This is a genomic window from Pseudanabaena sp. UWO310, from assembly GCF_006861605.1.
Taxonomy (GTDB): Bacteria; Cyanobacteriota; Cyanobacteriia; order Pseudanabaenales; family Pseudanabaenaceae; genus Pseudanabaena.
The window spans coordinates 1-42911 of the sequence record NZ_SELU01000049.1; the positions used below are offsets into that span (position 1 = coordinate 1).

The 42911-nt window shown below is 42.5% G+C and carries 44 protein-coding genes and 2 pseudogenes; 18 read left to right on the forward strand and 28 right to left on the reverse strand.

The features are described 5' to 3' along the window. Positions 1–209 (forward strand): annotated as a pseudogene (locus PseudUWO310_RS23970) (DDE transposase); the annotation flags it as partial. Here the strand turns inward: PseudUWO310_RS23970 and PseudUWO310_RS15780 are convergent. The 4 genes from PseudUWO310_RS15780 to PseudUWO310_RS15795 form a co-directional block, all read right to left on the reverse strand. After that, on the reverse strand, positions 186–386 hold the full coding sequence (locus PseudUWO310_RS15780) for a transposase (RefSeq protein WP_223805694.1): 201 nt from the start codon (positions 384–386) through the stop codon (positions 186–188). The pseudogene PseudUWO310_RS23970 and the gene PseudUWO310_RS15780 overlap by 24 nt on opposite strands. A gap of 157 nt (positions 387–543) precedes the next feature. Next, positions 544–729, reverse strand: a complete 186-nt coding sequence (locus PseudUWO310_RS15785; protein ID WP_142602916.1) for a hypothetical protein — start codon at positions 727–729, stop codon at positions 544–546. 146 nt (positions 730–875) lie between these two features. Continuing rightward, positions 876–1115, reverse strand: coding sequence for a DUF1902 domain-containing protein (locus PseudUWO310_RS15790; protein ID WP_142602919.1), 240 nt, complete (start codon positions 1113–1115; stop codon positions 876–878). 18 nt (positions 1116–1133) lie between these two features. After that, the gene (locus PseudUWO310_RS15795) at positions 1134–1403 is read right to left on the reverse strand and encodes a hypothetical protein (RefSeq protein WP_142602934.1); all 270 of its coding nucleotides are present in this window, start codon (positions 1401–1403) and stop codon (positions 1134–1136) included. Between the two features lie 82 nt (positions 1404–1485). On the opposite strand from PseudUWO310_RS15795, the gene PseudUWO310_RS15800 reads away from it, so the two are divergent. After that, positions 1486–2043, forward strand: coding sequence for a heat-shock protein (locus PseudUWO310_RS15800; RefSeq protein ID WP_142602937.1), 558 nt, complete (start codon positions 1486–1488; stop codon positions 2041–2043). A 181-nt stretch (positions 2044–2224) separates the two neighbouring features. On the opposite strand, the gene PseudUWO310_RS15805 is transcribed toward PseudUWO310_RS15800, so the two are convergent. The 8 genes from PseudUWO310_RS15805 to PseudUWO310_RS15840 form a co-directional block, all read right to left on the reverse strand. Further along, complete coding sequence (locus PseudUWO310_RS15805; protein ID WP_142602940.1) at positions 2225–2581, reverse strand: DNA adenine methylase; 357 nt, start codon at positions 2579–2581, stop codon at positions 2225–2227. 117 nt (positions 2582–2698) lie between these two features. After that, a complete protein-coding gene (atpA, locus tag PseudUWO310_RS15810; protein ID WP_142602942.1) occupies positions 2699–4216 on the reverse strand; it encodes a F0F1 ATP synthase subunit alpha in 1518 nt (505 codons plus the stop codon). A 175-nt stretch (positions 4217–4391) separates the two neighbouring features. Continuing rightward, a complete protein-coding gene (gene atpH, locus PseudUWO310_RS15815) occupies positions 4392–4949 on the reverse strand; it encodes an ATP synthase F1 subunit delta (protein ID WP_142602945.1) in 558 nt (185 codons plus the stop codon). Between the two features lie 8 nt (positions 4950–4957). After that, a complete protein-coding gene (locus tag PseudUWO310_RS15820; protein WP_055074097.1) occupies positions 4958–5491 on the reverse strand; it encodes a F0F1 ATP synthase subunit B in 534 nt (177 codons plus the stop codon). A gap of 68 nt (positions 5492–5559) precedes the next feature. After that, a complete protein-coding gene (locus tag PseudUWO310_RS15825; protein ID WP_009628630.1) occupies positions 5560–6057 on the reverse strand; it encodes a F0F1 ATP synthase subunit B' in 498 nt (165 codons plus the stop codon). A gap of 239 nt (positions 6058–6296) precedes the next feature. After that, positions 6297–6542 (reverse strand): ATP synthase F0 subunit C, encoded by a 246-nt coding sequence (gene atpE, locus PseudUWO310_RS15830; protein WP_040689330.1) that lies wholly within the window; start codon positions 6540–6542, stop codon positions 6297–6299. Positions 6543–6642: 100 nt separating this feature from the next. Next, a complete protein-coding gene (gene atpB / locus PseudUWO310_RS15835; protein ID WP_009628632.1) occupies positions 6643–7416 on the reverse strand; it encodes a F0F1 ATP synthase subunit A in 774 nt (257 codons plus the stop codon). Between the two features lie 80 nt (positions 7417–7496). Further along, complete coding sequence (locus tag PseudUWO310_RS15840) at positions 7497–7943, reverse strand: ATP synthase subunit I (protein ID WP_142602947.1); 447 nt, start codon at positions 7941–7943, stop codon at positions 7497–7499. 378 nt (positions 7944–8321) lie between these two features. On the opposite strand from PseudUWO310_RS15840, the gene PseudUWO310_RS15845 reads away from it, so the two are divergent. Further along, positions 8322–8927, forward strand: coding sequence for a hypothetical protein (locus tag PseudUWO310_RS15845; protein WP_009628634.1), 606 nt, complete (start codon positions 8322–8324; stop codon positions 8925–8927). A gap of 45 nt (positions 8928–8972) precedes the next feature. Here the strand turns inward: PseudUWO310_RS15845 and PseudUWO310_RS15850 are convergent, their stop codons facing one another. Beyond that, positions 8973–10655: a S8 family serine peptidase gene (locus PseudUWO310_RS15850; protein ID WP_142602949.1), complete on the reverse strand. Its 1683-nt coding sequence runs from the start codon at positions 10653–10655 to the stop codon at positions 8973–8975. 462 nt (positions 10656–11117) lie between these two features. Here PseudUWO310_RS15850 and menE point away from each other — a divergent pair, with 462 nt between their 5' ends. The 3 genes from menE to PseudUWO310_RS15865 all read left to right on the forward strand — a co-directional run bounded on the left by menE (position 11118) and on the right by PseudUWO310_RS15865 (position 18184). Continuing rightward, the gene (menE, locus tag PseudUWO310_RS15855; protein ID WP_142602952.1) at positions 11118–12704 is read left to right on the forward strand and encodes an o-succinylbenzoate--CoA ligase; all 1587 of its coding nucleotides are present in this window, start codon (positions 11118–11120) and stop codon (positions 12702–12704) included. Positions 12705–13391: 687 nt separating this feature from the next. Then, a complete protein-coding gene (locus tag PseudUWO310_RS15860; protein WP_142602955.1) occupies positions 13392–16760 on the forward strand; it encodes a PAS domain S-box protein in 3369 nt (1122 codons plus the stop codon). 107 nt (positions 16761–16867) lie between these two features. Then, positions 16868–18184 carry a cytochrome P450 gene (locus PseudUWO310_RS15865; RefSeq protein ID WP_142602957.1) on the forward strand — a complete coding sequence of 439 codons (1317 nt, stop codon included), beginning with the start codon at positions 16868–16870 and terminating at the stop codon, positions 18182–18184. 43 nt (positions 18185–18227) lie between these two features. Here PseudUWO310_RS15865 and gyrA read toward each other — a convergent pair whose 3' ends face one another. After that, entirely contained in the window at positions 18228–20912 is a 2685-nt protein-coding gene (gene gyrA, locus PseudUWO310_RS15870; protein WP_142602960.1) for a DNA gyrase subunit A, read from the reverse strand. Between the two features lie 384 nt (positions 20913–21296). Here gyrA and PseudUWO310_RS15875 point away from each other — a divergent pair, with 384 nt between their 5' ends. After that, positions 21297–21554, forward strand: a complete 258-nt coding sequence (locus tag PseudUWO310_RS15875) for a hypothetical protein (protein ID WP_142602963.1) — start codon at positions 21297–21299, stop codon at positions 21552–21554. 13 nt (positions 21555–21567) lie between these two features. Here PseudUWO310_RS15875 and PseudUWO310_RS15880 read toward each other — a convergent pair whose 3' ends face one another. The 4 genes from PseudUWO310_RS15880 to PseudUWO310_RS15895 form a co-directional block, all read right to left on the reverse strand. Beyond that, on the reverse strand, positions 21568–21978 hold the full coding sequence (locus PseudUWO310_RS15880; protein ID WP_142602965.1) for a type II toxin-antitoxin system VapC family toxin: 411 nt from the start codon (positions 21976–21978) through the stop codon (positions 21568–21570). Beyond that, positions 21975–22190, reverse strand: coding sequence for a CopG family transcriptional regulator (locus PseudUWO310_RS15885; RefSeq protein WP_142602968.1), 216 nt, complete (start codon positions 22188–22190; stop codon positions 21975–21977). Before PseudUWO310_RS15885 ends, PseudUWO310_RS15880 begins: the two co-directional genes overlap by 4 nt. Positions 22191–22258: 68 nt before the next feature. Then, complete coding sequence (locus tag PseudUWO310_RS15890; RefSeq protein WP_142602971.1) at positions 22259–22915, reverse strand: MAE_28990/MAE_18760 family HEPN-like nuclease; 657 nt, start codon at positions 22913–22915, stop codon at positions 22259–22261. Continuing rightward, on the reverse strand, positions 22912–24021 hold the full coding sequence (locus tag PseudUWO310_RS15895) for a DUF262 domain-containing protein (RefSeq protein ID WP_142602973.1): 1110 nt from the start codon (positions 24019–24021) through the stop codon (positions 22912–22914). The genes PseudUWO310_RS15890 and PseudUWO310_RS15895 overlap by 4 nt, the downstream gene beginning before the upstream one ends. 375 nt (positions 24022–24396) lie before the next feature. On the opposite strand from PseudUWO310_RS15895, the pseudogene PseudUWO310_RS15900 reads away from it, so the two are divergent. Beyond that, positions 24397–24598: pseudogene (locus PseudUWO310_RS15900) on the forward strand (type II toxin-antitoxin system HicB family antitoxin). Positions 24599–24759: 161 nt separating this feature from the next. On the opposite strand, the gene PseudUWO310_RS15905 reads toward PseudUWO310_RS15900, so the two are convergent. The 4 genes from PseudUWO310_RS15905 to sufR all read right to left on the reverse strand — a co-directional run bounded on the left by PseudUWO310_RS15905 (position 24760) and on the right by sufR (position 27160). Continuing rightward, the gene (locus PseudUWO310_RS15905; protein WP_142602975.1) at positions 24760–25161 is read right to left on the reverse strand and encodes a hypothetical protein; all 402 of its coding nucleotides are present in this window, start codon (positions 25159–25161) and stop codon (positions 24760–24762) included. 126 nt (positions 25162–25287) lie between these two features. Beyond that, the gene (locus PseudUWO310_RS15910) at positions 25288–25905 is read right to left on the reverse strand and encodes a hypothetical protein (protein WP_142602978.1); all 618 of its coding nucleotides are present in this window, start codon (positions 25903–25905) and stop codon (positions 25288–25290) included. A gap of 141 nt (positions 25906–26046) precedes the next feature. Next, positions 26047–26283: a NifU family protein gene (locus PseudUWO310_RS15915; RefSeq protein ID WP_142602981.1), complete on the reverse strand. Its 237-nt coding sequence runs from the start codon at positions 26281–26283 to the stop codon at positions 26047–26049. 187 nt (positions 26284–26470) lie between these two features. After that, entirely contained in the window at positions 26471–27160 is a 690-nt protein-coding gene (gene sufR, locus PseudUWO310_RS15920) for an iron-sulfur cluster biosynthesis transcriptional regulator SufR (RefSeq protein ID WP_142603027.1), read from the reverse strand. Between the two features lie 309 nt (positions 27161–27469). Here sufR and sufB point away from each other — a divergent pair, with 309 nt between their 5' ends. From sufB to PseudUWO310_RS15940, 4 genes are all read left to right on the forward strand, one after another. Continuing rightward, positions 27470–28906 (forward strand): Fe-S cluster assembly protein SufB, encoded by a 1437-nt coding sequence (sufB, locus tag PseudUWO310_RS15925; RefSeq protein WP_142602984.1) that lies wholly within the window; start codon positions 27470–27472, stop codon positions 28904–28906. A gap of 170 nt (positions 28907–29076) precedes the next feature. Next, complete coding sequence (locus PseudUWO310_RS15930; protein WP_142602987.1) at positions 29077–29502, forward strand: DUF29 family protein; 426 nt, start codon at positions 29077–29079, stop codon at positions 29500–29502. 18 nt (positions 29503–29520) lie between these two features. After that, positions 29521–29976, forward strand: coding sequence for a DUF29 domain-containing protein (locus tag PseudUWO310_RS15935; protein WP_142602990.1), 456 nt, complete (start codon positions 29521–29523; stop codon positions 29974–29976). Position 29977: 1 nt separating this feature from the next. Continuing rightward, on the forward strand, positions 29978–30250 hold the full coding sequence (locus tag PseudUWO310_RS15940) for a type II toxin-antitoxin system HicB family antitoxin (protein ID WP_142602993.1): 273 nt from the start codon (positions 29978–29980) through the stop codon (positions 30248–30250). Positions 30251–30428: 178 nt separating this feature from the next. Here PseudUWO310_RS15940 and PseudUWO310_RS15950 read toward each other — a convergent pair whose 3' ends face one another. Beyond that, complete coding sequence (locus tag PseudUWO310_RS15950; RefSeq protein WP_142602996.1) at positions 30429–31037, reverse strand: hypothetical protein; 609 nt, start codon at positions 31035–31037, stop codon at positions 30429–30431. 177 nt (positions 31038–31214) lie between these two features. On the opposite strand from PseudUWO310_RS15950, the gene sufC reads away from it, so the two are divergent. The 3 genes from sufC to PseudUWO310_RS15965 all read left to right on the forward strand — a co-directional run bounded on the left by sufC (position 31215) and on the right by PseudUWO310_RS15965 (position 36213). After that, positions 31215–31997, forward strand: a complete 783-nt coding sequence (gene sufC, locus PseudUWO310_RS15955; protein WP_009627519.1) for a Fe-S cluster assembly ATPase SufC — start codon at positions 31215–31217, stop codon at positions 31995–31997. Continuing rightward, a complete protein-coding gene (gene sufD / locus PseudUWO310_RS15960) occupies positions 31997–33400 on the forward strand; it encodes a Fe-S cluster assembly protein SufD (protein ID WP_142602999.1) in 1404 nt (467 codons plus the stop codon). Before sufC ends, sufD begins: the two co-directional genes overlap by 1 nt. A gap of 665 nt (positions 33401–34065) precedes the next feature. Further along, positions 34066–36213, forward strand: a complete 2148-nt coding sequence (locus tag PseudUWO310_RS15965; protein WP_142603002.1) for a transglycosylase SLT domain-containing protein — start codon at positions 34066–34068, stop codon at positions 36211–36213. Between the two features lie 200 nt (positions 36214–36413). Here PseudUWO310_RS15965 and PseudUWO310_RS15970 read toward each other — a convergent pair whose 3' ends face one another. The 5 genes from PseudUWO310_RS15970 to PseudUWO310_RS15990 form a co-directional block, all read right to left on the reverse strand. Further along, complete coding sequence (locus tag PseudUWO310_RS15970; protein WP_142603004.1) at positions 36414–37628, reverse strand: efflux RND transporter periplasmic adaptor subunit; 1215 nt, start codon at positions 37626–37628, stop codon at positions 36414–36416. 664 nt (positions 37629–38292) lie between these two features. Beyond that, positions 38293–39279 (reverse strand): chlorophyll synthase ChlG, encoded by a 987-nt coding sequence (gene chlG, locus PseudUWO310_RS15975; protein WP_142603006.1) that lies wholly within the window; start codon positions 39277–39279, stop codon positions 38293–38295. A 50-nt stretch (positions 39280–39329) separates the two neighbouring features. Then, positions 39330–39959, reverse strand: a complete 630-nt coding sequence (locus PseudUWO310_RS15980) for a retron system putative HNH endonuclease (protein WP_142603009.1) — start codon at positions 39957–39959, stop codon at positions 39330–39332. Then, the gene (locus PseudUWO310_RS15985) at positions 39956–41278 is read right to left on the reverse strand and encodes an AAA family ATPase (protein WP_142603012.1); all 1323 of its coding nucleotides are present in this window, start codon (positions 41276–41278) and stop codon (positions 39956–39958) included. Before PseudUWO310_RS15985 ends, PseudUWO310_RS15980 begins: the two co-directional genes overlap by 4 nt. Next, the gene (locus tag PseudUWO310_RS15990) at positions 41269–41523 is read right to left on the reverse strand and encodes a toxin-antitoxin system protein (protein ID WP_142603014.1); all 255 of its coding nucleotides are present in this window, start codon (positions 41521–41523) and stop codon (positions 41269–41271) included. Before PseudUWO310_RS15990 ends, PseudUWO310_RS15985 begins: the two co-directional genes overlap by 10 nt. A 224-nt stretch (positions 41524–41747) precedes the next feature. Between PseudUWO310_RS15990 and PseudUWO310_RS15995 the strand changes: the two genes are divergently transcribed. From PseudUWO310_RS15995 to PseudUWO310_RS16005, 3 genes are all read left to right on the forward strand, one after another. Further along, the gene (locus PseudUWO310_RS15995; RefSeq protein ID WP_142603017.1) at positions 41748–41939 is read left to right on the forward strand and encodes a hypothetical protein; all 192 of its coding nucleotides are present in this window, start codon (positions 41748–41750) and stop codon (positions 41937–41939) included. Between the two features lie 100 nt (positions 41940–42039). Next, the gene (locus PseudUWO310_RS16000) at positions 42040–42375 is read left to right on the forward strand and encodes a DUF433 domain-containing protein (RefSeq protein ID WP_142603019.1); all 336 of its coding nucleotides are present in this window, start codon (positions 42040–42042) and stop codon (positions 42373–42375) included. Beyond that, entirely contained in the window at positions 42372–42719 is a 348-nt protein-coding gene (locus tag PseudUWO310_RS16005) for a DUF5615 family PIN-like protein (protein WP_142603022.1), read from the forward strand. The genes PseudUWO310_RS16000 and PseudUWO310_RS16005 overlap by 4 nt, the downstream gene beginning before the upstream one ends. Positions 42720–42911: the final 192 nt, after the last annotated feature.

The following is a 42911-nucleotide window of genomic DNA, read 5'->3' on the forward strand; positions in this document are numbered from 1 at the left end:
GCTTTTGTGAAGTTCATGTCAATACGATGGAAGGCTTTTGGTCGCTTTTACGCTCTTGGTTACGACCTCATCGTGGGATTTCTCAAGAAAAGTTACCTTTGTATTTGAGCTTCTTTGAGTTTGTTCACAATGCCAAGAGGAGGGGTAAAGCTTTGCTGAGTGCTTTGCTAGACTCCCTACTTTCTTTACCTCCCCGAAACACCTATTGAGCCACAAGTTTTACACTGGTATCGTTGGCGAGCAGGCTGTGTTTCATCTTTGCCCCGCTTGATCACCGCTAAGCTTTGACATTTTGGACAGCATACTCCTCTTGTCCATCGCATCTGACGCACTGTTTCGTAGCATTTTTCATCATCGATTAGATGGGTTAAGTTCACACTCAGCATAGTAATCGCTGCTTTTGGATTTCGCTACAATATTATCAATTTCTGCCTTTCTTGACCTCCCCGAAACACCTATTGAGCCAAATTTTATTGGTGCAAGGGTTTTTCTTGTTTTTGGCCTTTTTTCTTGCATCTTATCAGCTTTTGCAACCTTTGGAAGCTACTGATTGCAACTGTTTCTGCCTTTTTCAGCAAGCCCTAAATAGGGCAACCAATGACTCAGACTCGCACTTCCTGATTGCAATATCGCAGCTACAGACTCCGCAAATCCTTGGAGATGTCGCTTATCTTTTGGCTTGAGCCATTGACGCAGTTGTTGTTCTAGCTGAAGATATAAGTGGGGCATGGATAAGATCTTTTGTTGAGGAACTTGAGTATCTCATCTCTTGCCCCTTTTATCCCTCTTGTCTCATTCTGAGACTCTATGCCTAGCAACCTTTTCCAGACTTTTCTGCACCACTAAGATTCGGGGGTAAAAGAACTTGCCATTTTTTAAGCCACCTGAATTAACTCTTGCCGATGAGTTATTAATTCAAATGCGATATTTTTGCTGTTCTCAATAACCATCTGATGATTAGCCGTAAGCAATTCGGGAATCATCTGTTTAAGTTTGTTAGTCAGGCGATCAAGGTTATCAGCTTCTGTCACCAAGCCAATAATATCTGAACTTTCAGCAACCCAGACCTGAGCTTCTTGATCCCAAAACGCCTCTATCTTGTAATGACTGGTCATGTAAAACAACCTATTAACTTAGTTTTTATTATAGCGATTGATGAAGATGCGATCGCCATTTTGAGCAGCAAGCATTGCATTCATATGAGTAAAAGTTCGATCTAGCTCCCCAATACTTTCTAACTCAGGAATTTCTTCAGTAGAAAGCATCTCCACTTTTCTTTTCTCAAGAAGTGACTCCATCCGATCCTGTAGGCGATCGCTAAACCTAAAGAGACTTAGATTCCCGACTTTCTCAACGCAAATCTCATGAATTAGCAATGACGGTTTGACAAGTGTTGCAGTCATAATTTGGTACTGACCCCTTTCAATGACTTAAAAAGCATTACTCTCAATATTACATAATTTTCTTGGTCAATATTTGGATCGGATGAGCAGAGATTTTAAAACAGTTAAGACAGAAGTTACAGCTTGGAAAAATTTTACACTAGACGATAAAGTTTACGACCTATCTCACCTTAATGCTCACTGGGTTCAATATATTGACGCGAAAGAGCCAAACAATCCAGTGACATATCGGTTTATTGTTACCTATGGCTTACATTGCTTTACCAAAGACTCTGAAGACCTTTCGAGCGAAGAATTACAGGCACTGAACTACAAGGCTCCAAGAGAATCAAGAGCATTTAACCTTGAAAGGTATGAACTCTCCAAATATTTACCGAAAATCATAGAATCCTTAGGAGAGCGATCAACGTTAGTTTGTCATGCAGGATATGGAAAATTTGCGATCATCAAAGTTATAGACTCACGGGGCAATGAAATCGATTATTTTGTTGTATTTACAGTATTCAAAGAAGAAAAGAAGCTCAGATTACATGTCCAGAGCGCTTACCCGAAATATGAAGGTGTAGGGAAAATTAAAAAAGTCAGCTTCTTCGTCATAGCCAGAAACTTATTAAACAACAAAAAATTACCATCCCCATAAATAACAAAGACCCCTTAAGGAGTCTTCGCCAAAAACTATGTTTTGAGTATATTTTTTGGTATTCAGAACGTCTTTACTGGACTTGCCTCAACCCCTAAAGGTAACGGGATGTCATACTAAAAAAGCATGTCTGCTGCATCCTTTCCAATATTATAACGCTTTTTTGTTTGGATCAAGATGATTAGCGGCAAGTAATTCGGGAATCATCGCGCACATCCCTAGCGGCTCTAGGCGGATGATTATAACCATAGGTTTCCTTCAGATCCTCATGCTGCTCATTCCATATACTTGCGTAAGTGTCAGCAATCTCACACGGATCATCAATAATCAACTGGAGTAATTCTATTAGGGGCTGATTAAGATCATTTAACCAAAATCTTTGTGCATATTGCCTAGCCGATGCTGCGATACTAATTGCTCCAGTCCCCGCAAAAGGTTCAACCAGTCTATCTATTTTGTCAGGAAAAAAGCCAAGAATAAATGAAGCGAGATTTCTCTTGCTACCCTGATATTGAACTGGGTGAGGTAAATTAGACATCGAAGTACAAAAGACTACTTGATTAGCAGCATATCACAGAGTTTAGAATTTCATTTTCAATAAAACTTCAATAAAAAAGAGGGCATACGCCCTCTTTTTTATTTGCTTGTTTGTGGATTAAACAGAAGCTAAAAAGGTCTTCTTGTATTCAACAAGTGCTTCCTTCAAGATTTTTTCTGCTTCATCAGAGAGCTTCTTCTCGGACTTGATGATTTCGCCGTACTTGGGCTTGCTGGTTGCCAAGTAGTTACGCAGACCCTTATTGAATGCGCCAACTTGATCAACTTCGAGTTCATCAAGATAGCCATTAATTGCGGTATAGATAATCGCAACTTGGTCGCCTACGGGCAATGGCGAATATTGAGGCTGCTTAAGAATTTCGCGGAGGCGTTGACCACGGGCTAGTTGAGCTTGAGTGGTTTTGTCCAAATCAGAGGCGAACTGAGCGAAAGCGACGAGGTCATCGTACTGAGCTAGTTCCAGTTTGATCTTACCTGCCACCTGTTTCATTGCCTTGATTTGTGCGGCGGAACCAACACGGGATACCGAGATACCAGGGTTGATCGCAGGACGAATACCAGCATTGAAGAGGTCAGAAGACAAGAAGATTTGACCGTCGGTAATCGAAATTACGTTGGTCGGAATGTAAGCCGATACGTCACCCGCTTGAGTCTCGATGATCGGCAATGCGGTCATCGATCCACCGCCGAGTTCATCACTTAACTTCGCAGCACGTTCGAGCAAGCGAGAGTGTAAGTAGAATACGTCTCCAGGATAAGCTTCACGACCTGGTGGACGACGGAGCAAGAGAGCCATTTGGCGATAAGCTTGGGCTTGCTTAGACAAGTCATCATAGACGATCAAAGTGCCTTGACCTTTGTACATAAAGTACTCAGCCAATGCTGCTCCAGTGTAAGGAGCGAGGTATTGCAAGGTGGCAGGATCGTTGGCGCTTGCCATAACGACGATCGTGTATTCCATTGCGCCGCTTTCACGAAGCTTGTTAACAACGTTCGCAACGGTAGAAGCTTTTTGCCCGATCGCTACATATACGCAGATACAGTCCAAACCTTTTTGGTTGATGATGGTATCTACCGCAACAGAGGTCTTACCTGTTTGACGGTCACCAATGATCAACTCGCGCTGACCGCGTCCGACGGGAATCATCGCGTCGATCGCAGTAATACCCGTTTGTAGGGGTTCAAATACGGATTTACGAGCAATAATGCCAGGAGCGGGAGATTCAATTAAGCGAGATTCAGTTGCTTTGATTTCGCCCTTACCATCAATAGGTTGAGCCAAACCATCCACAACGCGACCAATAAAGGCTTCGCCTACGGGAACTTGGGCAATACGTCCAGTTGCCTTTACTGAGCTACCTTCAGCGATCTTGCGACCTTCACCCATCAACACAACACCAACGTTGTCTTCTTCAAGGTTCAGCGCAATGCCGACAGTACCATCTTCAAATTCCAGCAACTCGCCAGCCATGCACTGTTCCAAGCCATAGACACGAGCGATACCGTCACCGACTTGCAGGACAGTACCAACGTTGGAAACTTGCAGCTCTTGGTTATAATTAGCAATTTGCTGCTTGATAATATTGCTTATTTCGTCAGGTCTGATGCTAACCATAGTTGTGTTTTACCAGTTATCAGCGATCGATTTGTTTTGAATATTTGGGATTTAGCTTTTAGCTTTTAGCTTTTAGCTTTTAGCTTTTTTGGGATTTGGTAATTGGTAATTGGTGATTGGTGATTGGTAATTGATAATTACTTTTTCCCTTTTACTTTTTCCTTTTTCCCTGAGATTAAACGCCTGCGGTGAGGCTACTCTTTAATCGGCGTAGTTGTCCACGAATGCTGGCATCAACGACTTGAGAACCAACTTTAATGATTACGCCACCAATTAAATCAGGATTAACAGTTACGTCAAGGTCAACGCTTCTAGCGCCTGTCATCGCTTTGACGCGATCGCGAATGCTATCTTCCTGAGATCTACTCAATTTTAAAGCAGTCGTAATTTCAGCAAGAGCTACTTGATCGATTACACGCAATAGAGCTTTGAACTCATTAACGATTTGTCCTAAGAAGGCAATACGTTTGCGATCAACTAATAGAAGCAAAAAGCTTTTGGTAATAGAGCTTACCTGAGAACCAAACACATTTTCTACTACGCCTTTTTTGACATCTGCGCCAATTAAAGGGCTAGCAAATAATTGACTTAACTCCAAAGAATCAGTCAAAGTATCGCCAATCAGGCGGACATCTTTAGCGATCGCATCTAAGTTTTTCTGCTCTTGTGCCAAGGACATTAAAGCCTCAGCATAGGGAGCGACGACAGCTTGACTAACAGAATTAGATTTCATGTTTTCTCCTAGTCAGAACTTAAAAGGGCAATGCTACGGTCGATCAGTTCGACTTGAGCGGATTCACTCAAACCGCGATCGAAGTAAGACTGAACGCTAGCAAGGGCTTTTTCGGCAACTTGCTGACGCAGTTGCACGATTACACGATCTTGCTCCGTGGCAATCTCTTGGTCGGCAGCTTCTCGCAAACGAGCAATATCTGCATCAACCGTCGCCAAAATTGCATCAGCCGCGTGTTTGGCATCAGTTTCAGCTTGTTTGCGTAGGTTTTCAGCCTCGGTTTTTGCCTGAGCTAATTTGCCTTGCTGCAAAGCAAGCTTATCTGTTGCTTCCTTTTGACGCTTTTCTGCATCAGCGATCGCCGACTGGATAGACTCCAAGCGAGCCGAGAGAATTTTGCCTAAGAAACCACGACCTGCATAGATCAAAAGACCGATAACGATCACTAAGTTGATCAGGTTAGTTTCCAGAATATCGGAATTAATACCGAAGCCTGAATGTTCGCCTGCTTCACTTGCAAGTAAGACGAAATTTCTAATCATAAAGGTTGTTTCTATTACTCAATACCAGCCAGAATCCAGATAGAAACTATCTATGAGGATCGTCAGAACTAGGATTTAACTAAGTTACCTAGTAATTTTTCTAGAACTTGGCGACTGAGCGACTCTACTTCAGCGTCCAGAGATGCGGTCGCATCTTGTTTTTGCTTTTCGATTTCTGCTTTAGCTGTAGCAACTTTTGCTTGAGCTTCAGCCATCGCAGCATCAATACGTTCTTTACGAATCTTATTTGCTTCCGCTTGAGCAGTTGTTAAGATGTTCTGAGTTGCCTTACGCGCAGAAGCAAGCTCTTGCTCATATTGCTTAACAGCTAACTCAGCTTTTTCTAGACGTTCCTTTGAGCCAATAATCTGTCCTCTAACATAATCATCACGATCATCGATCGCCTTAGTTAAAGGTTTAAAGAAAATAACGTTCAGAAGCGCTACAAAAACAACAAATTGCACTGCCATAATTGGAAGTGTGGCATTGATATCAAACAAGCCGCCTTTATGTTCTGCCGCTTCCGCAGCGATGAGAACAGTTGAGAAAAGGTTCCAAATTGTCATAGGTATGTTGCTAAAAAAGCACTTTTGTGGAGCATTTGGATAAATGCTGTTACTGAAGGTAGCGATCTAGATGGACAAAGAAGCCAAGAATTAAAGGAAAAGCTCGACTTTCCAACTTAGCTTCTTTGCTACACTAGCTCTTTACTACACTAGGCACTCAAGAGAAGGCATTCAGGAAATGCATTCCAGAAAAAGCATTCAGAAAAAGGCATTCCAGAAATGCATTCAAAAAAAGGCTATTAGGCGAAGGGGTTAGCGAATAGCAATACAAGTGCAACAACCAGACCGTAAATGGTAAGAGCTTCCATGAAAGCCAAGCTCAACAATAGGGTGCCACGAATTTTGCCTTCAGCTTCAGGCTGACGAGCAATACCTTCTACAGCGCGGCTAGCAGCAGTACCTTGACCAATACCAGGTCCAACTGCACCAAGACCAACGGCAACGCTAGCGGCGATTACGGATGCTGAAGCTACTAATGGATCAATCACGTTCTTTTTCCTTCTTAGATTATTTTTAAGTGTTTACAAATATGGGAAACAAATATGGGAAAACAATTTCCCGAATCAATCGTTTGAATTAACGAGCTTAATGCTCATGTCCTTCATCACCATGTCCCTCCATCGCTTCACCGATGTAAGACGCTGCCAAGGTCGAAAAAATCAATGCTTGGATGGCACTGGTAAATAATCCCAGAATCATCAATGGCAGAGGTACAAACAAAGGTACGAGGAGAACCATGACCCCCACAACTAGCTCATCGGCGAGGATGTTTCCGAAAAGACGGAAGCTTAGCGAAAGGGGTTTTGTGAAATCTTCAAGAACCCATAAAGGAAGGAGAAAGGGAGAAGCTTGGATATATCTAGTGAAGTATTCCAAACCACGCTTGCTCAATCCAGCATAGAAATAGGCTAAGGAGACTAATAATGCTAGGGCGATCGTGGTATTGATGTCGCTTGTCGGGGCAGCAAGTTCGCCCTCGGGCAATTCGATCAATTTCCAAGGAACTAGCGCTCCTAACCAGTTCGATACGAAGATAAACAAGAATAGACTACCAACAAATGGCACCCATTCTCTGTAGTGCTTTTCGCCAATCTGGTCTTTAGCGATGCCCTGAACGTACTCCAGAGCATATTCCATGAAATTTTGAAAACCTGCGGGAACACGTTGGTCAGCTTTAGCGGTGCTAGATCCGATCAGTGCAGCAACGAGTACTGCTCCCATCACAACCCAGCTCACAATTAAAACTTGACCATGTACCGCTAGATTACCGAACTGCCAATAAAAGTGTTTGCCCACTTCTAGTGCGGCAAGACTGGTTTGGTGACTAACTGAATAGCCAAAAGATACTGGATCGATCATGTTCGATATGTTACAACCTGTAGGAGGTTAAATCAGCGAGAATGGAACCCAATCCTCAAGTTTTCCTCAATCTCGGTCAATTAGCCTTTGCGCAAGTCTTGGCTCAGGTCTTGGCTCAAGTCTTGGGCAAGAATTACTAAAACAGCGACTTTATAGGTCATAAAGCCTAAGAATGCAGGCAAAATCTCCAGTTGATCGGACTTAGCAGCGATCGCCATCAAAAGTACGAACAGCCCAAGTCGCGAAAATCCGAGTCGGTTGGATTCACCACCCAATCGATCTACGCTTTTAGCTAGCATTCTGAAGTAGACAGAGCCAACTAATGCGCCGACAGCATAACTGAGGGCAATCTTCCACCCGTACCAAAACCATACCGCTAAGCCAATAACAAGCCCAGAGATGAGGGTAATTACTAACAGCCTAAGCTTGAGGCGATTGTACTCTTCCATGCCATCAACAACTGATGTGGATGAGTTTTTTACAACCGTCTGTGCGACTGTACTGTTTTTTGCGGGGATGATCTTCACTGTTGACCCTTAGAGGTTGACCTATAGCGACTGCTTTTTAGCAAAATTTGCTGACTGTTTGAGTGAAGAACTAGTACTTGAGATAGTACTAAAATGGGTGTCCAAAAACTTGGATGTAGCTGCCTACACCGTTGCTAAGCATATCACGCAAGATGTCACATTTGCTTTACAACTCTTCAACAAATAAGGCGCGAACCATGGCAAAGTGTCCCTAACATACTTTTGGGGATACTTTTAATAGTTACTTCGTCTGTGCTGGGGTGTTACGATAACAAAAAGTTTTAGATAAATGCTTTTCACTTTTTTCAAGTTAAAAGCAACCCCCAAGTATTCAGCTAAAACTTATTCTTTCTTGTGAGCATCCAGAATTTGCAACCTATGTCCACATCCTTTGCTAAGCCTTGCTTCTTTCAGATTGCCTTTCAAGCCGCAGCTTTATCTTTGATCTCTTCTGCGACTTTGCTCCCTCTAAAGGCGATCGCCCAAAATGCTTCACCTCAGCCACCCAAAGTTCAACCTACGCAAGCTCAGCCCGTAGAGGCAACTAAGCCCAATTCTCTAGAGAATAGTGTGTTTAGTATTGCAGGGGGGCAGAGGTTGATGGCAGAGTCAATGACCGCAGTTAGCCAGCAAAATTACGATCAAGCTGTATCTAAGTTGCAAGATGCCCGTCAAGTCTTTAATCAATTATCCAATTTTTATCAGGAGCTAACGACCAGCTTTTCAGGTATTGACAATCGCATTTCTGATAGTCATCGTCGTAAGGCTCTACAGGCTGCACAGTTGCGTGATGAGGCGACCTACCAACTTGCTGTGGTTTATCGGGCGAAAAATCAACCAGAGCTATCTGTGCCTTTGTTAATTCAATTGATCCGTAGTCAAGCGCCTACTCGCGATCTCGGTCAACAGGCTTATCAACAATTGTTTGAGTTAGGTTTTGTTGATGCCCAGTACCTCCCTCCTAGCGCGACTACCCCTAAGTAATTCAAGTAAAAAAAGGGGCGCTAAGCGCCCCTTTTTTAAGGATGTTTAAGATTTTTTTGCCCACCAAGCTAAGCCGTAGCGCTGGCTTGTGGTATTGGTTTGGGGGGATTTAAATACCACCCGCAGTTTGTATTTACCTGTGGTGGGAATTTTTACAAAAATATGCTGTAAGTTGTCAACTTGACTGGTAGATGACCAAATACTTTGGGAAATATCGTTATCCTGCGATCGCATTAAGTACAATTCGATTTTATTAAAGCCCTCATCACTAAAGCTTTCACCGATATCGTAGAGGCTATTGCCATTTTTATCGTTGAGTTTAACTTGACGATCCCAAGTTAGGGTCGCCGCGATAAAGCTGTCGGCTAAGAGCGGCTCGCTGAAAATATAATCTTGAAAATTATCGACATCGACAAAATTGGTATCCCAACCGATCGCTTTGATGGTTGCCACTCCATTTTGGGGTGATTGCTGTCCTGCTTGGTATTGCAGCAAAGCTCGGCGAGCATTGAGTTGTCCTGCGCCAAGACTGCGACTGAGCGGCACTACCCGACTGCCATAGGCTTCACTGTCGAGCCATGTTTTGCCAAAGGTATCGAGAATAGTTTTAGACATACCAAGGTTTTTCCCATCACCCCGATCTTGAATTTTATCGGCGGAGTTGATGAGGACAGCTTTGAGTAACTCATGCCGACGCGCCTCAGCGCTCCATTGTCCAATCTCAATCTGGCGATTGGCGTACTCATGGAGGAGGGCGATCGTCCCGACTACGTGGGGCGCGGCAAAACTCGATCCGCTAGCATTTTTAAATTTGCCTTGTAAATTGGGGAGTTTGAGGTTATTGCCTGGAGCAAGCAGAGCGAGCGATCGCCTGCCATTGAGGGGACTTTCGACACCTGCCGTCCATTTTCCATCTTTATTGAGGTCAGTAAAAAATTCCCCCTGCTCGTATTTACCAGTATTACTGCGATCGATAAATGGCTCATCGATCAGGTTGCCACGATCAAGCTGACGATAAATACCCTCAACCTCATGGGTAAAGCCCACGGTAAACCCATTAAAAAGATCGGTGGGAATGGGAATGCCGCCTTTACCTTGGTTTCCTGCAATTATCGGTAGGGTATTGTAAGTAGTTGCCAGCCAATCGACGCAGAGTGTAAGTAGAGCATTGCCATCAAGTTGAGGATTGGGGCGCGGATCTTCGCTGAGGAGTTCGCCAAAGCTGAAGTTAATCGCCCGCACAGTACTGTTGTGTTGTCGCGCAATATATTGGGCGGCGAGACAGGCTTCTGGTTGTCCGTCTTGGCGACGTTGGGAATAGGCGGCAGAGATCAGTTTGGCATTGGGCGCAATCCCTCGGTAAGTTTTATCTTGACTAATGATGACTGCGGCAACCTGCTCAGAATGATCGTCAATGTTGCGATTGGGAACAGCCTTACCATCGCGAAAAAAAACGGCATAGGGCTGCACGATCGCGCGATCGCGCAATAAAAGTTTGTTAAAGAGTTTATCTACGGCAAAGCGTAATGGACGACTCAACTCGACTTGCCCCACAAATACATCTTTGCCCGTGAGGTTGTAGGGAGAATTTTGCAAGCTCCTTGCATCAATACCTTGGCGATCGGCGGACTTGTCTAAAGTCCATCCTGCGGGACTATTCGCCAAAATGGTAATACAAGTAGAGATATTGACCAAAATCCCAACAACGCACCGACCTGAGCTACGCATTTTTCTTCCTTTGATTCCCTATGGATTGGCTATACAGCAATCCTAAATGATTTATGGGAGGCTTCGACTTCGCTCAGCCATCCTATACCTATAGCTGAGCGAAGTCGAAGCCCCATTTTTCTCGTAAAATTAAAAACTAGATCTAAAACCTGCGGCGCAGGCTGTGCCTGCGCCGCAGGTTTTAGATTTGGATTTTAATTATGCTGAAGGCTGGGCATAATTAAAACCCAGAATCAAAAGCTGTAGCGCACGCTGCGCTTGCGCTACAGCTTTTGGGTTTTATATTTAATTCTACCCAGCTACTTATACCGAATTACTTACTAAGTAGCTAGGCATAATTAAAAACCAAAACCAGAGAGCATACCGCCCGCTGCGCGGGCGGTATGCTCTTCTGGGTTTTAAGTTTACTTATGTCTAGCTACTTAGGATAGTCATAAATTTCAAACTACTGGCAAAATTTTTATGAAATTCCCCAATTGGCTATCACAACGGGCTGTTCAGAAGAAAGAAGCGATCGCTTTGAGCTTCAGAGATGGGGTTAATTTAACGGCAAGCACTTGGACATACGCCCAATTAGAGGAGGAAGTCAATCTATGGGTAGCCCAACTGCAAGCATGGGGAATTAGATCGGGCGATCGCGTTGGTCTATTACTCGCAAACCAGCCTCGATATATTACGCTCGTCCATGCGATGACTAGATGCGAAGCCGTGGCAGTCTTTCTCAATATTCGGCTAACGGCTAAAGAAATAAACTGGCAAATAGAAGATAGTCAGGTCGGTTATTTGCTATATGACGAATTTACGCGATCGACTATTCAAGAATTTAAGAATTTAGAATTTGAGAATTTAGAATTTGAGAATTTAGAATTTAAGAATCCCATTGAAGTTAGTTATTTAGACATCTCAGAAATAGACTACTCATCCCTAAATTCTCTATTTAGAGATCGTTGCAATCCATTAGAAAAGAGACAGTTTGGTAGTGAAAGTATCAATCTGGAAAATCTCCAAGGAATTTTTTATACTTCTGGAACCACGGGTAAACCCAAGGGCGTACCATTAACCTATGGCAATCACTTCCATAGCGCGATCGCTTCTGTTTTAAATCTAGGATTGCAGTCCGATGATAACTGGTTGCTATGTATGCCCATGTTTCATGTGGGGGGCTTGGCGATCGTCTGGCGAAGCGCCATCTATGGAATTAAGTTAACGCTATTACCAAAATTTGATGAGAGGGATGTACTAGAAGCGATCGCCTCCGAACGGGTAACACTTATTTCTCTAGTGCCAACCATGCTCACAAGGCTGTTAGAGCATTCTCTTTGGCAAAATTTACAACAACTGCGCGGTCTTTTGTTGGGTGGCGCACCTGCAAGTCCCGAACTCATAGCTCGCTGCCAGCAATTGAATTTACCGATTATGCCCACCTATGGCATGACCGAAACTGCCTCGCAAATCACCACTCTCCGCACCGAGGAAATCGCGCTCAAGCAGGGATCTTCAGGGCTGCCGCTATTGGGCAATAGTCTGCGGATAGTCGATATCGATGACGCTCAACGCGAACTTCCCTCTGGCGAAATCGGACAAATTTTAGTGCAAGGGGCAAGCGTTATGTCGGGATATCTACAGACCGATCGCCTGCAAGCTCAATCTCAAGGGATTGCCGATGGATGGTTACATACAGGAGATATGGGCTATCTCGATAGGGATGGATATCTCTATGTTGTCAGCCGTCGTTCCGATCTAATTATCAGTGGTGGCGAAAATATTTATCCGACAGAGATCGAGGCAATTTTATTATCTCATCCTGCGATCGCTGAAGCCTGCGTGGTGGGTATAGTAGATCGTGAATGGGGGGAATTTGTCGCGGCTATATTAGTCACTAATCACAATAGCCATCAACCGACATTAACAGAAATCAGAGATTTTTGCGAGCAGAAATCTCTAGCACGATATAAACTACCCAAAGAAATTTATGTTTGGAAATCTTTACCAAAAACTGCATCGGGAAAATTACTACGCCAGCAAATTCGTAACCAAATAAATACCTAGATATTTATCTAGATAAATACTTAGATATTTATCTAGATTATTAATATAAAAATCCTGATTTTTTGGCTGTAGATTTCACTCAAAAATGTCATCCTACCGTAAAAATCATGAGCCCACAAAAGGATTTAGATTTAATTTCGGATTGCAATACTTATGATTTTATATAAGTAGCTGGGCGCAATTAAATATAAATAAATCTAAAAGCCCAAAACCTGTAGCGCAGGCTGCGCCTAAGCTACAGGTTTTGATTCTGGGTTTTTAATTATGCCCAGCTACTTAATTAAAGGATAAAGCTTAAAGAATTTTACGGAATCAAGCAATATTGGCAAAAGGATGTGAGCTTTAATTGAGGCTTTAAATTCATTGATGATTCATCACCAAGAAAGCGAGCCCAATTAGATTAATATTTACAGCTAAAACAATTATTTCCTGTAATATAAAAATAGGTAATTAAGTGCCTCCAGCAGAATTGAAATCCAGATATAAAGCTTGCGGCGCACGCAGCGTGTGCCGTAGGCTTTGGGGTTTTATATTTAATTAAGCCCACTTACTTACAAGTAGATAATATTTATTTCTACTTGTTTCTAATTTGGTATTACCTAATTATTGAATGTTTTTCAGTATTTCCGATCACCCGAATAAATCCTGAGACAAAGACTGATTTGTTTGTCTAAATCTTTCCATTATATGAAAAACATTGGCAATCTCAAGCGCAGCAATATTCCTACAACTAAGATTTTGCTGGTTGAAGACGATCTAGACGATCGCTTGTTTTTTGTGCAAGCTTTAGAACAGGTGGGACTTTTTTATGATTATGTTATGGCAGCTTCGTTCACGGAAGCGATCGCTATTCTCTCTCAGCAGGAATTGGCGATCGCCATAGTCAAATCCCAACTAAGGGATGGCGAGGCAAGCCAATTATTACCGAGCCTGCAAAACATTAATTGTCCATACATTATTACCCTAGCTAACGGGGAAGAAGAAACCGCCACCAAGTTAATCGCACAAGGAGCTACGAATTATCTGATTAGAGATCGCGATCGCTACTATCTCAAAATGCTTCCCGCGATCATCAAGGCGACCATTAGCTCCCATCAAACCATCGTAAAATTACAGGAGCAGAACCAAGCATTAAATATCGAGCTACAGGAACGAATCACCGCAGAGAAAAATCTGCGCGATCGCGAAGATCGCTATCAACAAATTCTCGACTCGATTCCCGATCTAATTTTGGTCAAGGAATCTGACTCGCGGGTAGTTTGGGGGAACAAGACCTTTCGAGACTTTTATGGAATTTCCTTAGAACACTTACAAGGGAAGATGGATGCACCCTTTAATCATCCCGACTTTACCAGTCAATATATTCGCGATGATAACTTTGTATTTAGCACTGGGCAAACATTGCATATTCCCGAAGAATCGGCAACTCGCCGAGATGGTTCAGTCAGACTCATGAGCACGATTAAAACGCCAATATTTGATGAAGATGGCGAAGTTAGGAAAATAGTCGTTATCAGTCATGATATTACAGCCCGTAAAGAAGCCACTAATTCCTTAAAAGAAAGTGAAAGACGATTTAAAACCCTAGCGGCGGTAGTACCCGTGGGGATCTTTAGAACGGATAAGAATGGGAATTGTATATATGTTAATGAGCAATGGAGCGAGATTGCGGGATTGAGTTTAGAAGAAGCGCTTGGGGAAGGTTGGGCAACCGCTTTACACCCAGATGATCGCGATAAAATCAATAACGAATGGTATCTCTCAGCCCAACAAAACCGTCCCTTTAAGTTGGAATATCGATTTTTAAGGAAAGATGGCAGCACCTCATGGGTACTCGGACAATCGCTGGCAGAAGTTGATCTCAGTGGCAAAATTTTTGGATATGTAGGCTCGATTACCGATATTAGCGATCGCCGTAAAGCCGAATTAACCCTTCAGAAGTTAGTAGAGGGGACTGCCGCTCTCACTGGGCTTGAATTTTTTCCTGCGGTAGTGAGCCATATTGCTGAAGCTTTAGCCGTGCCCTTCGTGAGTGTTACCGAGTTAATTGGCGATCATCTCCATACCTTAAGTTTCTGGGCTAAGGGAAGTTTGCAACCATCCATTGCCTACCCCGTGCAGGATACTCCCTGCGAATATGTTCTGAGGGATGGAGAATTTTACTGTGAGAATCAATTACAAACTTATTTTTTCAATGATCCCTATTTAGAAGAGATGCAAGCCGATAGCTATTTGGGCATTGCGTTAAAAGACAACTTCGGCAATGCGATCGGCAATCTTTGTATCATTGACACCAAACCCCTCGATAAGTCTAAATACCATGAATCGATCGCCATTTTAAGAATTTTTGGGGCGCGGGTTGCGGCGGAATTGGAACGCAAAGCGGCGACCGAAGCACTATATCGGCTCAATCAGGATTTGGAAATTCGTGTCGAGCATCGTACCAAAGCTTTGCAAGAGAGCGAAATCCGATTCCGTCGCATGTTTGACTCTAATGTAGTCGGCATGTTATTTGCCGACTTTGATGGCAATATCCTCGATGCTAACGATCGCTTTTTACAAATGATTGGCTACAGTCGGGAAGAATTTAATACAGGAAAAATATTTTGGCATAATCTCACTCCCCCCGAACATGTCCCATCGGACTATGCCGCCATGGGCAAGTTGATGGAACATGGATTTATCCATCCTTGGGAGAAAGAATACTATCGCAAAGATGGTAGTCGCATTCCTGTATTAATTGGTGCGGCTTTTCTTCCTGGCACGGAAAATCAGACTATTTGTGTGGTTATCGATATTAGCGATCGCAAGCAATACGAAACTCAGCTCAAGCAAACTAACGCCGAACTAGCGATCGCCACCAGACTCAAAGATGAATTTCTCGCGAACATGAGTCACGAACTGCGCACCCCGCTCAACGCCATCCTCGGCATGACCGAATCTCTCCAAGACGAAGTATTTGGCAGTATCAATGAGCATCAAAAAAAATCCTTAAACCTCATCGAAAATAGTGGTCTTCATTTACTTAAATTAATTAATGACATCCTTGATCTGGCTAAAATTGAATCGGGGCAGGTCGAACTAGATCTGGCTTCTAGCAATATTGAAGTCCTCTGCCAATCAAGTCTTGCCTTTATCAAACAGCAATCCCACAAAAAACGCATCCAAATCGAAACAAAAATCTCTCCAGATTTACCCCATGTATCGATCGACGAACGACGTATTCTCCAAGTTTTAATCAATCTGCTGAGTAACGCCGTCAAGTTTACCCCCGAAGGAGGGCGGATCGTCCTAGAAGTTAGCGATCGCCAAAAGGCAAACCTCGCCCATTCCGACCAAACAGCAGAAGTTCCTTCCCTTCAGGAATATGTTCAAATCAAGGTAATCGATACGGGGATTGGGATTTCCCCTGAAAATATTGATAAATTGTTTCAGCCTTTTATTCAAATTGATAGCGCCCTCAATCGCCAATATGAAGGCACAGGATTGGGGCTATCCCTAGTCAAACGAATCGTAGAATTGCATGGCGGTCAGGTAAGCTTAGTTAGCGAAGTGGGTGTGGGCAGCAGCTTTACGATTACGCTTCCCTATGCTGACGGTCAACTTGTCTCTCCCGCTCCCGAAACTCAGCCCGAAGCGTTTACAGCCCCAGAAAACAATGGATCGGAATTAAAAAATCCCTTTAAAATCTTACTAGTGGATGACAATGAAGCGAATTTAATTACCATTGAGAGCTACTTATCCGCTAGAGGTTACGACATAATCTTGGCAAGCAATGGGGAAGAAGCGATCGCCCTCGCACAGTTACAGGCTCCCGATCTGATTTTGATGGATATCCAAATGCCAGGCACAAACGGGCTGGAAACCATTAAACAAATGCGTCAGATCCCCAGTCTTGCCAATCAAACAATTATTGCCTTAACCGCCTTAACCATGCAAGGCGATCGGGAGAAATGTATCGCCGCAGGAGCGAATGAGTACCTAGCTAAACCAGTTAAGCTAAGGCAATTAGTGCTTACTATCCAGCAATTACATATAAAACCTCAAAACCTGTAGCGCACGCTGCGCGTGCGCTACAGGTTTTGATTTTGGGTTTTAATTATGCCCAACTACTTACTAGCTACTTATAATAAAAACATCTCCATCATTCCCAATTCAAACAGATGAATCTACCGCCTGGAAAGTTTGGACTACCAATTATCGGACAAACCTTACAGTTCCTCTTTGACCGTAAATTTGTTGACAAGCAATATGCCAAGTATGGTGCTATATCCAAAACCAGTATTCTGGGTAGACCAACCGTATATATGATCGGCTCCGAAGCTGCCGAATTTCTGCTATCCAGTCACATGGAATGCTTCTCATGGAAGGAAGGATGGCCCGATAATTTTAAGATACTTTTGGGAGAATCACTTTTTTTGCAGGATGGAGAAGAACATCGCCGCAACCGAAGACTCATGATGCCAGCATTTCACGGACAAGCCTTAAATGGTTACTTTGCCACGATGACCGAGATCTCGCAGCGGTATCTGCATAAATGGGAAACCAAGGGGGAATTTAATTGGTTTGATGAATTCAAACAGCTTACCTTTGAGATTGCCAGTCAACTTTTAATTGGCGCAAAGGCAGAAGATGACGTAGAAAGATTGAGTAAGTTATTCTCCACCCTAACGAATGGTTTCTTCGCGATCGCGCCTTTCCCTTTACCATTTACTGCCCTAGGGAAAGCGATCGCCGCTCGCGATCGCCTCTTACAACATATCACTCAGGTCGTACACCAACGCCAGCTCAATCCAACCAATGATGTGTTGAGTATGTTAGCCCAAGCCCAAGATGAAGATGGCGGACGTTTCAGTTTAGAAGAATTGAAGGCTCAGGCGATGTTAATGCTATTTGCAGGGCATGAAACCACCACTTCGATGTTGACTTGGTTTTGTCTGGAATTAGGTCGTCATCCTGAAGTTTTAGAACTGGCGCGACAGGAGCAAAGGGAATTAGCCCATTTGGGACAACTAAATCTCGACCAGCTAGGCAAAATGCCCTATCTCGACCAAATTTTTCAAGAAATCGAGCGCCTGCGCCCACCAGTGGCAGGGGGCTTTCGAGGCGTAGTCAAACCCTTTGAGTTTCAAGGCTATCACGTACCCAAAGGTTGGCTTGCTATCTATTCGATTATGGTTACCCATAAACAGGCAAATATCTATCCCAATCCCGCCCAATTCGATCCCGATCGCTTTAGCCCCGAGCGCCAAGAACACAAACAAAAACCCTTTAGTCTAATTGGTTTTGGTGGCGGAGCAAGGATTTGCGTTGGTCTTGCCTTTGCCAAACTAGAGATGAAAATTATCGCGGCAAATCTATTACGCAATTATCAATGGGAGATTTTACCTTCTCAAAATCTCGAACCCTTTGCCATTCCCACTCTTCGTCCTAAAGATGGGCTTAAGGTCAAGTTCTATCCTTTGACTAAACAAGCTTAAAAAGAAAGGCGGCGCGAAGCGCCGCCTTTCTTTTTAAGCTGCCTTAAGACATTTCAGGCTCATCGTTAGAAGATTCTGACTCTGGAATATCGGTATTTTGTGAAATAGAAGTATCCACGGTATTTACGACATCTACAGTGCTTTGAGTTTCCACTTCATCATGCTCCTCTTCTAAAGCTGGCGGGACTAGAGTTGCCCCCACGATCGCATCCGATGCATCCAGTCTTTGCAGGCGGACACCTCGTGCCGTGCGAGATTGGCAAGCGATCGCATCGGTAGATTGGCGCATGACAATCCCGCGACTCGTCACGATCATCAGTTCATTTTGTTCGTCAACCAAGCAAAGGGAAGCCAGTTGATCCTGACCAGATTTGAATTTGGTGACCCGTAGCCCTTTACCAGCCCGCTTCTGAATGCGGAATTGACTGACGGGAACGCGCTTACCATAGCCGCCCCGCGTGACAACTAGTACCCAAGGACCTTGAGCCTTATCGTTGCCAGTCTCGGCTTCTAGATTCTCATCTTCGGATACCGTTGCGGTGAGATCGATTTCTTCTTCGGATTCATCCGCCTCAATTTCCGCTAAACCTGCGGGGAGAATGTCCATACTCACGATGAGGTCGTCACCCGTTAGCCGCATCGATCGCACGCCACGAGTATCGCGCCCCATCGGACGCAACTGCTCATGGTCGGTACGGAAGCGGATCGACATGCCTTGCCGCGAACCGACAATAATCGTGTTATCGGCTTTAGCTCTTCTGACCCAACGCAGGAGATCGCCTTCTTCAAGGGCGATCGCAATGAGTCCATTGGAACGAATATTGGCAAATGCAGGCAGCTTGGTCTTTTTGATATAACCACCCGCTGTCAGCATGACGAGATATTCATCTTCATTGAAATCGCTGATGGGCAATACCGTGGTAATTTTCTCATCGGCAGCGATCGGCAGTAGTTGGACGACAGCCGTACCACGAGCAGCCCGTCCCGATTCTGGCACTTCATAAGCCTTGACCCCATAGACTTTACCGCGATCGGTAAAGAATAGCACCTTGTCGTGACTGCGACAGGCAAAGAAATGGGCGATCGCATCGTCATCCTTGACGTTCGCACTTGCCTTGCCGCGCGTAGCACGATGCTGGGCCGTAAAGGTATCGACGGGCATCCTTTTCACATAGCCTTGCTCCGTCACCATCACAATCGTTTCGCGATTGGCAATCAAATCGGCAGTATCGATATCGCCTTCATTGGGAAGAATGCGTGAGCGTCGTGGAGTGGTAAATTCGGCTTTGATGGCTTCTAATTCTTCACGGGTAATCGTCAGAATGCGATCGCGATTTTGCAGAATATGTTGTAGATCCGCAATCTTCTCGACTAACTGATTATGCTCGTCATTAATTTTATCGGCATCCTGAGCTGTGAGGCGACGCAACTGCATTTGTAAAATCGCATCGGCTTGGGCTTCTGTTAATCCATAGGTCTCGATCAAGCCCGCCTTTGCCGTACTACTATCCTCAGCAGCCCGAATCAGTGCAATGACCGCATCCAAGTGATTGAGCGCGATCAGCAAACCTTGCAATAGATGATCGCGTTCTTCAGCCTTACGGAGTTCGTACTGCGTGCGGCGGGTAATCACTTCATAGCGGAAGTCTAAAAATACTTGCAGCGCATGACGTAGCGTCAAGGTGATCGGTTCCCCATCGACGAGGGCAAGCATATTGCAGCTAAAGTTCGATTGGAGGGGGGTAGATTTATAAAGATTATTCAGAACTACGCGAGGATAGGCATCGCGCTTGAGTTCGATGACCAACCGCATACCATCGCGATCGCTTTCATCCCGAATATCAGAAATGCCATCAATTTTCTTCTCATTGACCATTTCCGCGATGCGTTCGATCAGCGCTGCTTTATTCGTTTGGTAAGGCATTTCCGTAATGATAATCGCCTCGCGATCCTGCCTTCCCGCAACTGAAATCGTTTCAAAATCCGCCACAGCACGCATTGTTACGGAACCTCGTCCTGTGGTGTAGGTTTCGCGTGCGCCATCGGTTCCCAAAATCAAGGCTCCCGTCGGGAAGTCAGGGCCAGGAATGTAATGCATTAATTCCAAATCCGTTAGGGATGGATTGGCAATCAGCGCCACTAAGCCATCCACCAGTTCACCCAGATTGTGGGGGGGAATGTTAGTCGCCATCCCTACGGCAATACCTGAGGAGCCATTAAGTAATAGCTGCGGAATTCTGGCGGGTAATACCAAAGGCTCCTGTTGCGAGCCGTCGTAGTTATCGCCAAAGTTGACCGTCTCCCGCTCGATATCCTGAATCAACCCGACTTGAGAAATACGGGTCAGCCGACATTCGGTATATCGCATCGCGGCGGCGGGGTCGTTATCGACGGAGCCAAAGTTACCGTGACCATCGACCAAGCGATCGCGCATCGAAAAGTCCTGCGCCATCCTTACCAATGCTTCGTATACGGCGGTGTCACCGTGGGGGTGATATTTACCAATTACGTCACCGACCACACGGGCGCATTTCCGAAAGGGGCGATCGGCAGTCATACCCAACTCGTGCATAGCGTAGAGAATGCGACGATGTACGGGTTTGAGTCCATCACGGGCATCGGGCAGGGCGCGACCGACGATCACGCTCATGGCATATTCCAAGTACGATCGCGACATTTCGCCGCGCAGGTCTGTGGGAATAATCCGATCTTCTAAGGTATCAGTCATACGGCTACTAAATTTCTCCTTGCATGGCTTGGCAGTGCTTGCCCCGTGTGATTATAGGCAATTCTTACTAAGTGTCTTTCTATTATAAGGCTTTGCGGGTTTGCTTTGCGCCTATAATTACGCCTGAGAAGGCGGCTTAGCGCTTAAGAATAAAGCAAATGATTTGGGTCTAGCCAGCACTGAACAGTTAAAATGCGATCGTCGCATTTGCGCTTTTTGTCGTTATGAAATAAACGTTTCAACAAGTATTCCCTATTAGCCAACCTAATAATCGCCATACCAAAAATAGATAAATGTGCCATTCTATGAGCAGATTTAATCTAAGCTTTAAAGTTAACATTTTACGGGATAGACTATACTGAAGATTATACGGTTGATAGCTTGATGAGCATTGGAGAGTTTGAGATGCTTGCCGATAAAATTGTGCGGGTTTCACCTGAAGCATTTCGGAATAGGTTAAAGAGTTATCCTGATTGGGAAAAGTCTTCTCATTCTAGTTTAGCTGTGAAGTTTTTAGAGAAAAGACGACAAAGACTTGCTCAAATGTCTGAAGTGGACATCCAAGATGCAGAGCTTGCTTTTGAACGGTTTAAGGTAAGTATTAATAGCGATCGCCCAGATAATGCAAAGCTTTATTTATGATCGTCTTTTTCTATTATGGCAATAGTTCTAAGTAGTCGATACCTTCAGGTCTAATGATATTAAAATGTCGGCGATCTAGAGTCAAAATTCTATGGATATTATGGCTTTCAGCAAGGGCTACCAAACTAGCATCAACAAAGCCGATGGGAATATCAGAGTAACGAGCCATGATCTCTGTGGTGCGACGGATTTCTTCAATCTCTATCGGTAAATAGATAAACTCACCCTCTGTCATTGCTTCTAGAAAAGATCTGACAACTGCTTCACCGAGATATTTTGTAACTAAGTAGTCTACTTCGGGTAGGACTGTGACAGGAATCAGCAGATCAAATGATTGAGCGACTTCAACAACTGCGGTATGGTGTTTGTCGTCTTCGTCAAGTAGGGCAATGATTGCGCCAGTATCAGCAATAACTCTAATCATTCTTTCCAGAGTAGTTCGTCTACACGCTCAGAGAGATCAGAGATACCGCTTTTGCCCATACCAACACATTTAGGCAACTTCTTTTTCTTATTCACAACATAAAGTTGGATTGCTTCTTGAATGATTTCCGAAGGTGTTTTTCCTCCTTGTGTTGAGAGTTGATCAAGGATTTGCTCGGTTTCTTGGGGAAGGTATATGATTGTTGGTTTCATAAAATTAAGTGGGGGTATTGCAAAGGTATTATTTTTATCTCAAGTCGTTGAATTTATGCAATTCCAAACTAGTTATGCATAAATTTTTTTAATGCGGCAGAATTTTCTATTTGAGTGCGAAATATTTCAAGCATTGTTATAACTTCTTCATGTAACTCTATATATGCTTCCCTATCAGGCATCTCACTATAATCGTTGCCATGAGCAATTTCATTCCTTGATTTTAATAGCTTGACATCAATCAATACGATTTTAGTAGAGAACGGTAAAAAATCTAGACCAAGAATCTCAGTTATTTCTTTTAAGATTTCCGAAGATAGATTTGATGCAGTTGATATTGCATCTTTAGGCTCAGGCAGGGAACATCTTTGATCTAATTGCGAAAGAAAAAAATTGCAGACAGGTATAAATGATGATGGTTTATTTGTCTCTTTTGCTTCTCTAAGTTGTGCTTTCATAGCTAAAGCCAAAAAATTCTTAGAAAGCTGATTATATTTTAGCTTTTTTGCTATAACGTATTCCAAATAAGAGCTTGCCGCTAATTTTACAAATCCTTCCCAATGAGAATAAAGAATACATACTCCGCCCTTAAGTAATACATTATGCTTTTGGGGCGAGAGGCTTTTCTGCTCTATCAAAGATTTAATTTCAGAAAGCTCTCTCTTTCGCCAAACAAGATCTTTAGCGAGTTTATCACTTAATTCTTCAAGAGTTCGGATCTTCATAAAGGAGAAAACTTCTGTCTGCCAAGGGGGATAAGAAAGGGTAATCGTCTAGACGCATTCACACCCGCTCCTGACCACTGTTGATAAATCGGATCCGACCAGATGCTTTTTATCTGATCAGAAACTTGATTGGCAGGAAGTGGATTTTGATAGTTATATCCAATTCCTAGAGCGATCACCTCATATGCAGATAATATGAAGCCTCCAAGGAACCTATCGCCATCAGTTTTATAACGCTTAAAACTGTTATCTTTCGTGGTTTGATCAAGAATATTGAATGTCGAGTTAAATGCTTCCTTTATACGCTCAATATTTAAATCTTCTTTGAGAGCCATTTCACGCATTCTATCAGTTAAAAAGACACTAACGTCTCCACCTAATTTCTGAAGGCTCTCATCGTCTTTATCAAATAGCAGAATAAATCGTAACACCAATTCCATATCATACTGTTCTTCATAGAGTCTATCACTTAAAGCAATACAGCTTTTGAACGATTCACTATCTGCAAGTTGTCTAACCAAATCGAATAAATCTTTATTCAACATCAAAAGAATGCAATTCCTCACCTCTTGTGGTGTCGCAATAGAGCCTCCAGTATTCAATCTCTGAAATAGCTCGTATTTGATCATTTCATCGCTTTCTTTTTGAATAATATGCACTGCAATTTTTGAGCGTTTAATGAGTAACCTCTGTACTTGAGTTAGGGAATTATCTGCATCTTCTGGATCATCCCATTTTTTCCCTTTTAAAGAAGGTAAATACGTTGTTTCTTGTAATGCTACTAATGAGCTATTCTCAGTTTGATTATGAGATCTAAAGATACCAATAAATTCATATATTGTTGATAATCTTTGTAGACCATCAATAACATCCCAAATACCATCATCTCTTTGACTAACAAAAATAGGTGGGATTGGTATACCTAAAAGAATTGATTCAATAAAAGTCGATTTCTGATGCTCTGACCAGCGAAAAAATCTTTGAAAATCGGGATGAATATCAATTTCGTTTTTCTCATAAAGGCTTATCCACTCACCAATAGACATTGAGTAGCCATCTGTCCGAATTTCCTGTCTTGTTTTATCAATTTCTTCTTGGAGAGACATTTTTAGTAGACCTTAAATACTCATGCATCTTAAATATTCTAATGATAACTGTATAACTATGCTTAAGTGATGGCAATACCTAGACATTAACAATGGTAAAACTGCTAAATAACTATGCTCATATGGGTGAGTAGGTGAAGCCAGTTAAAAAGGACAACTGAGATCCTTATATTTAGTAAACGCGATGTGCAACTATTTTTGAGCTATTGCTCTCAGGTTGTTTGGGCTACCGAAAATTCAAACTACTCATTAGTGCAGTACGAGAAATCAATGCTTTCAGGCTTTTAGTTGCACATCGCATTTTAGTAAATGAATTTTTTGAGCGAAGTCAAGTTTTACCTGATTACCCGCATGAGCGGTCTATAGTTATAAGCCATGAAACAACCCAAACAACTAACCTGCATCATTGAATGTGAAGGCGAAGGCTATGTATCCCTTTCCCCACATAGATATTGCCAGTCAAGGTGACTCCGTAGAAGAAGATAGAAAGAAACTGATTGAAGCAATCGAATTGTTTTTTGAAATGGCAAGTCTCCAAGAAATTCTAGCAAGTTGGCACACTTCAATCGATCATTAGAAAATCGGGACTACCCAGATCTTTATTTGAAGTGTGGTAAATAAGCGATCGCTCAATCCCTGTTACCGTCGTCAATCAAACTGCTAAATTGAAACAAATGGCTAAGATTACGATTCAGAATGTTGATTTTAGCTGACTAGTTTTAACTCTTTTAAGTTTATTTATTCGTTGTTAGTCAGCCAAATTATTCTCAATAATGTGGAGTATTTGTTTGTGTATGTAATTATTTTGCCCCGCTTATCTTTTAACCATTTCTGTGGGTCGGATGGCAAATAGCTTACGGGATAAATTCTGCGACTCGACCAATCGCCAAAGTAAGAGATGCTTAGCGAATTACTAGTACTTTTGTAACTGTAAATATAGGATTGAGGATTGCCTAGATCGGACTTGAAATCTACAACGATTTTACAATCATGGATTGATTTTTCATAGCAATTATTATTGGTATCACTAACATTCCTAATATTTCTAACATTTTGAATAGTTCCATCTTCGATGCTAGTAATTTCATAGGGTTGTAATAATGGATTCTCTTCATAGGCTTGAGCCTTGGGATTCGCCAACCATGAATAAGGTACGCGCGGATCATGATGGGTTTGCGATCGCTCGGCAGCAAAGTTAAAGGATAACCATCGCCTTAGTACTGGATGATCGGTGGGAATTAATTCTCCATTTCGATATCGCCATTGCTATCCAATGATTCCCGTGGTTTCTCCATTCTCCGCCCATTGAGTCGTCCAAACTTCAAAGCGATCGCCATCAGGAACAAAAGTTCCTAACTTGCCATATTCCTGAGTTTCAAATTGCATCGGCTTTGGTAAGGGGTAAGCGGGATCGGAAAAAATATAAATAGTCCAATAGGCAACTCCCAAACCGTTACTAGTTCCGTTGTGCTCTGCAACAATTAATTCCTGTCTTCCATCTCCATCCAAATCAACCTCAAATGCATCAAATTTCAAAGAAAATTTTGCTTTCCAATTTCCTATTTCTTTATTGTCTCGTTCGAGAATGAATTTATTTTCGCGCCAGTCTAAACTATGGCATTTCCTCAACTTAAATTTTTGGCTAGGCATTACTGCTTTCGCTTCAGAGCATTTTTCTACAGCATCTATTTTTGGTGATGGGGAAATAGCTGCTGATGGGGTTGCTACAATTTGCTGATTTGGGACATTCGTAGTTCTGATATTTGAAGTTTTGATACTGTCAGTTAGTTGAGAATGAGATGCCGAAATGCATCCACTTAAAGCGATCGCGAAACTCGATAAACCTAACAAGCTCAATCTAAACTTTATCTTTCTACGCTTCACAATCCAAATCCACCTCAACCCGAAATACTCAATAAATCTAAGGCAAAGATGACAGCGCTCGATGCGGCATTTCTCTACCGATTCAAGAATTTGTGATGCTAAAAGGACGGGCGGCGCAAAGCGCCACCCATACTTACCTATTTAGAAAACCTGCTCAATTTCGCTGATTTCAGGAATTTCTTCCTTTAACTTCCGCTCAATACCCATTCTGAGAGTCATTGCCGAACTAGGGCAAGAGCCACAAGCACCTTGTAAGCGCAATTTCACGATAGGACCTTCAATATCTACTAGTTCCACATTGCCACCATCGGACATTAGATAAGGGCGCAACTCATCTAAAACATTTTCCACATTCTCTCTCGTTAGAGTCTGACTCATATTTTTTCCTATTTTTTTAATATTGATTTCAAGCTTAATAAGCACATCAGCATATTTAAAGAATAAAAACAGACCCTGTGCCGCCCGCTGTGCGAGTGGCCCAGCGTTTTAGGCTTTTAGTCTATTTATACTCAGCTACTTAATTATGCTAGCAGAATTATTGAGGGCGATCACTAAGCTCCAGCCCTCAATGAATGGAATTTTGGATTAAGTATCCACAACGATGCTCACCGTTAACCATCCAGTGAGTTCGTTCCACAGGGCAACCTAGAACGGTCGCAAACATTTCCAGCTCATGCCCACACACATTCGGAAATGACTCGGCAACATGGGCGATCGCACAGTTATACTCCGTAAAAATAAAGTTCTGATTTTCCAGATCATTTCCCTCAATAGGAAACCATTCCGTCACATAACCTTCTGATCGCCGAATTTCCGCTAATTTCTCCAATCTTTGCCTGAGGGAACCACCTCCCAATTGCGACTTATAATGCTGAGCTTTGCGTTGCCACTGTTTGTGTAACACCTCCGATACCTGCTCCTTGCCAAGGGTATCGATGAGTGTATCTAAGAAATTTACGGCAAATTGGTTGTAACTATCGGGAAAGCGATCGCGTCCTGCGGCAGTCAAGGCATAAATAAACTGAGGACGACCCATACCCAACTGCTCGGCGGTGTGATAGATCGCCCCCTCAGTTTCTAAATCTTTTAAATGCTTGCGAATAGCCTGCGGACTAATATCTAACTTCTCAGCAAGCTCTTGGGCGGTTGCCTCGCCACGCTTTAGTAAATGCTGCAAAATATCATGCTTGGTATCATGCTTGGGATCATGTTTAGCATCACCTTTACTGTCTGTTTTTAAGTCTAGCCCAACCATTTCAACAAGACCAAGGGGAGTTTGCATAAAATAAGCTCCTAATCATATTGTCGATTTGCCATGCTTTGCAATTCAGATCGCAATCGCAATATTTATAAAAAAATTGACTTTGACAACCTATGTGTTGTTAATGTAACCTACAATTAGTAAAGAAACAAGTAAGTTGTTTTAGTAGCATTATAGCTAAATAAATAGCTAAATAATAGCTAATAACTTTTTGCAATGTCACTTTGAGACATCGCAAACCTTATTCGATTCCTAATTCGAGCCTTAATTCGAGCCTTAAATTTATCAGGAGCCTCCACTGACATGACTGCAACGGTTCAAGCACTTGTCAACCAACCATACAAATACGGATTTGTTACGTCCATTGAGTCGGACACGATTCCTCGCGGGCTTAGCGAAGATGTCGTCCGCATGATTTCGGCTAAAAAAAATGAGCCAGAATATATGCTGGAATTTCGCCTCAAAGCGTATCGCCAATGGTTAAAGATGCAAGAACCGACTTGGGCGCATGTGGACTATCCTGCGATCGATTATCAAGATATCGTTTACTATTCCGCCCCCAAGCAGTCCAAGAAAAAGGCAAGCCTCGATGAAGTCGATCCCGAATTGCTCGATACCTTTGAGAAATTAGGTATTTCCCTATCTGAGCAAAAGCGTCTCGCCAATGTTGCCGTTGACGCGATTTTTGACAGCGTTTCCGTCGCGACTACCTTTAAAAAAGATTTAGCCAAAGTCGGCGTAATTTTCTGCTCGATCTCGGAGGCGATGCATGAATACCCCGAACTCATCAAAAAATATCTAGGAAGCGTTGTGCCGATCGCTGATAACTATTTTTCGGCGCTAAACGCCGCCGTATTTAGCGATGGTTCCTTTGTCTATATCCCCAAAGGTGTGAAATGTCCCATGGACTTGTCCACCTATTTCCGCATTAATAATGGCGATTCTGGACAGTTTGAGCGTACCTTGATTGTTGCCGAAGAAGGTAGCTATGTGAGCTATCTCGAAGGCTGTACTGCACCGATGTTTGATACGAATCAATTGCACGCCGCAGTTGTGGAAATAGTTGCCCTCGATGATGCGGAAGTCAAATATTCCACCGTGCAGAACTGGTACGCTGGCGATAAAAACGGCAAAGGCGGTATTTATAATTTCGTAACCAAGCGCGGCTTATGCCAAGGCAAGAACTCTAAAATTTCTTGGACACAAGTAGAAACTGGCTCGGCAATTACTTGGAAATATCCCAGTTGTGTCTTAGTCGGTGAAAATTCTGTGGGTGAGTTTTACTCTGTAGCGCTGACTAACAACAAGCAACAAGCGGATACTGGCTCAAAAATGGTACATATCGGCAAAAATACCCGCAGTAAAATCGTTTCTAAAGGTATTTCCGCAGGTGGCTCCCAAAATAGCTATCGCGGCTTAGTGAAGATTTCACCAAAAGCTGAAGGAGCGAGAAATTATTCTCAATGCGACTCAATGCTAATCGGCGATTGCTCCCAAGCGAATACTTTCCCCTATATCCAAGTCCAAAACAATACCGCCAGAGTCGAGCATGAAGCCTCCACTTCTAAAATTGGTGAAGAACAACTCTTCTATTTCCAACAACGTGGTATCGCTGTAGAAGATGCAGTGTCGATGATCATTAGCGGCTTCTGTAAGGAAGTATTTAACGCTTTGCCGATGGAGTTTGCAGTTGAGGCAGATAAGCTTTTGGCTCTGAAGTTAGAGAATAGTGTTGGATAGTTATTAGCTGTTAGCTTTTAGCGATTAGCTATTAGCTTTTAGTATTTAGCTTTAGTGGATTTGGTGATTAGCGGTTGGCTTTTAGTCTTCAGTTCTGATAAATATTTAGTCATACAGTAAATTAAAGCTAACCGCTAAAAGCTAAAGGCTAAAAGCTAATAAAAAACAATATGGAAGAACTCATAGAACTACGATCGCTAATTCAGAGAGGAGATACCCAATCTGCTCTGATGCTGATTGATGAGCTAGAAGAGATGAGCAAAGACGATAAGATCAACAAAATCCAAATTTATGCTGTAATTCTTTTGATACATCTAATCAAGCAGTCTGCCGAAAAGCGTTCTACAAGTTCTTGGGATGTGTCAATCCGTAATGCTATTTTCTCAATTCAACGTACTAACAAACGGCGTAAGGCTGGTGGTAATTATTTAAGCGATCGCGAAATTCAAGAAATCCTCGAAGTTGCCTATGATCGCGCTTTAGACAATGCCAAACTAGAGGCTTTTGGTGGTGCTTATGATGCGATCGCCCTTGGTAAAATGGTGAATCAATCGGAAATATTGAAGCGTGCCATGCAATTATTAACCACGGTTTGAAACTAAGGAGGTGTGGAAATGCTAGCAAATCCCAAAACAAATCCGAAAACAGACTGGAAGATGATGGCAATTAACTCTCATTTCCAAACTGCTGAGGCTGCTCAAACTTTGCTCCAACAAGGACAAACGGAAGAAGCAAAAGCCGCACTGAATGCACTAGTTGAGGCAATGTCAAGATCAGAACGTCAAGCTCTTAAAAGTCAATTAATTCGCTTAATGATGCACATTATTAAGTGGAAAACCCAGCCAAATAAGCGGAGTTGGAGTTGGATTGTTTCGATTCTTGATGCGCGTGATGCGATCGAGGAAAGCCAAGAAGAGATGCCTAGTCTCAATCGAGAGTTTATCGAATCGCTTTGGGATCAGGCTTTTATCAAAGCAAAGCGCAAAGCCAAAGCTGAGATGAATTGTAAATCTGATATTCTAGGTTTAACTTGGGCAGAGGTCTTTGAAGATGAATATGTAGGTAGTTAATATGGCTGTTAAATTTATTCTTAGTGATTATGTAGAGCAAGCTCTCAGACAAGCAACCTACGACAAGCTGGAGGATAACTCTTTTGTTGGACGTATTCCAAATTGTCACAGTGTAATTGCTTTTGGCGAAACTTTACGGGAATGCGAATATGAAGTGCAATCTGTATTTGAAGACTGGTTGTTTTTAGGTTTAAAGCTAGGTCATCATTTACCGATCATTAGTGGAATCGATCTAAATCAGGAGCTAAAAAGTGAGCCGATTAGCACCATGTAAGCGTAAAGGAATTCCGTTCCACAGCTAAAAATGATGATAAAAGAAATTGAAAATATTTTAGGTAGAGAAATCACGGTTGATGAGTGGAATGCATTGAATTAGTAACCCTTCATCTTTAAGTAATTGATGCATGATGTTACACTAACGGATTATCCAAATGCTTAAGTCTTTCTAGCTATTAGATTAGATCTGGTTTACACATCCATGCCAAAGCATTAAGCAACCAATTCACAGGAGGAACGACATATTCTTCTAAATCTATGGTTAAATTTTGTTCCTTCAATTGTAAAAATAGCCAGCGATTGCCACTAGTCACACAACCATAAATGACATCGATCGCATTTTCTCGACTCAAGTTAAACCTTTGTGCAGCGACCATTTCCGCAATACATTGACCTAAACCTGATTTCAAGTCATCCTTTTTCGCTTCCACGATCGCCACTACAGGGGCTTCTACAAACAACTGCTCGGTTGAACGACTAACCAAGAAATCACAAACCCCATTTAAACCAATACTTTCATCCACATTAAACTCTTCCCCTGAAAAAAAGCTAATTTGCCGATCAAGCTGTTTTCTTACTTCAAATAGAATGGGCGAAATAATTAATTCTGATCGCGCTTTTTCTGATCCCATAGCGATCGCTAGCGGAATACTTTCTTGTAAAAATTCAGTCAGGTTGGCGCTAGGAGCAATTACATCTAAATCAGGTAAAAATCTTACCCCTTCGATAAAATTGAGATTTAGTTCTTCCTTCGCTTTGCGTAACGTAAAAGCATTGTAAGACATGGTTTCTCACTCTTGTTCTGCCAATATCTATCTACTACATAAGTATACCGCTTTTGATTTTTTCTAAGGCAAAATCAAAAGCGCAAACCCTTACTCTGATTGTTTTTTGTTTTACAAATGAGTACACAGTCATGCAAAACGCTATACAATATTAAATAACTGTTAAGAGAAACATAGATGATTGTCGAAAATAGTGAAGTAATTTTATCAGTCAAGGATTTGACTGCGGAAGTGGATGGAGTCCAGATTCTTAAAGGACTAAATCTCGAAATTAAGGCTGGTGAAGTCCATGCGATTATGGGCCCCAACGGATCGGGCAAAAGCACCTTCTCTAAAGTATTAGCAGGACATCCTGCCTATACCGTCACGGGCGGCGAGATTTGGTATAAGGGTAAGAATCTTTTAGATTTAGAACCTGAAATTAGATCTAGAGAAGGCATATTTTTAGCTTTCCAATATCCACTGGAAATTCCAGGGGTAACGAATTCTGATTTCTTGCGCTTGTCCTATAACAATTTGCGCAAGCATAAGGGGTTAGAGGAGTTAGATATTATTGATTTTGATGACTTCATTCAAGAAAAGTTGGAAATTGTGGAAATGAATCCATCATTCTTGAGCCGTAGTGTTAATGAAGGATTTTCGGGTGGTGAGAAGAAGCGTAATGAAATCTTGCAGATGGCGATTCTCGATCCCACGTTAGCAATTCTGGATGAGACGGATTCAGGGCTAGATATTGATGCATTGCGAATTGTGGCTGGTGGTGTGAATAAACTCTCAACGCCTCATAATTCCTCTCTCGTCATTACCCACTATCAGCGCTTGCTCAATTACATTATTCCCGACTTCATTCATGTGATGGAAAATGGCAAGATCATTCTCACGGGTGGTAAGGACTTGGCGCTAGAACTAGAAGAGAAGGGCTATGACTGGCTCAAGGAAGAAGAGGCGGTGTTGGCATAATGGCTATTCAAGTTTCTGAACAATTGGAAGATCAAGCGGAATTTAAGGGTGCGTTAAGTACGCGCAGTAAACTGGCTGTAAATAGTGAACAATTTGTAGCTCAAGTTGTAGGTTTGCGCTCTGATACTGCAAGTCCTGATCAGGATACTAACGATTTTGTTAGCAATCTGCGTCAGTTGGCTAGCGATCGCCTAGCAACCCTATCTTTCCCCACCACTAAAGACGAAGAATGGAAATATACCGATGTTTCCGCTTTGGGGACTTTGACTTTTGCCAATCAACCTGCGATCGCTTCCCGCACAGCTAACCTTGAAGCGCTGATTGCCAATAATATTGCGCCAGAATCTTTAGGCAACTGTCTAGTATTTGTGAATGGAAAATATCGCAAGGACTTGTCCGATACTAGTGATGTAACTGAAGGCTTAGTTATTGGGACATTAGCTAGTCTTGGCGATCGCCTGTTGCCAAAATTGCGATCGCACCTCGCCCAGCATCCCGATGCGAATGATTATTTTGCAAGTCTCAATACGGCTTGCATGGAAGATGTGGCGATTATTCTCGCGCCTAAAAATTTGGTGGTCGAGAATCCTGTGCAATTACTCTTTATCTCTGCTCCCCAAGCAGGTGAGGCGACTTTAATCACCCAGCCTCGTTGTTTGGTGATTGCCGAAACCCATAGCCAATTGACCTTTGTACAAACCTTTGTTGGCGAAAATAATCACATTTATTTCACCAATGCGGTGACGGAAGTTTGGCTAGCGGAAGGCGCTCAGGTCAATCACACCAAGGTGCAACAGCAGGGGAACGAAGCGATTCATATTAATACTATAGCGATCGCCCAAGCTAAAAATAGTGTCTATAAGAATCAAGCGATTAGCTTTGGGGCAAAGATTTCTCGTCAAAATTTGATTGTGCATCAAATGGCGGAACAAACGGAAACTTCGCTCACAGGTTTAGCCTTTATTGACGATGACCAATTAGCCGATACCCATTCTTGCATTGCCCACAACTATCCCCACGGCTCTAGCAAGCAATTGCATAAATGCATTGCCGATGGTCACTCCCATGCGATCTTTAATGGCAAAATCCAAGTCGCGAAGTTAGCCCAACAGACTGATTCGGCACAGCTAAGCCGCAATTTGTTGCTATCGGGCAAGGCGCGAGTGGATACTAAACCTCAATTAGAAATTTTTGCGGATAATGTTAAATGCGCTCACGGGGCAACGGTTAGCCAATTGGATGCCGAAGAAATCTTCTATCTCCAAAGTCGGGCGATCGATGCCGAGAGTGCGGCGAATTTACTTACCTATGCCTTTGCGACGGAAGCGATTACTCAGATTCCGATTTTGTCGGTGCAGCGATCGCTAAGTAGCTTTGTACTTGCAAAGACCAAGGATAGTTAAGTAACTCAATCGCTATAGGTAACGGATATGCTATCGCCTTGCAGTAACCAAGAAGAGAAGGTTAACTGAGCATAGTCGAAGCTATAGCTACAGTCACTTGAATTAAAACCCAAGAATTAATTGGCGGCGCTTCGCGCCGCCAATTAATTCTTGGGTTTTATGTCCTAGTACAATTGGCGACAGCTATATAGCAGCCATACAGTACAGTTGTTGATTTTTAGATTTAATTGTCTCTATGGCAATGATTGATTGAGTTAGTACAAATCAAATCAAAAAAGACGAGTGGTCGTGGGAAGCGCTGCTACTCGTCTTTTTGAGTTTATGGCTAAAGCAAAACTTACATTGCTATGGCTAAATAATATTAGTTAAGAATCATCATCTAAAAACAAAAATGAGAGCCTGTAATGACCATTAGACAATCAGCATAGGTTTTTCAGCGTTAACTTTATCAAACCAACTTATCTAACAATTCTTTGTTTTATTTCATTACTTTTACGTATTCACACAAGAACCAGAAAAATAACTAGCAAATTTTTTAGAAAGTTATCCATTCGCAGATTGCCTCGTAATTCCCCATAATTCTTTTTCGCAAAGGTTTGTTTTATCATATCTATAAAAAATGCTAGGATGCTGACCATTAAGAATGTATCGGGATGAGAAAATTAATGCGTTGGTCAATTGTGCTTATGCTCAGTGCTACATTAGCAGGAGCTAGCGCCCCACTAATCTCAGCAACTTCTGAGGATAATCTCAGTCTGAATTCCAGCCTTGCTAGTAACACCAATTCCTTCGACCCTTTGATCTACTCTCCGATCGATCTCAGGATTGCTAAACTCGAAACTCAAGCCAAAACGCCAAGCTCCAGTAATGATGCTGAGTCCATGCGAGCCCGTTTGGTACTTGCTGATATCTATCTCAATAATCGCAAAGCGCGTGAAGCGATCGCCACTCTTGATCGACTAGAAGAAAATTATCCCGTCCTCGCCGATTACATTCTACTGAAACGCGCACAGGCCCAAACCCAACTCCGCGATCTGCAAGCAGCCAAAACTACTTGGGAAAGTCTCTTAGCCAAGTTCCCCAATAGTCCTGCTACGGCTGAAGCTCTGTTTGCGCTGGGGCAAAACCAACAGCTTTTACAAAAATTTCCTGCCCATGCGCGATCGCAAGAAGTTGTGCTGCGTCTATTAGCGCAGGATCCCAATCGAGTCGATCTCATGGCGCACTTAGCCACCTACTTTAGCGATTACAAAGAAATCGTACCCATCCTCAATCGTCTGGTAGCGAGTTCTCCTGCGCTTACCACTGATCAGTGGTGGGCAGTTGCTGATGCTTACTATTACAATTTTGAATTTGGTCGAGCCGCTAATGCCTACAGTCGGGCTACGCCTAACCCCATCACAGCCTATAACTACGCCCGTAGCCTCCATCGGGGCAAACAATTTGATGCGGCGATCGCGGCCTATAATCGTGTCGTGCAGCAGTTTCCACAGAGCCCCCAAGCACCGCGAGCCCTAATTCGGATTACGCAGATAGATTCGCCAGAAGAAGCCCTTGCCGCCACCGATCGCATTATTGCCAGCTATCCCGATACCGCAGGCGAAGCGTTAGCTCTCAAGGCTACCATTTTGCAGGATAAACTCGATAGCCCTAAAGCAGCTAGTGGCGCAAGGAATCTATTGTTAGAAAAATACGGTAATAGTGAGGCAGCCGCAGATCTACGTTGGCGGATTGCTAAAGGTCAAGCGCAGGGAGGACAAACCCCTAAGGCGATCGCCTCAGTTGAAGCATTAATTGCCAATTCCCCTGACAGTAAATCCGCCGCCGAGGCAAGTTTTTGGGCAGGGAAATGGGCAAACCAAACTGGGGATAAGGCGAAAGCCAAAAGGTTTTTTGAGTTTACAATTCGACAACACCCTGATTCCTATTACGCATGGCGTGCCGCGAGTTCCCTAGGTTGGCAAGTAGGAACTTTTACTACGGCTCGTTACACTACGCCAAAGATCGCCTTGCCCAGTGCCCGCCAGAGTTTACCCGTGGGCTCGGCAAAGCTGCAAGAACTGTATATTCTGGGTTTGGATCGCGATGCTAGATCTCAATGGCGATCGGAAATTGCGGGTAAGCGGAACCTCGAACCCAAGGAAATTTTTAACGATGGTGTATTGCGCGTAGCCAATCAAGACAATCTCATCGGTATTAAAACCCTCGAAAGTTTAGATTGGATTGATGTGCCGCAGTCGCAAAAGGCAGATATTGCCCAGCTTAAGCAGCATCCTGCCTATATGAAATCCCTTTACCCCTTCCATTATTGGGACTTGATTTCCAATTGGGCAAACGATCGCAAGCTTTCTCCAGCCCTTGTCATCGGGTTAGTGCGTCAAGAGTCACGCTTTGAAGCGCAAATTCGTTCTCGCTCAGGTGCGATCGGACTGATGCAAATTATGCCCGACACGGGATCATGGATCGCCAGTAAAAAGGGGATCAACAACTACAACCTCGATAATCCCGAAGATAATATCAGTTTTGGAACTTGGTACTTAGACTATACCCATAGTCGCTATGGCGATAATTCGATGCTTGCCGTAGCCAGTTATAATGCAGGACCTGGAGCAGTAGGACGATGGGTAGAGTCTAGGGGAATTGGCGATCCCGATGATTTTGTCAATAGCATTCCCTACGACGAAACCAGAGATTATGTATCGAAGGTTTTAGGTAACTATTGGAATTACCTGCGTTTATACTCGCCATCGGTGCAACAACAGATATCCGCCTTGCAGCAAGCAAATAATCTCAATGCTTCTAGCAAATTCTAAATCCTAAATCAATTATTCGGGGTTATAGCAAGTTAAGAAATGGCGTAGCCATTTCTTAACTTGCTATTATTTAGCCTTAATTAAGTAGCTACAGTCACTTGACTTAGGACAAATCAAACGCCAAGGATTGACTGGCGGCGCGAAGCTCCGCCAGTCAATCCTTGGCGTTTATGTCCTAGTACAATTGGCGACAGCTATAGCTATTTTTTAGGCTGTTCTGCAAGGGGGGCGATCGGCGCACCGTTGCGGAGTTGGAGAATTCCAGCAACGACGATCCTATCTTTAGAAGTTAGCCCTTCTAATACCTCTTGTTTGTTACCAGTAATTTTGCCGAGCTTAATGGCTTTTTGGTTAGCAACTAGTTGTGTTTGCCCATTTACCGAACTTTCTTCGGCAACAAAGATAAAATCTTGACCGCCAAGGCGAGAAATTGCGGAGGTAGGAACGACAACGCCAGAACGAGAATCCCAAATCAATCTCGCTCTAACAAACTGATTTGCCTTTAGCTGATTGTTTCCATTATTAAAGTTCGCTTTTACCAAAACTGATTGATTTTGAGAATTGATATTTGGCGAAATAAAAGCCACATTTCCTTTAACAAGGGATTTATCCTGAGCGTCTAACAACTCCACGGGCATTCCCATTCTCAATCGCGGTGCATTCTCAATGGGTACGGCAATCTGGACTTCTAATACTTGGTTTTGCGTGACTGTCGTTAGTTGGGTCGTACTATTTACATTATCGCCGACCTTAACAGGAATATCGCCCACGATACCTGCAAAAGGAGCAGTTATCGTATAGTAATCTAATTGAACTTCTTGTTGAACTGCGCCAGCGCGAGAGGCTTCGATCCTTGTTGCGGCACTGTTAATACTAGCTTTTTGAGCCTCGATCTGGGCATCGATTTTCCCTAGTTCGGCTCTAGCACTTCTTAAGTTATTAGAAACTTCATCCAGCTTTTGCCTTGCGAACGCTCCTTGTGTCACCAAATCAGAATAGCGCTTATACTCTTTTTGATTGAAATCAAGACTAGATAAGGTGGACTCTTTACTGGCAGTTAGTTGAGCAAGAGTGGCTTTAGCACTTTCAAAGTCAGACTGGGAAGTTGCTAAGGTTGCTACTGACTGCTGTACTGCGGCTTGTTGAGTCGCGGGATCGATCCGTAAAATAGGCGTTCCTGCCTCGACCCGATCACCTGCTTTAACATAAATCTCTTGCACATAGCCGTCCACTCTTGGTTGAAGGGTGACAGATTGGCGCGATTGTAAATTGGCGACGTAATCTGAGCTATCGGTGACGGTTCCTGTCTCCACCGCAGAAATTGGTACGGGAACTGCGCGCACTCCATTACCTTGGGGTGCGGCAGAGCAAGAAACCAGCAAAACACCAATTACAGCGCCTAATGACTTACTCAATGATTTATCCCTCAATGATTTATTTGGTATAGCGATTGGCGATCGCGGTCTTCGGTCTTGATGTTTAATCATGAATATTGGCAAATGATATCTGATGTATCGGCTTTCTTTGCCTATAGATAATAATCAACATTCATCATCACTAAATCACCCTTTAGGAGCTATTTCCCATTAAGTATAATCAAAGCACAAAGCGCTACCTATAATGCTTGAGTTAGTTAGTATAGCTGCTGTCAAATGTATCAGAACATAAAACCCAAAATAGTGTTGCTGCGCAGAGCGCGGCAACACTATTTTGGGTTTTCATTTTGTCCTAATTTAAGACTGTTGGCAGCTATACAAGTCAAAGCCCCAAAGATGAGTGGCGGTGCTTCGCACCGTCACTCATCTTTGGGGTTTCATGTTCTAAGCAAAACTTGCATTGTCATACTTAATATTTAGAATGATGGCAATTTACTGAGACAAACCAACAATTCAATGAATTATAGCTACAGTCACTTGAATTAGGACAAATCAAACCCCAAGAATTGGCTGGCGGTGCGAAGCGCCACCAGTCAATTCTTGGAGTTTATGTCCCAGTACATTTGGCGATAGCTATAAAAAATAAATCCCATAGATTTTTGAGATTCCCAAAATGGCGTTGCCATTTTGGGAATTGATATAATTAGATTCCTGCATGTCCCATGGCAATTCCTGCGACCAACATCCCGATTACCAGAAATGGTTGGGCGCTAGCTTGATATTTCACATCATTTTTAAGCGGATCGCGGAGGAAGTACATATCTTGGAAGGTAATTTGCGGAATCACCAATAGTACAATCAAACTCGCTAGTAACTGTTCGCCAACAGTAACCAAGTAAATGGCGATACCAATTTGGAAGACATCGATCGCTGTTGCTGATAGTAAAGCGGCTCTCTGGACTCCAAACATCACGGGCAAAGATTTTAATCCTAATTCGCGATCGCCTTCCACGCTCTTAAAGTCGTTAACTACGGCAATCCCTAAACCTGCGAAGCTGTAAATCAAGGTGACAATTACTACTGTCCAGTTGAGATGTCCGTAGAGGGCATGTCCTGCCCACCAAGGTAGGGCGATATAGCTGGCTCCTAGGGCATAGTTACCGAGCCAACCATTCTGCTTGAGCTTTAAAGGTGGCGCAGAATAGATATAGGCAACAAATGAGCCGCCTAGTGCTAATTTGGTCATGATAAAGTCGGCATGACCTGCGGTGATATCGAGAATCGCGGCAACGCCAATACCACCGAGCAACAAAATCCAGATCTGAGCAATGACTTGATTGAGAGGGATTGCTCCCGATGGAATCGGGCGATATGGTTCGTTAATTGCGTCAATTTCGCGATCGTAGTAATCATTAATCGTCTGGGTATAGCCCGTCAGAAGCGGCCCTGACATGAGCATACAAAGTAGCGATCTAAATACATTTTCTATCGACCATGTAAAATCACCAGAGGATGCAGCGCCACAGAGTACGCCCCACATTAGGGGTATCCATGTAATCGGTTTCATCAATTGCAAGCGGATCTTCCAGATCGAAGCTTCTTTAATGTCCGCACCTTTCATTCCGAGCATTTGGCGGGTACGGGCTTCGCGAGACTCGCTCGCTGGTACGTCAGGGGTTGGAGACGACATATTTACAAAAATTTATAGACTTGCGGTTGATTATAGCTTTTAGGCGATCGCTATAATTTGTATTTCAAGTACCAAATGGCTATTTGGCAATATTCACTATAGTAACCATTTGCATCTTTATCACTCAGATCATTGATAACTTTTTGTCGGATATTTGTCGTCCAAGTTGTATTTGGAAATTTTTTCCGAAGTTGATCAAGTACAACATCCAGAGCAGCTTTGCGATTCTTTTTTAGAAATTCGAGATTTAAGTTTAAAGTCTCATTCAAATCGCGATTGATCGATGTGTCAATAGAATAAATTTCACCATCAGGACGATATCTGATTAGGTTTTCACAGTTTTTATCGCCTTCTATGGGATTGATTGTAATTTCACTATCTCCTTTTCTTGTATCACAATGTTGCTTTTGAGGACGCGCTCCTTGTTTACCCATGCAAGCACCGAGCAAATTCCTATAGTCGAGTTGACGAGATATGTATTTGGTTTGAGGTTGCCAATGTTCTATCTTCATTTCATCTAATTTGATGCGACTCATACAATAGCAACAAATATATCCTTGTTCTTTTAGCAAAGATTCTCTAAGTTTATCTTTGTCTGGATAGTTGTCATAGTTAGCATTAGCTTGAGATCGATGTTCTACAAGAGATCTAGGCTCTGATTGTTTGATGATCTTTTTCATTTCACCTTAGACAAAAAACTAATCAGAGTATTTGCCTTCACAATTTCTGAGTCGTTATGACCAAGTAAATCAGATAATTCATGCAGCAATATTTTGGCTTCTTCGATTTGACCATCATCGATTTTATATAGGCATTCCGTTAGTTTATTTTGAATTTCTACAGGTCTTTCAGTGACTCCCATTAGTTCGGATAAAATCGAGTTACTATCACGTCCAAAGGTATAGGCATCAGCAGGATAAACTTGAAAATCTTCAACAATAAATACGTTCTCTTTTTTAACGTTACTCAGAACTTGAGGGGAGTGAGTTGTAACAATAAACTGACAGTTGGGGAAAGTACTTGTCAGACGCGGAATAATATCGCGTTGCCACTGAGGATGTAAATGTAGTTCTATTTCATCAATTAGAACAATTCCTTCGCCTTCTAATGCATTTTTTGTAGGATCTGGATTAGCGATCGCTAATCTTCTCGCAATATCTGCAACCATCACTAATAGATTTTTTTCACCATCAGAAAGCTGATTAAGTACTAGCTCATGGTCTTGCTTTTTAAGCACAATCTGCATACGCGATCTTTTTACCTTCATATCTGTATAGTCAGGTAATATAGATAAAATCGCCTGCCTTACAAAATTTAATTGGTAGTCTTGATAATTCAAATCACCGTCTAATTTAAGCTCTTGTTCTAAATCTTCATTGTGTTTAAACCATGCAAAAAATGTGTGGAAATTAATTTCATACTGATTAGTAGCATCTGTATAACAATGCAGTTGAGATAGCTTAGCTCTATTCGGGAACCAAGGATCGCTTCCAGACAAACTATAATGTGTAACTGATCTTTTGGTGGAATAGCAAACTACAATTGGAATGCTTCGGTTTGGATGACTGTCTATTTGAGTATGAATAAATTCTTTGAAATTTTCTGCATCATCAAGTTTGCTAAGTTCAAAACTACGCCGAGGTTCTTCGTCGCTACTTGAAGGATATCCAAAAAAGTATAGTAATTGAAGATTTCTAGAAAATTGTTTCTTTAAATCCGAAGATGAGACTGTTAACTCATTTATAGTTTCTCGACATTCGTTAGAAATATCACTTTCTGAAAAACTGGGATTCAAGTCATATACAGAATTTCCTTTGCCATTTCTTTGAACTAAAAGAACTTGGCGCACTAATTCAAACAATAAACTATCCAAACAATCGATAACACTTGATTTACCAGAGCCATTCACACCAATAAAAACAGCAAGATTTGATGGAAAATCTATAGTGACATCTTTGAAGCCCCTGAAGTTTTGCATCCGCAATTTTTCTATATGCATAGCTTCTTTACACCATCAGCTAATATTTGATCCCATTTCTGACGCTCATTAAGCTCATCTTGCCACAGTAACTCGTCTTTCCTTAAAGCCGCAAAAGCCTGATTTGCTTGCAAGAGAAACAACTGTCTGCGATATTGCTCCACCGCTTTGTCTAGCAAAGTTTGTAAATTATCACCAGACTGTTTAGAAAGTCTTAAAAGAACCTCATGAGTATTCTTGTTTATAGTTATAGCGATTTCAGACATAGCTAAACCTTAAAGATATATATTTGATTTTAGCAAATACTACGGTGATACTTGTAAGTTATCTGATGAATTACATCTTACCTAAAGAAATATGAATTATTCCCGATTCTAGTACAGCCTTCACGATGAAAAATGGTAACAAGCGATCTCCTCTCGCAGAGCAATCAAGATATCGCCCAAACTCGAAAGGTAATATAGTCGTTATAGATTGTTGATAAAAAATTATGAGCATCCAAGAACTAGAAACAGCAATAAAAAAGCTATCTGTTAAGGAATTAGCCAACCTAACAACATGGCTAATCGATTACCCTGAGCAAATATGGGATCAGCAAATAGAAGACGATCTTGACTCTGGAAAACTTGATCAATTATTAGACGAGATCAATCGCGAGTATGCAGCAGGTTTAGCAAATTAAAGTCATTCTTGTTTTGGATTGGCATACATAGCGATTATGATGCAATTTTAGATCGGTAGGATTTGAACGATATTTAACATTGGTTAATCTAAAAAATATTATGACATTAGTAGTTACTGCTGAACCAGTTCCACTCAAAACCGACATCAATGGCGTAGTGCGCGTTGGCAAAACCCGCGTCACCCTCGATACAGTCATCAAAACCTTTCAGAATGGGGCAACTGCTGAAGAAATTGTTTATCGCTATCCATCCCTGAAACTAGCCGATGTTTATACCACCATTAGCTTTTACCTCAATCATCAGCAAGAGGTTGAAACATATTTACAGCAACGGCAAAATCAAGCGCAAACAATCCGCAAGATGAACGAGGCAAAATTTGATCCTCAAGGATTGCGCGACAGATTAATTGCACGTCAGGTAGAGCAAGCTTCATGAAGTTCCTAGCTGATGAAAACTTCGATAACACAATTATCAGAGGTTTGCTACGCCGTAAGCCAGATGTTGACTTAGTTCATGTTCGAGATGTGGGTTTAGCAGGAGCGGATGATCCGACAGTACTAGAGTGGGCAGCCCAAGAAAATCGTGTACTTTTAACTCATGATGTTGCTACCGTAACCCACTATGCCTATGAGCGCATGGCGGCAGGTCAATCCATGACAGGAGTTATTGAAGTTACTTTTGATGCTTCTATTGGGCGAGTAATTGAAGATCTTTTATTCATCTTAGATTGTAGTCTCGAAGGAGAACTAGAAGGTCAGATCTACTATCTTCCTTTATGAATGGCAAAATTTGCTTAAAATATAATTAATCCAGTCTAAGCAAGCAAGAGTTTTATATGTCCCCGCTAAGTACAGGACAAAAATTTAATGGAGTTGAAGAAAGCAGAGGAATTAACATCGTCATGAAGGTTAAGGATGATATCACGAAGGAAATCAAAGCCAAGGCGAAAAATACTCTTAGGTAAACGCCCA

What these genes read in the sequence shown, in the direction of transcription:
- PseudUWO310_RS15790 (WP_142602919.1), bottom strand. Translation starts at nt 1,115, where the DNA reads ATGACCAGTCATTACAAGATAGAGGCGTTTTGGGATCAAGAAGCTCAG.
- atpH (WP_142602945.1), bottom strand. Translation starts at nt 4,949, where the DNA reads ATGAAATCTAATTCTGTTAGTCAAGCTGTCGTCGCTCCCTATGCTGAG.
- atpA (WP_142602942.1), bottom strand. Translation starts at nt 4,216, where the DNA reads ATGGTTAGCATCAGACCTGACGAAATAAGCAATATTATCAAGCAGCAA.
- PseudUWO310_RS15865 (WP_142602957.1), top strand. Translation starts at nt 16,868, where the DNA reads ATGAATCTACCGCCTGGAAAGTTTGGACTACCAATTATCGGACAAACC.
- atpB (WP_009628632.1), bottom strand. Translation starts at nt 7,416, where the DNA reads ATGATCGATCCAGTATCTTTTGGCTATTCAGTTAGTCACCAAACCAGT.
- PseudUWO310_RS15805 (WP_142602940.1), bottom strand. Translation starts at nt 2,581, where the DNA reads ATGTCTAATTTACCTCACCCAGTTCAATATCAGGGTAGCAAGAGAAAT.
- PseudUWO310_RS15965 (WP_142603002.1), top strand. Translation starts at nt 34,066, where the DNA reads ATGCGTTGGTCAATTGTGCTTATGCTCAGTGCTACATTAGCAGGAGCT.
- PseudUWO310_RS15785 (WP_142602916.1), bottom strand. Translation starts at nt 729, where the DNA reads ATGCCCCACTTATATCTTCAGCTAGAACAACAACTGCGTCAATGGCTC.
- gyrA (WP_142602960.1), bottom strand. Translation starts at nt 20,912, where the DNA reads ATGACTGATACCTTAGAAGATCGGATTATTCCCACAGACCTGCGCGGC.
- PseudUWO310_RS16000 (WP_142603019.1), top strand. Translation starts at nt 42,040, where the DNA reads ATGACATTAGTAGTTACTGCTGAACCAGTTCCACTCAAAACCGACATC.
- PseudUWO310_RS15780 (WP_223805694.1), bottom strand. Translation starts at nt 386, where the DNA reads ATGCTGAGTGTGAACTTAACCCATCTAATCGATGATGAAAAATGCTAC.
- PseudUWO310_RS15950 (WP_142602996.1), bottom strand. Translation starts at nt 31,037, where the DNA reads ATGTCTTACAATGCTTTTACGTTACGCAAAGCGAAGGAAGAACTAAAT.
- PseudUWO310_RS15860 (WP_142602955.1), top strand. Translation starts at nt 13,392, where the DNA reads ATGAAAAACATTGGCAATCTCAAGCGCAGCAATATTCCTACAACTAAG.
- PseudUWO310_RS15995 (WP_142603017.1), top strand. Translation starts at nt 41,748, where the DNA reads ATGAGCATCCAAGAACTAGAAACAGCAATAAAAAAGCTATCTGTTAAG.
- PseudUWO310_RS15935 (WP_142602990.1), top strand. Translation starts at nt 29,521, where the DNA reads ATGCTAGCAAATCCCAAAACAAATCCGAAAACAGACTGGAAGATGATG.
- PseudUWO310_RS15895 (WP_142602973.1), bottom strand. Translation starts at nt 24,021, where the DNA reads ATGTCTCTCCAAGAAGAAATTGATAAAACAAGACAGGAAATTCGGACA.
- PseudUWO310_RS15915 (WP_142602981.1), bottom strand. Translation starts at nt 26,283, where the DNA reads ATGAGTCAGACTCTAACGAGAGAGAATGTGGAAAATGTTTTAGATGAG.
- PseudUWO310_RS15875 (WP_142602963.1), top strand. Translation starts at nt 21,297, where the DNA reads ATGAGCATTGGAGAGTTTGAGATGCTTGCCGATAAAATTGTGCGGGTT.
- chlG (WP_142603006.1), bottom strand. Translation starts at nt 39,279, where the DNA reads ATGTCGTCTCCAACCCCTGACGTACCAGCGAGCGAGTCTCGCGAAGCC.
- menE (WP_142602952.1), top strand. Translation starts at nt 11,118, where the DNA reads ATGAAATTCCCCAATTGGCTATCACAACGGGCTGTTCAGAAGAAAGAA.
- PseudUWO310_RS15825 (WP_009628630.1), bottom strand. Translation starts at nt 6,057, where the DNA reads ATGACAATTTGGAACCTTTTCTCAACTGTTCTCATCGCTGCGGAAGCG.
- sufB (WP_142602984.1), top strand. Translation starts at nt 27,470, where the DNA reads ATGACTGCAACGGTTCAAGCACTTGTCAACCAACCATACAAATACGGA.
- PseudUWO310_RS15800 (WP_142602937.1), top strand. Translation starts at nt 1,486, where the DNA reads ATGAGCAGAGATTTTAAAACAGTTAAGACAGAAGTTACAGCTTGGAAA.
- PseudUWO310_RS15890 (WP_142602971.1), bottom strand. Translation starts at nt 22,915, where the DNA reads ATGAAGATCCGAACTCTTGAAGAATTAAGTGATAAACTCGCTAAAGAT.
- PseudUWO310_RS15930 (WP_142602987.1), top strand. Translation starts at nt 29,077, where the DNA reads ATGGAAGAACTCATAGAACTACGATCGCTAATTCAGAGAGGAGATACC.
- PseudUWO310_RS15980 (WP_142603009.1), bottom strand. Translation starts at nt 39,959, where the DNA reads ATGAAAAAGATCATCAAACAATCAGAGCCTAGATCTCTTGTAGAACAT.
- PseudUWO310_RS15850 (WP_142602949.1), bottom strand. Translation starts at nt 10,655, where the DNA reads ATGCGTAGCTCAGGTCGGTGCGTTGTTGGGATTTTGGTCAATATCTCT.
- PseudUWO310_RS15940 (WP_142602993.1), top strand. Translation starts at nt 29,978, where the DNA reads ATGGCTGTTAAATTTATTCTTAGTGATTATGTAGAGCAAGCTCTCAGA.
- sufC (WP_009627519.1), top strand. Translation starts at nt 31,215, where the DNA reads ATGATTGTCGAAAATAGTGAAGTAATTTTATCAGTCAAGGATTTGACT.
- sufD (WP_142602999.1), top strand. Translation starts at nt 31,997, where the DNA reads ATGGCTATTCAAGTTTCTGAACAATTGGAAGATCAAGCGGAATTTAAG.
- PseudUWO310_RS15845 (WP_009628634.1), top strand. Translation starts at nt 8,322, where the DNA reads ATGTCCACATCCTTTGCTAAGCCTTGCTTCTTTCAGATTGCCTTTCAA.
- sufR (WP_142603027.1), bottom strand. Translation starts at nt 27,160, where the DNA reads ATGGTTGGGCTAGACTTAAAAACAGACAGTAAAGGTGATGCTAAACAT.
- PseudUWO310_RS15990 (WP_142603014.1), bottom strand. Translation starts at nt 41,523, where the DNA reads ATGTCTGAAATCGCTATAACTATAAACAAGAATACTCATGAGGTTCTT.
- PseudUWO310_RS15820 (WP_055074097.1), bottom strand. Translation starts at nt 5,491, where the DNA reads ATGATTAGAAATTTCGTCTTACTTGCAAGTGAAGCAGGCGAACATTCA.
- PseudUWO310_RS15885 (WP_142602968.1), bottom strand. Translation starts at nt 22,190, where the DNA reads ATGAAACCAACAATCATATACCTTCCCCAAGAAACCGAGCAAATCCTT.
- PseudUWO310_RS15880 (WP_142602965.1), bottom strand. Translation starts at nt 21,978, where the DNA reads ATGATTAGAGTTATTGCTGATACTGGCGCAATCATTGCCCTACTTGAC.
- PseudUWO310_RS15795 (WP_142602934.1), bottom strand. Translation starts at nt 1,403, where the DNA reads ATGACTGCAACACTTGTCAAACCGTCATTGCTAATTCATGAGATTTGC.
- PseudUWO310_RS15985 (WP_142603012.1), bottom strand. Translation starts at nt 41,278, where the DNA reads ATGCATATAGAAAAATTGCGGATGCAAAACTTCAGGGGCTTCAAAGAT.
- PseudUWO310_RS16005 (WP_142603022.1), top strand. Translation starts at nt 42,372, where the DNA reads ATGAAGTTCCTAGCTGATGAAAACTTCGATAACACAATTATCAGAGGT.